Raw genomic sequence first — 49,217 nt, forward strand, 5'->3', positions numbered from 1 at the left:
TAAGTAAGGCTTTAGGTAAGGAAGTTTTATTTGAGAAAGTTTTTGAACCTATTAAGCCTGGGGATGTACCGGCTACTTATGCTTCTACAGACCTACTGCAGAATGCTGTGGGATTTAAACCTGAAACTCCGATTGAGGAAGGATTACAGAAGTTTGCGGATTGGTATGTGGAGTATTATAAGGTGAAATAGTTAATTTTCACGCCTCTAAACAATTTAATTAAATCAGCTTTAATAACAAATCAAGCAGTAAGATTAATTTTGAATTACTCAAATGCTGAATGAAAATATTTGTGTTATTTATTAAAAGGAAATTTCTTAAAGGGGTTTTATGGATAAATTAAAAATAATAATAAAATCTTTGTTTTGGGTTATTATTACCCAAGTTATAATATTTTCAACTTTATACTTTCTGGGTTTTAGAATCACATATGCACCAAATCTTGAAACAAGTTGGAATGCAGTTGCTGCAATTGGTCAGTGGGCAGGGGCATTAGTTGGAGTTTTAATTCCAATTGCTGCTGTATACTTACAAGCAAAATTAGATAAGAATAAGAGGGAAATAGGAGAATCAAATTCTGATTTACTTAATGAGTTAAAAGAGTTTAAATTAGAATACTCAGAAAAACTTAAGACTCTCTCTGAATTGGTAGATGAAAAGGGAAATATTGTTATAAATAGTGGTTATTTCACTGATGATTCAAAAAACAATTTAAAAGAGAAGGCGCTTAAATTTGTAAATATATCAATGATTACGAAGACAAAGAGAGTTGCTGAGCATTTAGAAATTAGTCATGATAAGGCATATGATTTATTAGTAGAAATGGCTATACATGATGGTTCTATCTCTAGTGCTGGGCAAATAAGAAAAGAAAATATGGATAATATTGTTTGGACTAAAAAAACTAGGTAATAGATTAAGGTGCCTATCATTCCTGGTTAGGGGAAGAACCAGGACGGTTAGTATACTTTCCAGTTTCAAATAAACTAGTTCTAAAGAAATTTTTAAATTTAATCTTATTCAATAATGCTGGAATCGGGAGCCTAGAAAAAACCGTTGTAGTCAAAGCCGCTAAAATAGAGAAATTGTTTAAAATTTATATATTCTGGAATGAGGTACATTAGATGAGAACTTTGTGGCTCATTTTAAGTAAATAAATTTAAAAAAATCCTTTTTCATTATGGAAGAGGATTTTTTTATTATCAATCTGTAAAGAGAATATTATTCTATTTATTCTGCCTTAATCACATAGTAAGACGAGGAAGAATCTTGATTCCCAAATATGATGTAGAGGCTGTCCCAAAAGTGAAAATCCAATGAATATATAAATTAAATAGTTAAAATATCAGTATTTTTTACATAAAAAAGGGCATCCAACAGTCAAATTATCGGCATATTGGACAGCCCCTTCATCTTCTACAGTATTTAGCTCTTTTCCAAGTTATTCTTCAACATCTTCGTTACTTTAGATTTTTCCTCATCAGGAACACTCAAATAATAGATACCATCGATTTTTCCACCTTCACCTTTTACTTCATACTCAGTAATATTTTTTCGACAGTCACGGTAGTTTTTCTGGATATCCATCATTTCATCAAAGGTCATATTTGTTTTAACGTTATCACCTAGTGCAGCTAAAATATCATCAAATCGAGTAACAGATGAAATACTTGCAGCCTTGTCGATAATAGCGTTGAGAACCTGGCGTTGGCGCTTGTTACGTCCGAAGTCACCATCAGGATCAAAGTGTCTCATTCGAACATATCCAAGTGCTTTTGGACCGTCTAATTCAATGTTCCCTTTTGTGTAGTGATAACCTTTTTTATATGATCCCTCATCAATCCAATCAAGGTCATTATGTACAGTAACCCCACCCACAGCATCTACAAGTGCACTCATAGCCTCCATATTCACACGAATATAATAGTCCATATTAACTCCAGTAAAGTTTTCTACTGTTTCAATGGCCATTTTTGGTCCGCCAAATGCATAAGCATGATTAATTTTATCTGTCGTTCCATGCCCAACAATCTCTGTTCTTGTATCACGTGGGATACTCACCAATTGCATAGAGCCTTTTTTCGGGTTAAGGGTCATCGCCATAATTGTGTCTGAGCGGCCACGGTCACCATCACGTTCATCGACACCTAACAATAAAATAGAAATCGGTTGACTATTATTAATCTCTGGTTTTTTATGCGGATTATTTAATTTTACTTCTTCATGCATTTTATTCGCAGTTTCTTTAACAGAACTATATAGGTAAAAAACATATCCTCCTACACCAAGTACCAGCACCCCAATGATGCTAGCAATAATAATAAAAACCTTTTTCTTCATATAATATCCTCGCTTTGTTTTTATATTAATTTTACAAATTATAACATGATTTTACAAGATTAGAAGATTTTTTTGTTGAATGAGTGCAATTTTATTGGTGGTGGGTATGTTGATTACCCCTTTTAAGGAAGTAATGAGTGTATGCATTTTTAGAATACGTGAGTCCAAAAGTCCACGTTTCATAAATAGGGTCATCGTCAGTTAATGGATACTAGCAACTGACTGCTCAACCGCAGAGCATCACGAACAAAACGATTAATTAAGCTTGGAGAGATATTCGAAAGGTATTTTGAAATTGATGCTGAAAAAATAGTAGTTATCATTGAAAAATTAAGTGCTAAACATAAGGCTGTGTTAAAGTTTAATGTTGATAATTAGGTAAAATTAAGGGAAACCAAACTACAATGATTTCCCAGTCCTTCTTCCTAACATATGCGTTTTTTAGATAAGAACTATTAAAGTCTCATTTTTAAGCCCTCGTGTGTCGCCTTAAAACCTAAGCGTTCATAAAAACGTAAAGCATCTCTACGTTGTTTATCTGTTGTTAGTTGAACCAAGTGACATCCACGTTCTTTTGCACGTTGAATGGCCCATCGTATAAGTTCAGTTCCTATCCCTTTTCCACGTTCTGTAGAAGCTGTTCTTACCCCCTCAATTGTAGCTCTCCATCCGCCTTGATGTGTTATATATGGAGTAAATGTAATTTGTTGAACCCCGATAATTTCATTTTCATAACAAGCCACAACTAACTCATTGTTAGGGTCAGATGTTATAGCTTGAAACGCTTTTTTGTAACTATTGGGAAGTGGCTGTTCATAACGTTCTCTTTTACTACCTAAAGCATCATCAGCAAGCATTTCTACAATTCTATCTAAATCTTGTTCAGTAGCGATTCTAAACTGTATTTCCCTTTCCAATAAAATTCCCTCCTTGATTAGCCGCAAAGCACTTTATAGTTGTATGCTATCTTATAAAACATCATTAGTTAATGTTAAAAATATTATGATAAAAGATAAGTATTTCTTATTATATTTTAGGTTTGAAAAAAATAAAGCAACAAAGAATATCCCTCCTTTGTTGCTTTTTAAGTCCAAGCTTTTTTTAACAGCTGAACACCTAAGCGAATTTGGTCTATTGTTAGATTGCTAAAACCAAGTTGGATCATAGGTTCGTGAGGTTTACCATCTATGAAGTAATTTGAAGTTGGATAAACCTTTACTCCATATTTATATGCTCGCTGAATAAGGGTCTCCTCACTGGCAGGGTGATGAAATTGTATCAAAATATAAAGTCCTGATTGTGAGCCGATGATTCGAATGGTTTCGCCGAAAGTCTCTTTTAAGGACGTAATGAGTGTCTGAATTTTTCTTTTATAAGTTGCACGCATTTTTCGAATATGTGAATCCCAATGCCCACGTTTCATAAATAGGGCCATCGTCCGTTGATGGATACTAGAAGCTGACTGTTCAACCTCAGCGAATTGTTGTTTGTAATCATCGAGAAGCTGAGGAGGTAGAATCATGTAACTTAGCCGGATTGATGGTAAAAGGGCTTTTGAAAATGTGCTGATATATATGACACGAGCATCTTGTTGAAGCGATGATAAGGCTGGGATTGGCTGTTCATTATACCGAAATTCACTGTCATAATCATCTTCAATAATGTAGCCATTTTGCTCATGTGCCCATTTTAATAATTGATAGCGTTCAGGAACCGGGATCGTCACACCAGTAGGAAATTGATGTGATGGCGTGATGTACACAAGTTTTGAATCTGTTTGCTCCAATTGTTTTATATCTAATCCTCTTTTTGTTACATGAATGGGATCAATATGAAATCCCTGAAGTTGAAAAACAGTTCGGGCTCCGTGATACCCTGGGTTTTCGAATGCAATGGATGAATATTCTCTTTTTAATAAAATCGACAAATGCATTAATAACTGCTGTATACTACTGCCTATCACGATGGCATCTGCAGAAGTTTGAATCCCTCTTGATTGTAATAAATAATTTGCGATTTCCTCACGAAGCTGTTTATCTCCTTGCCGGTTACCATATGTAAACGTAATGTTGTCCTTTAACACTTCATTCGAACATTGCCGCCATGCTTTTAAGGGAAATGCTTGCTGGTCTACTCCACCTATCAAAAAATCAACCATTATGCTTTGTACTTCTGAATCTGTATTGATTTTAGTAAGTGGTGAGATAGGTAAATTCCTTGGTATATCAATTGGTTCAAAGGTCTCAACAAAATAACCTTTTTTTGGCTCGCTTCGAATATAGCCTTCTGCCAATAATTGTTCATAAGCCACGAGAGTCGTGTTTCTACTGACTTGCAAACTATCAGCAAGTTGGCGAACGGAGGGAAGTTTCGTATCGGCCTGCAGTTTTCCATTTTCGATAAGTGAGCGTATGGAATGGTAAATTTGTTTATACTTTGGACTGTTGTCATTTAGAGGAATTAATAATTCCTTCATATCATCGTCTCCTAACTGACATGTTAAAATGATTAATTCTGTGTCTATTTATTATGTCACTTCTAATAGATAATATATTATGAAGTGATGATAATTCAAGAATCATGTTGTTAAGAGGGACATTTCTCTTTTTAAGGAATTGGAGAGATCTTTAAGAATTTATCATATAAATGTAAGTAAAAATATAAGTGTTTAATAATAAAAGGAGTGGTAAAAGATGGCTCAAAGAATTTCATATTATGACGTAGCACCAGAAGGTTTAAAAATTATGTTAGAAATGGAGAAATATACGAAAACTACTATTGATCGTAAACTTAGAGAACTTATCAAAATTAGAGCTTCGCAAATAAATGGTTGTGCGTATTGTATTAATCTCCATACAAAAGATGCACGAAAAATGGGGGAGACAGAACAGCGTATTTATGGATTAAATGCGTGGGAAGAATGTAATTTTTACACTCAAGAAGAAAAAGCAGCATTAAAACTAACAGAATCCATTACATTCATTTCAACAAAAAGGGTTCCTGATGAACTGTATCAAGAAGTAAGGAAGTACTATGATGAAAAAGAATACGTTGATTTGGTTCTATTAATTAATCAAATCAATAGTTGGAATCGACTTTCAATTGCTATGGGGAATATTGCGGAATAAAATTAATCAAATACTTTTTTTCTATGATTGGCGCAATTCTTGAGGAATTGCGTTTTTATTAGTTATCATGGGAGAAATTTAGTTATTTTGTATTGCTTATTTGATACAAACTGAGCCATAAAAAATAAATTATTATTGATTGTTGACATATAAAGACAACCCATTACGAGTTAATGGGTCTCTCAAAAATTAATTCAAAATAGGAAGCTGTTCCTATACCAATTGTAGCTATTTCAGGAGCAACTAATTGTACAAATCTCCAACCATCACTTAATCTATGCATTAAAGAGAAAAAAGAAGCGTCTATGTACGCTTCAAATGAAAATGAGGTTAATATCTTTTTAGTTGATTCTTCCCATTAAAAAGTTTAGTAGTATCCTCTCATAAATGATGCTCCAACAATAATTAAAAGTATGAAGAGAACAACAATTAAAGCGAATGGATTACGATGATGATGGTGTTCATGTTCATGTTCAAATCCCATTGAGTATCACCACCTTTACTTAGTGTCCTTAAATAATATGTAAGAATCATATTTTTTGAAATGGACAAGGGTGGAAATTTAATATATTAATTATTTTTTTGTACGAATATACTAGATAGTTATTTATTCAAGAAAAGGGAGTAAATCTGGAATAATAACTGCGCTTTCTTTTATTAAAGAATTTATGGTTTCAGTCGTTTTATTTATTCATGGAGTTTATGCATAATAATAAACTTATTAAATAAAAATTGAAAAACGACCCTTTGTCTGAATATATGAAAAACTCTCCTGGTTATAGATTAGCATATATGGTATGATTTTCTTATAATTCAAATACTTAGTATGCATCTTGTCGCATCATACAAATGTCTAAACTACTAATAAACAACCAAGGAGTCAATATGAAAAAATTTTTCGTAACTTTTAGTTCATTACTAATTATCCTATCATTTTCAGTAAGGGATGCTTTAGCACATCCGGGAAGAACGGATAGTAACGGTGGACATACTTGTTGGACAAATTGTGCGAAATGGGGATTAAAAACAGGAGAATACCATTTTCATAACGGGGGTGGTTCAGGTGGAGGTTCTAGTTCAAGAACTTCTACTCAAGCACCAAGATATAGTCAAGCAGATGTTGATAGAGGAAGAAAATCTGGCCAAAACAATGGATATGAGGATGGTTACAATCGATCGAGTAGAAATCCTAATACAGATAATGAGAATGAAGGATACCAAAAGGGTTATAAAGCTGGATACGAGGCAGGTTACAATGAGGGGCTTAAAAAAGTTAAAGAAGAAGATATCCTAGCGGGAGCAAAATCGGGGAAAAGTGATGGGAAAAGAGCTTATCAAAACGGAGAGAAAAAAGAAGTTTCTCCTAATGATTCAAAATCCGACGAATGGAATAAAGCCTATAGAGCTGCTTTTATAAAAGCATTTGACCGCGAAAAGGTACTCGATGATACTAAACATGCTGGATACGATTTAGGATATTCTTTAGCGAAAAAAGTGGTTCCTAATCGAATTTCCAACGACAAAGAACTAAAAAAGCTATTTGAAAAGCATTATAAAATAGGCTTTGAAAAAAGGATAGAAGAAGAACATGAGGCACATCAAAAACTTGGATTTGAGGATGGCTATGTGATAGCAGTTCTATCAGTTGATTCCCTCGATAAAAGATTCGAAGATTCTTATAAAAAGGGTTACGATGAAGGGAAAACGAAACGAAAAGAAGAAGTTTATGCAGAAGGACATCAATCTGCTTATAAAAATATGGATTATCAAGAACCTGATTCGTATGATAATGAAGTATTAGTTGAATGGTATAAAAAAGGATATGAATCAAATAACATCGCTAAACAGATTAAAAATACTGCATTTGAAAATGGTCATATGAATTCCAAGTACTTTATCCCTAAAGAATTTAAAGTTGATGATGATTCTATCGCCTTGTATGATAAGCTATTTGAAGAAGGCAAACAACTAAGAAAACAAGAAACTAAGACAAAAATGATGTACGCTTCTGGTATTGGAATACCATTCGTTGGTATTGCAGTTGGTGGTTACCTCTTTAGAAAACGGAAAAAGAAGAATAAGTAGTGTTTTCACTTATTAACTGAAGGCTATAGTTGAATTTGCATATTGAATAGAGAGGAGAGCAATTCACTGTTTTATGGTGAAATGCTCTCCTTTTTTATTTACCTCCTTACCTAAACTACAAGGAATAAAGTAATATAATTAGTGTTGAATTTATAGATGAAGATCGGCAACGAGTCCATTTTGTACCCACCATACAAAAAATGTACCTATTTACAATAATGGTGAAAGCGGTTGCTAAAATAGACGATGAAGGCGTAAAGTGTAAATAAATTCAAATTATTGTGGAGGTTTAGAGATGAAAACAAAGGTCCGATCAACTTCTAAAGGATGGGAGTTTTTTCAGGGGCTAGGGAAGACGTTTATGCTGCCTGTTGCTCTTCTTGCCTTTATGGGTTTATTGCTTGGAATTGGTAGTTCTTTTACTAGTCCAACAACGATTGAAAATCTTCCTTTTTTAGATCATAAGGTTATACAAGTTATTCTCCGATTTATTTCTACGATCGGTGGATTTGCATTTACCTATTTACCATTGCTTTTTGCGATGGCGATACCGCTTGGGCTTGCTCGATATGAAAAAGGGGTAGCGGCATTTTCTGGTCTTATCGGTTATATTATTATGCATTTATCGATTAATTTCTATTTGGTTGAAACGGGTAAAATTGCTGCCGCGGATGTGATGAGACAAGAAGGCCAGGGAATGGTTCTTGGGATTCAAAGTCTCGAGATGGGAGTGTTAGGAGGAATTATTGCTGGACTTATCGTTTATCTCCTTCATCAACGTTTTCATAATGTAAAGCTGCCACAGGCATTTGCTTTCTTTGGGGGAGCAAGATTCGTCCCGATTATTACGGCGATTACTTTATCGATTGTCGGTATAATCATTCCAATGATATGGCCATTCTTTACGATGATTATTAATGGAATTGGCTCCACGATCAAAGGAGCAGGTGTATTCGGTCCATTTTTATTTGGAGCAGGGGAAAGATTGCTTCTGCCATTTGGACTTCATCATATCTTAGTGGCGATGATTCGTTTTACAGAAGCGGGTGGAACTGCTGTTGTTAATGGTGAAACGGTTTCTGGTGCACTCAATATTTTTTATGCAGAGCTAAAAAGTGGTTCACCTATTACAGGTTCTGCAACAGCTTTCCTTTCGCAAGGGAAGATGCCAACATTTATGTTTGGTTTGCCAGCTGTAGCATTAGCTATCTACCATACGGCGAAACCGGAAAATCGTAAAAAAATTAAAGGACTTCTTATTTCAGGTGTCATCGCTACATTTGTAACAGGGATTACAGAACCTATTGAGTTCTTGTTCTTATTCCTTGCACCTGCATTATATGGGATCCATGTTGTACTTACCGGACTTGGATTTATGGTCATGGCATTACTAGGTGCGAAAATAGGAAATACGGATGGAGGCATCTTAGATTTTCTAATTTTCGGTGTCCTGCAAGGTACATATACGAAATGGTATTTAGTACTGATCGTTGGAGTAATTTGGTTTGCAATCTACTATACTGTATTCCGATTTGCGATTACAAAATTTAATTTAAAAACACCAGGTAGAGAAGATAATGAGACAGAAGAAGATAGCACTCAATCAAATGATAATAGTGGAAAAGCGCAATCAAATGGTCAAGCAGTTCAATTATTAGGGGCATTAGGTGGTTCAGAGAATATTCAATCCTTGGATAATTGTATTACTAGACTTAGATTAGTAGTTGATAATATGGAAAAAATAGATGAACAAGCATTAAAGAAGAATGGAGCATTAGGTGTCATTAAATTAGATAATCATAATCTTCAAGTGGTCATTGGAACTCAAGTCAGCCATGTACGGGTAGAAATAGCCAAACTCATGGAATCTGAAGGATATAAAATAAGTGGATGAGACCTGCTCATCCTCTCTTTTTCCTCCTTAAGGCGGTTTTTCATAATGAAAGAAAAAAGCTTTATTTAAAAAGTGTAAAAAATGAGGGATATCATGCATAGTCAATTTGATCAAAGGATCAATCGAATGGGAACCTATTGTACACAATGGGATTATATTAAGGATCGATTTGGGGTAAACGATTTATTACCGTTTTCCATTTCAGATATGGATTTTCAAAGTCCGCCTGAAATTTTAAAAGCGCTCAAGGAACGTACTGATCATGGGGTCTTTGGATATACGAGGTGGAACCATACAGACTATAAATCTTCTATTACATATTGGTACGAGACGCGTTTTTCCTCCAAAATAGAAATGGATTGGATTGTATATAGCCCAAGTGTGATTTATTCAATCGCGAGACTAATTGAAATTTTAACATCAGAATCAGATCATATTGTTATGCAAACCCCAGCATATGATGCTTTTTTTCCATTAGTTAGTGAAATGAAACGAAAACTTGTGACCAATCCACTTCTTTATAAAGACGGAAGGTATGAAATAGATTTTTCCGATTTGGAACAAAAGCTATCCAATCCGAAGGCGAAAGTATTATTACTGTGTAATCCACATAATCCTACGGGAAGGCTTTGGACAAAACAAGAGTTAAAAAGAATCGTAGATTTATGTAATCAGTATGGGGTCAAAGTTATTTCAGACGATATCCATATGGATATAACCTACAATAATCGGACGTATATTCCGCTTACTAGTGTGACAGATGATGTGCAAAATATATTTATTTGTTCATCAGCTAGTAAAACCTTTAACACACCTGGCTTAGGTGGTTCTTATTCGATTATTCCAAATGAAGAAATAAGAGAACGATTTTTGCAGTTATTAAAGTATCGAGATGGGCTATCTAGTGCCAATATTTTTGGTGAGATCGCTGTCATGGAGGCGTATCGACACGCAGGATATTGGGTTGATGAGTTATGTTCCTATCTGTATAATAATATGAAAATAATCAAGGAATATATCGATCAGGAGTTGCCAACTCTACATTTTACCATCCCAGAATCTACTTATTTAGCATGGATTGATTGTACAGGGCTGCTTAAAACGCAAAAAGAGCTTCAACAAGCACTTGTGAATATAGGTAAAGTTGGGATTATGCCAGGTGATGTATATGGAGAGGATCGAGGAGTTTTTCTGCGGATGAATATTGGATGTCCGCAATCAAAGCTCCTAGAAGGTCTAGACCGTTTGAAACGCTCTATTCTTTCGTTATCTAACTCCTAATAGGATAGTGGTAGAATCATAGAAGCGTCCTTGATCATGAAAAGGTGATGAACATGCAGTCCCTGATGAAGAGGTTAGTACAGCAACGAGAAACGTTAAGCCAGCTTGAAAAGCAAGTTCTCGACTATTTCATTCGTTATCCAGAACGGTTAGTTTCATTGAAATTGGAAGATGCAGCAAAAGAAATGTATGTTTCGACTGCAACCATTAGTCGTACATGTAAAAGGCTCGGATTTCAAGGCTTCCAAGATTTCAAACTTCAGCTTCACCTATACATACGTGATGAGGATCAATCGAAAAATCAAGGACTTTCAGCCTCACTATCCTCTTATGTGAAACGTTATGAAAAGGATGTTCAAGAGGTGTTACAGCGAATCGATGAGAATAAATTGAAACAAGGCGCCTCCATGCTCGAACAAGCAAGACAAGTCGAGTGGTTTGGAGTCGGCCATTCCTTTTCCGTTTGCTGGGATGCATCGAAAAAGCTTTTAATGTTAGGAAAAAGCAGCATGGCTCGAATGGATTGGGACGACTTGCGATGTGCCGCACAGAACTTAACAAAGGATGACCTGGCCATTTTTGTTTCCTATAGCGGAGAAACCCTCAACATTTTAGAATATGCACATATCGTCAAAAATCAAGGAACTCCGATACTATCACTCGTCGGAACCAAATCCAACCGCCTAACCGAACTATCCGACCTAGTCCTCTACACACCCATCGAACACTGCTACTTCAACGGTGTAGACATGTGCTCACGAGCACCATTTCAGATTTATTTGGATATGTTGGTGTTGGAGTATGGGACACGGGGTCAGGTCCTGTGTCCCACAAATCCTTAATGAAATACATTTTTATAGATACTTTTTAGGATCGGGAAACATAAAATAATAGCTTTGTTAATAATATCAAAGACTCAAACTACACGTTTGAGTCTTTTGTCTTTAATCTTCATCGTCATCCCTAGACCAAGCAGGTCTTCCAAACCCATCATCCTCATTTATTGAATACAAAGGCTTTCCAAATCGTTTTTTTTATTTGTTTTTCCTCATAACAAGAAGGAGTCCTGTAATATTCCTTCTCGTTATCTAGGTCAATTTGTGATTGTGACCAACCGTAATGATTAGTTTCTTCATCCTTAATATTGGGGGATGTGTGAGAATAGTAATATTCAACTTTAGTTAGCCAGTTTCTAGAACACATAAATAAAAAAATATTTTTTATAATTATGCTTTGTTCCCAATTTATCTTCCTGTAAAATTATTGGAAAGACCATCTAGGTGGTTAATAAAAAATTTTAGGGGTATACAAAATATGGAGACAAAAAGTAAGATACGTGTAACTGGAAGTTTTATTTTAAAATTAGTGATCTCTTTCATTTTAATGGTCGTTTTAACCGGTATCCTGTCAATTCCAGCCATTATTTATGTTTTTGCGACTTCTAGTGTTCCATTAGAATCCATTTCTAGTCTGGAATTCGATGAGCCTGTTGCCGGATTATTATCTGGGGCAGCATCTTTTTTCGGGGTGCTTTTAACGGTTCTAATCATGACGAAATTTAAGAAACAATCCATGAGGAATATGGGGTGGGCTGATTTTTGGAAAAATAAAAGGGAGCTAGCTTTTGGATTGATTCTCGGAATTGCTTCAATTACAGCTATTTTCCTTATTTTGTGGGCTACGGGGCAGATTTATTTTGAGAAAAATGCACATATAAACTTTTCATGGTCTATATTCATTGGTTTTATCACGTTCATTTTTGTGGCATTGAACGAGGAATTATTTTTCCGGGGATATATTATATCGATTTTAAAACCAACTCATTCCAAGATCACCATTTATATCGTTTCAGCAGTAGTTTTTAGCTGTGCCCATCTTTTGAATGACGACGTAAAAATCTTAGGCTTAGCGAATATCGTATTGATTGGATTACTATTTGCCTATATGTTTATAAAAACTAACCGTTTATGGATGCCTGTTGGGTACCATTTAACATGGAACTTCTTTCAAGGGAATGTGTGGGGATTTCAGGTAAGCGGGATCAATACCAATAGCATTTTTCAGCCGAAAATTCATAACACGATATTAACAGGTGGAGGATTTGGTCCGGAAGCGGGGATTTTAACAACGGTAGTTATTGTAGGTGGATTTTTTGTGACAAGGTGGTTTTTAGGTGCGAAATCGGTGAGTATTTAGAAGGAAAATAGCTCTAGTTAATAAAGGCACTTCATCGAAACAAAATTATCATGCCATCTTAATAGTCCAATTATTATTCTAAATTTACCTTCAATATTAAATTCATAACTAATAGCCACTTGGAATATACAAATGGCTATTTTAGCTAGGTTGATTGTTCAATTATCATTTATTCATATTAAAAGATTGTATTTTACATTCATGGGGATGTAGATATAAGTGGAAATTATTATCTGAATACTCTGTTATATTTTTCAGGAATATAATATAATAGAGTAAAGTAAAATGAAAGGGATGAATACATTTTGCCGGACTACGATCGACTTTGGAAAGAAGTCATCACAGAACTCTTCGAAGATTTCCTCTTATTTTTTGCCCCTGAACTCTATGAACATATTGATTTTTCAAAACCGCCTTTATCACTAGAACAGGAACTTAACCATATTTATCCAAAAGCAGATTCAAAGGATCGAGAGATAGACAAATTAGTAGCTGTACAATTGAAAAACGGAGATGAAAAGTGGATACTTGTACATGTAGAGGTACAAGGAAAACGAGATGGTGATTTTTCAGAAAGAATGTTCCAATATTTCTATCGGGTATTCGATAAATATAATAAAAAGCTTTATACACTCGCACTATATACAGATGATTCCCCAACATTTTGCCCCAACACTTATAATTATTCGTTTTTTGGCACAGAATTAGCATATACTTTTAATACATACAAGATTTTACAACAAGAAGAAAATGAATTGCTCCAATCGAATAATCCTTTTGCGCTTGCCATACTCGCAGGGTTATATGTGTTAAAAGCGAAGCGCAAGCAAAACAATAAATATCGTTATAAAATAACATTAATGAAAATGCTCTTAAAAGAGGTAGGAATACCGAGAGAAAAAGCCCATAAGCTTCTTATCTTTATAGACCACATCATTGAATTGCCAGAAGAACAAACTGAACAGCTTGTAATAGAAATATCCCCATTCATCGAAAAGGAGGACTTAACGATGGCGTTAACTATGGATGATACATCATTTGCTCGTTATTATAAGAAAATTGGAAGGGAAGAGGGCAGAGAAGAAGGAAGAGAAGAAGGAAGAGAAGAGGGTAGAGAAAAAGGGATAGCCGAAGGAAGAAAAGAAGAAAAAAAAGAAACAGCTCGAAAAATGCTAGAAATGGGAATCGGTCTGGATGTAATAGAAAAAGTGACTGGACTAAATAGGGATGAGATAGAAAATTTAAATAGGTAGAGGCGCTGGGGCGGTTCTCTCGTCCCATTTTTTCACTTTCAATTGGGACAATGTACCAGACCCTATGTCCCATCCCCACTCATCGAAAAGGAGGACTTAACGATGGCGTTAACTATGGACGATACATCATTTGCTCGTTATTATAAGAAAATTGGTAGGGAAGAGGGAAGAGAAGAAGGGATAGCTGAAGGAAGAAAATAAGAAAAAAGAGAAACAGCCCGAAAAATGCTAGAAATGGGAATCGGTCTGGATGTAATAGAAAAAGCGACTGGACTTAATAGGGAGGAGATAGGAAATTTAAATAAGTAGGGGTGCTAGGTCGGTTCTCTCGTCCCATTTTTTTACTTTCAATTGGGACAATGTACCAGACCCTATGTCCCACCAAATAATACCCCTCCTGAAATATGAGAAAAAAATGGCCTTTTAGAGACATACTATCCCAAGAGGCCATTCTTATAAAACTTTATTTAAATCAACAGTTATGAAGCTTTTGGATATGCTGACTGGCATCAGCCTTACTCAAACGAATATGTAAGGTTGACGAAAATATTTACCCTGCTTTCTTAAAAGTGAGTGATTTTCCTTTTGTTTCTTTTACTACCATTATACTTGAAATAGAAATTATACTTGATAGTACTAAATAAATTGAAATTGGGATAGAGCTATTAAAAGTTTTTAGGAGACTTAATGAAATTAATGGAGCCAATGAGCCCGCTAAAATTGGTGCTACTTGATAGCATAAAGACAAAGCCGTATATCTGATATGAGTAGGAAATAATTCTGTCATTAATGCTGAGTATGGTGAATACGTCATCGATTGAATGAATAAACCAATAGTAATTGCAGACATGATTATCCAATCATTTCCTGTATCCATCATTGGAAACCCAATAAATCCCCAAAACGCAGTTAAAATGGCTCCTGTAATATAGATTGGCTTACGTCCCCAAACATCACTTAAGTGTCCCATTATTGGAATAAAGAAAAAGTGAATAGCGTGGGCACCAAACATTAATAATAAAATTTGTGTAGTATCTTTATTGACCACAAGTTTTAAATAACTAATGGAGAAAGTTACAACCATATAGTATAAGATGTTTTCTGCAAAACGAGCTCCAATACCAGCAATAATAGCTTTTTTATGGTATTTAAACACTTCTATAATACCTAAATGTTGTTTTTCTAATTGGGCTTGTTTTTCTTGTGCCTCTTTGAAAATAGGTGCATCATCTACACTTTTACGGATCCAAAGACCAATTAGTACTACAACTGCAGAGAACCAAAATGCTACGCGCCAACCCCAATCCATAAATTGCTCGGGGCTTAAGCTTTTAGATAAAATTAAGAGGATAATTGTTGCAATTAAATTACCCAATGGTACGCCTGCCTGCGGCCAACTTGCCCAATAACCACGTCTATCATTAGGACTATGCTCTGATACTAAAATAACAGCACCTCCCCATTCTCCTCCGAAAGCAAAACCTTGAATTAAACGTAAAGTAACGAGTAAGATAGGAGCCCAATAACCAATACTATTGAATGTTGGAATACATCCCATTAAGAAGGTCGTAATTCCAACGATAATTAAACTAAGCTGTAATAATTTTTTACGCCCAATTTTATCACCATAATGACCAAATACAATCCCACCAATAGGTCTAGCTAAAAAGCCTACCGCATAGAGAGCAAATGCGGCTAGGATGCCGTCGATAACGCTTCCAGTTTGTTGGAAAAATAATTCTCCGAAAACTAGAGCAGAAGCGGTACCATATAAGAAAAACTCATACCATTCAGCTACAGATCCAATCATAGATGCAGCAACAACTTTTTTTAGCAGCTTATTATCTGTTTTCACCATATTTACTCCTCCAAAAAAGTAAATTTAGATTATTATGAATTAACGTACCAGATCACTTTTGTTTGCACATATTGTTCAAAAGCTTCTAAGCCATTGTCTTTGCCACCGAAGCCAGATTGTTTAAAGCCACCAAATGGGGTGGTGATATCGCCCTCACTAAAGCCATTCACAGAAACTGTACCAGCTTTAATGGCACGTGCCACGCGCATCGTACGCTGTACATTTTGGCTATAAAAAGAAGCAGCCAATCCGTAAGAGGTGTTATTGGCAAGGGCGATTGCTTCTTCTTCGGTTTTGAAAGTGCTAACCGCTAAAATAGGACCAAAGACTTCGTTTTGGAACAAGGTCATGTTGGCAGTCACATTGTCAAAAATAGTGGGTTCGATGTACCAGCCACTGCCCACATCACTGAGAATTTTACCGCCAGTAACTAACCGACCACCTTCTTGAGGCGTAATGTCTAAGAACGATTTCACTTTAATAAAGTGTGCTTCTTCAACCATGGGGCCGATTGCAACTGACTCATCCATGGGGTTACCCACTTTCCAGCTGGTTAATCCGGATTTTAATTTTTCCAATAAGTTGTCTTTGATGGATTCGTGCACGATTAAACGTGAACCGCAACTACAGTTTTCACTCATGTTCCAGAAGGCGGCAGATAGAATATGCGGAACAGCCGCATCTAAATCAGCATCTTCAAAAACCACTTGTGGGCTTTTGCCACCGCACTCTAAGACAATTTCTTTGAGGTTACTTTCTGCTGAGTACTTCAAGAAATACCTACCCACTTCAGTTGAACCCGTGAATGAGACAATGTCCACATCCATGTGCCGACCCAATGGTTCTCCTACTTTTTCTCCCAAACCACACACCAAGCTTAAAGCACCTTTTGGTACACCTGCTTCATAAGCAAGTTCAATCATACGGAAAGCGCTAAGTGAAGTTAATTCAGCAGGTTTCACAATCACGGAATTACCAGCGGCTAAAGCGGGTGCCACTTTCCAAGCAAACATTTGTGCTGGGAAGTTCCAAGGTAACACCGCACCAACCACGCCAATGGGTTCAGTGATAATCAAGCCCAATGCATCGTTACCCGTAGGAGCGACTTTGCCAAAGAGTTTATCAATGGCTTCGGCATACCAATAAAATGTATCGATGGTTGCTGGTATGTCAGTATTCAAACATTCGGTAATGGGTTTACCAGCATCAACGCAATCCAAGGCGGCCAATTCTTCGCTGTGTTCTTTTAGCAATTGTCCCCAGCGAATCATCACTTTTTTGCGCTCACTGGGGGATAATTGACTCCAAATACCTGCTTCAAATGAGTCTCTGGCTACCTTAACAGCAGCATCAACATCCCGTGCATCGCCATCGGCAATATAGCCAATTAAACTGTTGTCGATTGGGGTGAAGTTTTCTAATTTGCCAGCTGCTCTCGTAAAACCATCAATTAAATTGCCTGCCCATAGTTTGCCTTCTTTGGCAAGGGAAAAAACTTGTTCTTTTTTTACGGTCATTTGTCTCTCCTCCAGATTATTTTTTAAAGAAAGCCAAGAATTCTGCTTTTTCTTCTTCTGATAAATCAGATAAAGGTAGGCGTACCATACCGACTTCGATTTCACCTTTCAGGCAGCCTAGTTTGGCTTTTTGGTTATAGTTGCCGGACTCCATTGAGTAAATAGTAGGGTAGATAGCGCGCATGATTTGTCGAGCTTTGTCCCAGTCACCAGCTTGCGCAGCATTGAACATGGCGACTTGTTCTTCTGGGAACACATTACCTGCACCAGCAATCCAGCTTTTTGCACCCCAGAAGAAAAAGTCCACGGGTTGATCATCACAACCACAAATTACTTCAAAATTCTCAAATGGGGTTTGTAGCAAGCGTAAAGCGCGGCTAAAGTCACCACTGCTTTCTTTAATACCGACAATATTGGGATTTTTCGCCAAATACACCACGGTGTCGTATTCAATTTCAATGCCAATACGAGCAGGAAAGTTGTACATGATAATGGGTAAATCGGTTGCCGCTGCCACAGTTTCGTAATGGGCAATCACACCAATTTGGTCGGGCAGGCTATAAGAAGTGGGTGCTAACATCAAGCCTTCATAGCCCAAAGCTTTGGCTTGTTTAGCGCGGTTAACCGCCCCTTCGGTTGATAAATCATTGATACCGGCAATCAAAGTTATGTGACCTTTGGCGACTTCTGCTACGGTTTTTAAAACGCTTTCACGTTCTGCTTCGTTTAAGGCGTAATATTCGCCAGTGGTGCCACAAACCACCAAGCCATTTACGCCTTTATTGATAAAGGCTTTAGTTAATTGTTTTAAGGTTTCTACATCCAAGCTTTTATCGCTTTTAAAAGGGGTAACCAAAGGAACCAAAATGCCATGAAAATTCATCTTCATTCTCCTCAAATTATTAATTTTTTTTAGTAATAGATTACTTGATTAAAAATTTTAAATTGAAGTCATACTTCAATTATTTATGATGTTAGCACACAGAATCTTCGTTGTAAATTGAATTTTTAGAATATTTTTTTTAAAAAAAATCCTTCCCTTCTTGATTTGTAATTAATTACTATTTAAGTGTCACTTCATTTCGAAATTTAATGGGATTATTTATTTATCCAAAACAATATTGATCAATTGTTTGTAGTCAACATATCCACGATTAAAAATATAAAGAGCACTTGGATAAATCTAAATAAATTCGTCCATTTGTGTACGATAGGCGTGTTTAGCTGGTAACAGAACAACTCTATCTGGTACCGTCAAATCTTTAGTTACAACCACTCGTAAGTGAATTTACTAAATTTCTGTTCAGCGATTACTTTTAATAGTTCATTAATTGTGGTTTTTGTGTTAGTTTTATCCATGCATACTCCTTTTAATTGGGGATTTGAACAGGACTACCAAACCTAATTATAAGGAGTTTTATGATATTATTAAATTGATGAATTTACCATTAAAATACATTTTAAATTGAAAAATATCTTCACAAATGAGAATTAATTTAATATATAACTAATGAAATTTTATATATTTATTTTTTCTATTTTCGAAGTGAATGTAAATAGTGCCTCTTAGTAAATAAACTTCACAGAAGAGTAAGCATGATTAATGTCATTAAAGGGAGTGGGGAAAAGTGAACGATGAAATTGGAATAAAAATAAAGAAATTACGAAAAGAGCGTAAGTTAACATTAAAACAAATAGCAGATCATACTAATCTTTCTATCAGCTTTTTATCTCAAGTGGAACGTTCAAAATCATCTATTACGCTTGAATCATTGAAAAAAATTTCTGAAGCACTTGGAGTCAATCCAAGCTACTTCTTTTCAAAATCCGATAAGAAAGTAGAAACAACTGTTATGAGAAACGTAATTAAAACTAGCACCCTTAATAACCAATTTTTTTATAGGGATTTAGCGGGCAACATTGAAAATCCACTATTTAATCCTATATTAGTCTTGCTTAATCCAGGTGCTAATAAAGAAGATTCTTATTCACATTCGGGGCAAGAATTTCTTTACGTTCTAGAAGGGAAGCTTACAATCCTTATTGACAAAGAGGAGCATGATTTGAATCCCTTTGACTGTATTTTCCTAGATTCAACAACCCCCCACAATTGGATTAATAAAACAGATTCGATTGTAAAATTCCTTTGCATTTCAAGTATTCCTGTATAGGTTTCAACGGGTTAATTGGACATTATGATTATTGAGGTAGCTTCGAGTCATTCGTCCTTTACGATAAAGCGTTCTTTGTTGTTTCAATCGTAGGCGCCTTTCTAATTGGTGTATTCGATATGCTCATTATCATTACAACCATCAATTTATTTTAATAGAGCGTGGAAAAAAAGCTGATTTCCCCTAACCATTAGAGGAATCAGCTTTACTTTTCCATATTTCAGGACAGTTCACTCTAGCTATAAAGCACAATTTACCAATTTGCGAGGCGTAATTTCATAGATATGCAGCTTGAACTACTTCCTTACCATTACTCATGTGGCATGACACTTCTTTCTAAACCGGAAGGTGTCGGATATTTTGATAGTAATATTTTTATATGATCTAAATAAGAAGTTCCCATATGACTTTTTTCCGGATGCTCATAATAGACATAAAGGTTATCAACTTGTCCTTCACTCATTGCATGATTTTCTTCTAAAGCAGGAATGATTAAGCTTGTTTTATCCATGTCCACAGCTAAAACAACCGGGCGCGAATACGTAATTGCTTTAAATCCACTCATATAATACTTATTTTCAAAGTTCATGATTACACTGGCCATTACATTGTTTTTTTCCATAAACGATTTTAATGCTACTATTCTTTTACTAGCATCCATAGTTTACATCCCCCTTTTATTCTGCGGTCATTAGTATGAAAAATACGCCTATTATATAATATTTACTATCACCAATGAATTCCCTCTATTTATAATATTAAAAATATAAAATAAAAAGGTTGACAAAGGCAACTAGTGAAATTATATTTATATTTAATTCAGAAAAGGGTGATTTTTTGGAATTTGTTAATTATACAGAAGATATTCGACGTTTTAATCGATTTTATACACGAATTATTGGAGTAAATAACCAATATACAGATCAAACAAAGTATTCTTCGACAGAGGCACAAATTTTGTATGAAATTAGTATCAAAGAGAAATGTACTGCAGCGTATTTACGTGACTATTTCAAACTTGATAAAGGCTATTTAAGTAGAATACTAAAAAGATTTGAAAATGAGGTCTTAATAATAAAAACGGCCTCAAATGAAGATAAAAGAGTGTCTTACTTACATATTACGGAACATGGTACAAAAGAACTGAATTCGTTAATTAACACAGCTAATCGAAATGTCTACAACATGATTGAAAAAATACCAGTTGAAGAGTTGGATGAACTAATTCAATCAATGAGGAGAATAGAAAGCATTTTAAAAAATTATGAGAATGAGATTTATGCAATTAAATAGAAGATGTTAACCCACTAGAGATTCATCATAGAAAAGCTCTTCTTTTATTTCAGATTCCTGTGTTTTATTCACTAATTTTTTTAGTGAATTTTTTTATAAAACATAATTTACGAGGGGGTTTTTTTGTGAGAAAAAAAGCGTTTTTATCGATTTTAATGTTACTAGTAATCTTCGCTACAGCTTGTTCTCCAAAAACAGCAGGAACTGATTCTAGTAAAAAGGGGAAGAGTAGTAAAAGAGATAATATTGTTATAGGAATAGAATCCGATGCTGCAACACTATTAGCCAATACCGATGTCAACTATATAACAGATGTTCAAATACGTAATATTTACGATCCTTTGATTAAAAGAAATCCAGAAACTGGTGGTTTCGAACCAGCGCTAGCAACAGAGTGGAAAAACATCGATGAAACTACTTGGGAAATTAGCTTAAGAGAAGGTGTTAAATTTCAAAACGGTAAACCGTTTAACGCAGAGGCTGTAAAATTTAATATTGATTATATCCTTGATAAGAAAAATAACTCTACCTATTTATCAAGATGGGCCAATGTTAAAGGAGTGAAAGTAGTAGATGATTATAAAGTGCAAATCATAACCTCTCAGCCTTTTCCAACAATGATTGCAAGAATTGCCGATGATCTCCTTATTATGGAACCAAGTAATGTGGAAGAGCTTGGATTGGTAGAAGCAGCAAAAAAACCAGTTGGAACAGGTCCGTATAAATTAAAAGAATGGGTTCGTGATGACCATTTGACATTGGTAGCCAATAATGATTATTGGGATGGAAAACCTTCTATTAAGGAGGCTACGTTCCGCTATATTCCTGAATTCAGTAGTAGACTTTCAGCTTTCTTAAGTGGAGAAATTGATTTATTTAAGAATATACCTGTCGATTCTGTAGAGAATGTAAAAAATAATGCAAATTCAAAAGTAGAAAGTATCGGCTCTTCTCGTATCAATTACTTAGCACTAAATACATTAGTAAAAGGTCCTTTACAAGATCAAAAAGTACGTCAGGCCATTAACTATGCGATAGATGTCGATGAACTATTAAAGGCAGTATTAAATGGAAATGGTACAAAAATGACAGGTCCATTATCAAAAATAAATGCCGATTACGTGGAAACGACGGACTATGGATACGACCCTGAAAAGGCCAAGAGTCTTATAAAAGAAGCGGGTTATGATCCAAAGGATTTAAAACTAACACTTGACACTCCTAACGGTCGATATCCTATGGATTCACAAGTAGCACAAGCAATTGCAGCTCAACTAAAAGGGATAGGAATAGAAGTTAAGGTACAGGTAAACGAATGGGGAAACCATTTGAATAAAATTCAACAACGGAAGGAAGGAGATATGTTTATTTTAGGATGGGGTCCTGCATTTGATGCACAGTCAACCATTGAAAACCTCTTTATGAAAGACGCACCTTACAGTGGTTTTTATGAGCCGGAAGTAGAAAAAACCATTCAAAAAGCTATTCCGATTTTTGAAGAAGCTAAAAGAAAGCAAGCTTTTGGTGAAATTCAACAACTATTAGTTGAACAAGCAGCATGGGTTCCACTTTGGCAACAGGCAGATCTTTATGCGGTGAATAAAAATTTAGATTTCAAACCAAAAGTTGACGAGAGTATGAAAGTTGTTGATATGAGTTGGAAATAAAAATCTAGAAGGAAGGGTAGCCCCTTCTTTCTATCCTCGCAATATTGTAAGTCGAAATGGAGGATTCCGTATATATGGTTGAATTTATTATAAAACGTACGATACAAATGGTTATTGTCATATTTCTTGCACTTACAGCGGTGTTTTTCTTACTTAGACTCTCAGGGGATCCAGCTACCTTATTCCTTCCTCCAGATGCACCAAGAGATCAAATTGCTCAATACCGAGAAATGTTAGGTTTTGATCGTCCTTTATATGTTCAATACGGAGATTTCCTTATTAAAGCAATCCAAGGGGATTTTGGTGAATCATTACGCAGCCACGAAGATGCTTTATCCGTTGTATTAGACAGGATTCCAGCAACCTTTCAATTAGCGTTTTCAGCACTTGGTTTATCGCTATTAATTGCCATACCTGTTGGCATTCTATCTGCACATAAAAGAAATACTTTCTATGACCGCTTAGGAGTAGGGTTTACAGTATTGGGTCAAGCCATACCTAGCTTTTGGCTAGGTTTGTTATTAATATTCTTTTTTGCTGCAGTATTACATCTACTACCGTCTGGCGGTGGAGGCTCCATTTATCATATGATCTTACCGACTATCACATTGGCTGCTTATAGTGTTGCCCGATTTGCTCGATTTACCAGGTCGACCATGTTAGATGTATTAAGGAAAGATTATATTCGAACGGCAAAAGCATCTGGGGTTCCTATGGCACGAATCCTTTTTAGATATGCATTAAAAAACTCACTTATTCCTATCATTACTTTAGTAGCATTGGATTTAGGGGTTTTGCTAGGGGGAGCAGTTATTACCGAAGTAGTGTTTTCGTGGCCAGGAGTTGGAAGATTACTTATGCAATCACTACTAAATCGTGACTTTCCAATTGTGTTAGCCGGCGTTTTTTTAATCGCTGTCATCTATTCTGTGATAAATTTTATTGCTGACATAGCTTATGCCTATGTGAATCCACAAATTCGTGTGAAATAGGAGGTGATAGAATGTCAAATGTGATCATTGAAAATGAAACGAATCCAACAGTTGTAATGCCTTCGATAAAAAGGAAATCTAAAATAAAGCATTTTTTTAAACAGCTTAGTAAAAGTAAAACTGGTTTAGCAGGATTTATTATCATGATCTTTTTATTAATTTTAGGAATTGTAGGAGATTGGATCGTCCCGTTTGATCCTTTAAAAGCTAACTTTGGACAAAAACTTCTCCCACCTATGACAGCAGGTCATTTACTCGGTACGGATCAGCTTGGTCGTGATATTCTGTCACGAATCATTTCGGGAACCAAAATTTCCTTAATTATTGGGATTACAACTGTTTTTTTCTCAGGTTTAATTGGAAGTATTATAGGAATCATTTCTGGTTACTTTCGTGGGTGGATTGACGTAATTTTAATGAGGATTGTTGATGTCCAGCTTAGTTTTCCTTTTATTTTACTAGTATTAGTTGTAAACGCCGTACTAGGGGCTGGTTTAAAAAACATCATCATTTCATTAGTAATTGGTGGTTGGGTTATTTTTGCGCGTGTAGTTAGAAGTGAAGTTTTAGCACTAAGAGAAAAAGAGTTTATCTTATCTTGTGTGGCAACAGGAGTTCCTAGATGGGAAATCATTGTGAAACACATTTTACCTAACTTGTTCACACCGATTATTGTCCTATCCTCACTACAGGTAGCTTCCTTTATTATTGCTGAAGCATCGGTTAGTTTTCTAGGATTTGGAGTTCAGCCACCACAACCTGCTTGGGGAAATATGTTGAATGAAGGTAAGGATTACATCTTTAATTCATGGTGGCTCATCACATTCCCGGGAATAGCAATCGTAATCACCACTTTAGGGGTTAATCTATTTGGCGATTGGTTACGAGATGAACTTGATCCAGAATTGAAGGGGGACTAATTGTGAGTAATAAGATTCTTGAAGTGAAAGATTTACATGTACAATTTAAAACTCCCATGGGGATTGTTCAACCTGTAGACGGTGTTGACTTTCAGGTTAATGATGGTGAAACACTAGGGATTGTTGGGGAATCTGGATGTGGAAAAAGTGTGACTTCGTTAGCAGTAATGGGGTTACTTCCTTCACCAATTGGTTATATTGCCAAGGGTGAAATCTTGCTTGACGGGAAAAAAATATCTCATTTAAATGATCGTGATATGAGGAAAATAAGGGGAAACGAGATGGCGATGATTTTTCAAGAGCCAATGACCTCTTTAAATCCAGTTTTCACAATTGGTGAACAGCTTAGTGAGCCACTAAGACAGCATACTAAGCTTAGTAAGAAGGAAATTCGTGAAAAAATTATTGAAATGTTGAAACTTGTGGGAATTCCAAGGTCCGAGGAAATAATAAACGAATATCCACATCAACTCTCTGGTGGTATGAGGCAAAGAGTAATGATCTCATTAGCTATGCTTTGTAAACCTAAGCTATTGATAGCAGATGAACCTACTACTGCGTTAGATGTAACAATTCAAGCTCAAATATTAGATTTAATGAAAAAAATTAAAAATGAAAATCAAATGGCGATGGTTTTAATTACTCATGATCTCGGTGTAATTGCAGAAATATGTGAAAGGGTAATTGTCATGTACGCAGGACAAATTGTAGAAAATACAGATGTTCGTACGTTGTTTAATGATCCGAAGCATCCTTATTCACAGGGACTTTTGTCTTCCTTACCAAAAATGAATAATAGAAAACAAGAGTTATATTCTATTAAAGGTAATGTCCCGAGACCAGATGAAATTCCGCAAGGTTGTGCATTTTCAACGAGATGTCCACATGTTTTAGATAAATGTAGAACTGAAAGACCCCCACTATTGAAACTTGAGAATCAATCGTGTCGGTGTTGGTTATATGAGACTGAGGCAAAAGAGGTGATGTCACATGTCGAGTGAAGCAGTGTTAGAAGTAAAAGGATTAAAAAAATATTACGACATCAATCAAGGATGGTTTAAGGAAAATATCAAGGTAAAAGCCGTTGATGACATTTCCTTTAACGTTTATAAAGGTGAAACATTTGGAATTGTAGGAGAAAGCGGATGCGGTAAATCAACTACAGGAAGGACAATACTACGACTAGATCAGCCTACAGAAGGTCAAATTCTTTTTGAAGGGATCGATATCAGTCTTCTCCCATATGAAAAAATGCGAAAGTTAAGGCGAAAAATGCAAATGGTTTTTCAGGATCCTTATGCATCACTTAATCCTAAGAAAACGATTAAGCAAATATTAACTGAACCACTAAGAGTCCATAACCTATATTCAAAGAAAGAAAGACTCGAAAAAGCAGTCGAAATATTGGAAATTGTAGGACTATCCTCTTATCATTTAGAACGGTATCCACACGAATTTTCCGGTGGACAGAGGCAAAGAATTGGAATAGCGAAAGCGGTCATTTTAAATCCAGAACTAATTGTAACAGATGAACCAGTATCTGCTTTAGATGTATCGGTTCAATCACAAGTTATCAATCTACTATTAAAATTGCAAAAGGAATTTGGTCTTACCTACATCTTTATTTCCCATGATCTCGGTGTAGTTAGACACATAACCGATAGAGTAGCTGTAATGTACTTAGGGAAAATAGTAGAGCTTGCTAATACGGAACAACTTTTCATAGATCCAAAGCATCCATACACAAAGGCACTTATTTCGGCAGTACCGATTAACCATCCGGATGAAAAGAAAGAAAGAATTGTTTTATCAGGGGACGTGCCTAGTCCAGCAAACCCTCCTAGTGGTTGTACATTTCATCCCCGTTGCTCATCCTGTATGGACATTTGTAAAAAAGAAAAACCCCCTGTGATTTCGTTTGATGATGGTCACACAGTGGCTTGTCATTTATATACAAAATAAAAATAAGGAGTGTTGAAAAATGTTATTAGCTATATCCAAAAAGGAAATTTTAGAAAGACAGGAAAAGTTTTATGGAATTTTACAAGAAAAACAGATTGATTGTGCAGTCCTATTTAGCGTAACTGATATATTTTATTTAACGGGCTTCCATTTTCATCCAACAGAAAGGCCCGTTGGATTCTTTATCGATCCGAATAAACAAACCCATTTATTTGTACCCGCCCTTGAACATGAGCATGCAGAAGAGTTTGCCCATGTGAATTTTGTTCATTCTTATCCAGAGTATCCTGGTTTAAGGCATCCGATGGAATATTTCAAAGATGAATTAAATCAAGCGGGCTTTGAAGGGAAAACTGTTGGTTATGATTCGATTGGCTATGGTTCTTCCATGGGATACAGAGGTCCAGCGGTTAGCGAATTTTTAAGTGCTAAAGATTTTGTATCTATTAAATGGATTGTAGAGGAAATGCGTGTTGTTAAATCACCTGCAGAAGTCGAGCTCATAAAAGAATCTTGCCGTTGGGGAAATCTTGCACATCGTCTTCTTCAAAAATATTCAAAGCCAGGGTTTAGTGAGATTGAAATTACGAGTAAAGCCTCATCGGAAGCGACGATGGCAATGATCGAAACGCTTGGCCCGGACTATAAGCCACACGGAAGTACAGCGTATGCACTTTTTCGAGGTCAAGTAGGGGAAATGTCAGCATTCCCACATGCAGTTACGCAAAATTTACTGTTGAAAAAAGGGGATACTCTTGTAACCGGGGCAGCTGCAGATGTGTGGGGCTATCATAGTGAACTCGAGCGCACGATGTTTGTTCAAGAAGCCAACAGTGAGCAAGAAAAGTACTTTAAGATTATGTATGAAGCTCAGGAAATAGCTTTCAAATCAATTCGTCCAGGTGTTCCTTGCTCAACTGTGGAACAAGAAGTCCAAAAATACTTTAAAGAAGCAGGAGTTGAAAATCTTGTTCACCATCATACAGGTCATAGCATAGGTTTGTTAGGGCATGAAGCTCCATTCTTTGACTTAGGTGATGAAACCATTATGCAACCGGGAATGGTATTTACCGTTGAACCAGGTATTTATATAAGGGGACTAGGTGGCTTCAGGCATTCTGATACGGTTCTTGTTACAGAAGATGGAATGGAAATGCTAACCTATTATCCAAGAGATTTCGCATCTATGATTTGTTATTGATGTAAGTAGGACAAGGGGTCGGTTCACTTGTCCCGTCAACTGGGACAATGGACCAGACCCCACGTCCCGAAGTCAAACCAATTATTACGAGAATACGAATGGTTAAAAATCGATTTAAAATAGAAGATATTATAGATGTAATGAAAATTAAGATTGCTTAAGCAGGAGGCTGTTCTCTTGCTTTTTTTAATTCTAGTACTCCAACAAATACTTCTAGTTCTAAAGGACAAAATAGATATTTAAACAACAATCTGAAATATTCCCATGTTTTGTTGAGATGTTACAAGGTGAGGTCAATTTGGCGCTCACCTTATATTATTGCAGATTGAAGTTGCAAAAATATGTACTAAACTTTTTGAACATTAAAAATTATAATCAGACTATGAAAGGGGTTACAATCCATGAAAGAACGGACACAACGAGTATTTACAAGATTTCTAACGGTAAATACACACCTAACTTTTGAGGATTTAAGTAAAGAATTCTATATTAGTGAACGCACTTTACGGAACGAATTGGTATTGATTAATAAATATTTGGCTGAAAATAATTATCCTATTGTTACTACTACAAGAGGAAAAGGGCTGAATTTGACCCTTTCTAATAAAGATCGTAAAACGCTGTTGATGCAAATTGGTGGTAATAGGAAAAAAGATTATTATCAGCCAAATGAACGTTTTCTTGCACTCCTTTTAGATATTGTAGATACCACAAAAACTACAGTGCTATATGAAATGGAAGAAAAGTTACAGGTATCTAAAAGCACATTGGATGAAGATATGAGAAAACTTCGTAGGTTCTTAAAGGATTATGCAATTACTGTAGTTAGTTTACCGAAGCAAGGTGTTGTATTACAAGGCGATGAACGGTCTATACGATCCATGCTGTACGACGTGGTTAATAGTATGACAGATATTGATCACCTAATGAGGTATAAAGATTCAGATGCAGTGATTACCGTTATAGATCGATTACTACTAGATTATTTGGATACGAGAGTATTAGAGGTAATAGGAGAACATTATGATGATATATTGAAAAGGTCCAGATTAGATAGTAATCATACGTATCGCAATCAGATTATTCTATTTTTAAGTATATGGGTTAGACGTGTTCAAGAAGGAAATACCGTTAGTGAATTAGCAAAGGTGAGAGCGGAGATAAAAGAAGGACCTGTGAGAAATTTTGTAGATTTGACATGTATGGAGTTTGCTTTATATCCATCATTAAATGAAATTAAATATATTACTTTCACAATCGAATCATTCAACCCAAAAGATATGAATAATTCATTTGATTGGGTTACAGCACAATTATTAGCAATTCAATTAATAGAGCATGTAGAGAAGGTAACAGGAATTCCTTTTTCTCAGGAAGAAGACGATTTGTATGAAGGTCTTTATAAGCATATCACAGGATTGTTAACTAGAGGAAGAAACGATTTACAGGTATATAATCCTTTAAAAAACAAAATTAAAGAGTCTTATATAGAGATATATAATGCAGTAGCTTGTTTTAGTAAGCAAATAGTGGACTATACAAAGAAACGACTATCTGAAGATGAAATAGGATTTTTGACTATTTACTTTTCAACTTCTGAAAGTCGTATAAAGCAAGAAGAACAATATGTGTATCAAGCGGTTGTGGTTTGTAATCATGGAATTTCAACTGGAAAGTTGTTGGCTGCGAATTTAAAAGAGCAATTCAATATCGAGATTGTAGCGGTTTTAAGTTCGTATGAATTAGCTTTTATTGACAAGTTGGATATAGATTTAATCTTTACTACGATTTCTATTGATTATCCAAAAAAACCGATATTAATACTTAATCCAATTTTAAGGGAAAGTGACAAGAAAGAAATTAGAGCATTTTTACTCAAAAATAAAGACAAGAGAAGAACCATATCAAATAAGTTAGATGCCACAAAGTTATTACAAGATATTCTAGGATTGATTGAAACAAGTGGCGGAACGGTTACACAAGAAAGTTATAAAAAAGTAGAAAGTACTTTTAAAGGACACCATCTGACATTTAATACAAGGGAGATACAGCCGATGTTGCAGGATATTTTGAAGGATTCCAATATCTTACTGAAGCAAGAATGTAAAGATTGGAAAGATGCGATAACGAAAGTTGCAAAGCCTTTAGAAAAAGAGAAGGTCATAGAAAATCGATATATAGATGCAATGATTAAGTCTGTTGAAGAATATGGACCTTATATAGTAGTAGGAAAGCATTTAGCATTAGCACATGCACGACCAGAAGATGGCGTAAATAAATTAGGAATTAGTGTCATGACGCTAAAAGAACCTGTAGATTTCGGCAATCCAGATAATGACCCAGTGAATATTGTTTTTTGCTTAGCCGCAGTGGATTCTTATTCACATTTAAATGTGATGAAAAATCTGATTGAGTTAATTAACGATGAAGATAAATTGGCTAATTTATATAAGTCGAATGATTTGAAAACGTTTAATCAGGTCCTATACGGAAATGAAGTGGTGAAATGAGAAAAGTAGCAATTATTACTAGTGGCGGAGATGCAAGTGGGATTAATGCTGTGCTTGAAGGATTTCTTACAAACGAAGAAATTGAATTATGGGGATTTCATGGTGGGTTCGACGGGATATGTGAAACTGATCCATATAGGTTAACTAAAAAAATGGTAAAGGAACATATCAATACAGGAAATGCTTTATTACGTACATCAAGATCTCAGAGAACTTTTTCAAAAGAAGGTAGATCAGAAATAATAAGTAAATTAAAAGAAAAAGATTTTGAGATGTTAGTTGTTTGTGGCGGTGAGGGTTCAGGTAAAGGGGCGAGCCTTTTATCAAAAGAAGGAATGAATACTTTATTAGTACCTATGACAATTGATAACAATATTTATGGCACTGACTACACTGTCGGCTACCATACAGCTTGTAACTATATTGCAGATGCAGTGAGGAGATTACGTCAAACTGGAATGAATTTACCTGATCGTATTTTTATGGTGGAAACATTTGGGGGTAATTCAGGACAATTGGCATTAGGCGGAGCAATAACAGGAGGTGCTGATTATGTTTTACTCCCTGAGCAACCAATTGACATGGAGAAATTATTATTTAGAGCGAAAGAATGTATTGAGAAACAAGGGCAATTTATTGTATTAAATTGTGAATCCAATACCTTAAATGGTAAGTGGGTACGTGGAAAACAAGGGGCAAGTTTTGAAATAGGAGAAGCTCTTGAGAAAGTTTTGAATAATCGTGTGAGATATTCCATTTTGGGATATACCCAACGAGCAGGCGATGCAATAGGGTCAGATGTAGTGGATGCAATAAAGATTGGGATAGCTGTTGCTGAAGAAATTGTAAAAGGTACCACAGATGTGATGATAGGCCTTATAGACGGAAAGGCAGTACGAGTTCCTTTAGAAGATGTATTTAGTAAAACAAAGGAGTTAATAGCAACAAATAAATATATAGCTCAAAAAATGAAAATTATTGATTAAGGGAGAGTGTGACATGAAAAAAGTAAATATCTTATTTGTATGTGGAGCAGGTTTAGGAAGTAGTTTTGCTTGTCAAATGGCAGCAGAAGATGTGTTAAATAAGCTAGGTGTAGATGCAAAATTAGACCATAGTGATATTTCTTCTGCAGTATCATTAAAGCCGGATATCATCATTACCGCACAAAATTTTCAATCACAATTTGAGAAATTCTCAGTTGATCCTAATCAAACGACAATTGTTTATTTGAGAAATATTGTATCTAAGCAAGAGATAGAAGAAAAAGTCACTCCGGTATTAAAAGAAAAAGGGATTTTAGCTTAATACAGTCAAAGAGGGGTGGAGATATATAAATGAGTGTGATTAATTTTATTATCCAAAATATTTTAACACAGGCATCAGTCACAATCGCATTAATTGCCATGTTGGGATTGATTTTGCAAAAGAAATCATTTGGACAAGTAATTTCAGGTTCGTTAAAAACGATGTTGGGATTTATGGTGTTGTCAGCAGGTTCCAGTATTATCGTTGGTAGTTTAACTTATTTTGGTAAGATTTTCAAAGAAGGTTTCCATATGCAAGGGATTATTCCTTCGATTGAAGCTATTAACGGTCAGGCAATGAATGAGTTAGGTCTGGGCCGTGATATTGCATTAACCTTCTTAGCTATTTTTATTTTTAATATTTTAATTGCACGGTTCACGAAATGGAAATACATCTTTTTAACTGGTCAGGCTATTCTTTGGATGGCTACTATGACAACGGTGTTTGGTTACTTTGCTGGTTTACGTGGTGTTGTATTGATTTTAGTAGGCGGTTTTATTGGGGGCATTTTTGCAGTAGCTATGCCAGCGATTGCACAGCCTTTTGTTCGTAAGATTACTGGTATGGATGAACTAGCTTTAGGACATTTCTGTACAATCGGGTATGTATTTGAAGCGGGTGTTGCTAAACTTTTTGGTGAAAAAGGGGAAAAGAAAAAGTCAATAGAAGACTTAAAATTACCTAAACAATTAGAGTTTTTACAAGACACTTATCTATCAGTGATGGTAGTTATGGTTCCGCTTTTTGTCATCACAGCGGCATTTGCAGGTGAAAAGTTTGGTTCTACATTATCAGGTGACACCAACTATTTAATGTTTGCGTTTTTACAATCTATCCAATTCGTTGTAGGGGTATATGTATTATTATCAGGGGTTCGCTTATTGCTAGGTGAAATTGTTCCAGCATTTAGAGGAATTGCAATGCGATTAGTTCCGAACGCAGTTCCTGCATTGGATTGTCCAGTACTGTTTCCATATAGTCCTAATGCAGTAATTTTAGGATTTATCACGACTACTATAGGTTCTATTATTGCAATGTTTGTGCTACCTACGTTTGGTTTGGCAATGATCTTACCAGGTATGCTTACAAACTTCTTTGCGGGTGGTACCGCTGGTATCTTTGGTAATTTAACAGGTGGACGCCGAGGGGCAATTATCGGTGGTATTGCACATGGTTTCTTCATTGCGTTATTACCAGCATTATTAGTAACTATATTTAATTCTATGGGATTTGTTAATGCAACTGCTACAGATGTAGATACAGTAACAGCAGCATTACTTTATGCATGGTTAATTGGTCCAATCTTAAAGGCATTTTAAGATATTCGAAAGTGGAAAGGAGGTTTAGTAATGTTTGGTTTTGGTAAGAAAAAAGATAAAAAAGCAACAAAAGAAGTGATAGAAGAAACTGTGTTAACAGAGGAACAAAAAGAAGAATTATTACGTTCCATCTCCGAGAAGAAAGAAGAAATAGATAATGTAGATGGCGAGGAACAAGCAAATATTTATGAAGAGATTGGAATAGCGTTTAGTACACTTGGTGAAGTAGACAATGCCATTGATGCATTAGAAAAAAGTATTAAAACGAAAAAATCTGTAGGTGATGGTTACAAAACTTTATTAAAACTGTATAACAAGAAACGTGCAGAAGCAGCAAAAGCAAATGATGAAGAATCATTACAACTATATCTAAAGAAAATTGATCAAATGATGCAAGTTTCTAAAGATGTTATTCGAGGTGTGAAATAAGAGTTTAGTATAAAGGGAGAAGAATAGTTCATGTATACAACATTAAAAGAAGTAACAAGTAGGGCAGAAGAATTAAATTTTACAGTTGGTGCATTTAATACACATAATTTAGAGATGTTACCCAGTTTGATACATGCAGCAAAAGAGCAAGGGGCACCGATTATTATTCAAACAAGCATTGATACCGCGAAATATATTGGCCACGAAAATCTAGTTGCAATATGTAAATCTATGGCTACAAAAAATATGGTAGATGTGGTTTTGCATTTGGATCATGCAAGAGAATTTGATGATATTAAAGAGGCTATCGACAAAGGGTATACATCAGTGATGTTTGATGGTTCTCATTTACCATTTAAAGAAAATATTATGAAGACACGGGCAGTAGTCGAATATGCACACAAACATGGTGTATCAGTAGAGGGTGAAATAGGAACGATTGGTGGTACTGAAGAAGGGATTCATGTAGATGAGGATAATAAGGTATATACCGATCCAAAAGATGCTGTAGAGTTTGTAAAAGCAACAGGGGTAGATGCTTTAGCTATTGCAATTGGAACTAATCATGGTCAGTATAAATCTAAAACAGAAGTAAATATTCCTCTATTAAAAGAAATCAATGCGTTAGTAGATGTGCCATTAGTTATTCATGGGGGCACAGGTGTTAATGAAAAGGATATTCATAAATTAATTGATAATGGGATTCGTAAATTTAATGTAGGCACTGAATTATTAGTAGCATGGACGAAAAAAGCGAAAGAAACATTTGGGGAAACAAAAGAAAATAAATCATTACGTCATAATATCATTCCATGTAATGATGCAGTAAAAGAAATCGTAAAACATAAAATTGGTATCTTTATGAATAAAGAAGATCTCATCAATAAATAATTGAGTTAGTTGTTCCCCTAAGGGATAGAGAAGTTGTGGATAATAAGGAGAGTACGGGGGATTCCTTGTACTCTTCTTTATTCGTTAGTTTTTGAGGTGATTACTATGAATAAAGTCTTGATATTATTAGCAGGTTTACCGGGAACAGGGAAAACCTACTTGAGTAATATCGTCAAGAAAAAATTCGGTGAATTTAATATCCTTTCTCAGGATGAACTGAAAGAATATTATTGTGATGTGTATGGATTTAAAAATTTAGAAGAAAAGCAGGAAGTAGAAAAAATAGCATGGGCGAAGTACTATGAAATTATGGAACAACAAATGCAAGTAGGTAGTAATATTATGTCTGATTATCCTTTTAGTCAGAAACAGAAGCCTAATATTCTGCAATTAGTAGAAAGATATGGTCATAAGGTTGTTACTATTCGGTTAATAGCAGATTTAGATGTATTGTTTGAACGTCAAAAAGAGCGAGATTTGGACCCAACAAGGCATTTAAGTCATATTGTAACTTCTTACAAAAAGGGTGATTATTTAGCTGATAGAAGTAAAGCAGATAATTTATTAACCTATGAAGAATTTATAAAAAGATGTACAACAAGAGGATATGAAACGTTTGTATTAGGGAAATTATATGAAGTAGATGTAACAGATTATACAAAAGTGGATTATTTTAAGTTGTTGGAAGATATAAGACTATGGATGAAAATATAGTGTGAACTTATAATTCCATTTGAAATAGGTGGACACAGGGACGGTTCTCTTGTCCCATTTTTTCATTAAATCGGGACAATGGACCTTACCCCATGTTCCTGCTGAATCGAAGTAAGAGTGATGAGTAAATCGTCGCTCTTTTTTATTTGAAGGCTGTTTTCGTAAAGATTGTTGCTTTTCGTAAATAGCTCAATACTTAATTAAACTGGTTTTGTGCTCTTTTCTCCATCCCGTACTTATTATATAAGTGCAAAAACAACCGTAAAAATCCTACCAGATATTTACTGCGTAAAATCTCAGCCGATTTTTACTTTGTTACAAATAGCAACAAAGTATTAGAAAAGAACCTATTTGAAAAACAAACAAAACTACCACTCTTTTTGCCTGTACAAGTCAACCGATACTTTCATTTTATATATTAAAGGAGAATGATAGATTATGAAATGGATAGACATTTCTCATTATCAAAATGAAAGTGGAAAAATTGACTGGAACAAAGTAAAGGCTGACGGTGTGGAAGGTGTTATGGTTAAAGCAACTGAAGGTATCACTTGGACGGATAAATACTTTTATGAAAACGTAAAAGATGCTAGATCAGCCGGACTATATGTTGGAGCATACCATTATACCTATGCTGATACTGTTGAAATTGCAGAAAAAGAAGCTGCTTTTTTCTTGAATTATATAAAAGGATTAAAGTTAGACGTTGTATCCCTTGATGCAGAATATCCTAAAGCGAAAGGCAATCTATCTGTTGTTATAAACGCCTTTATGGGAAGAATCAAAGATCGAGCTAACAAGGTATGGCTGTACACTTATCCTTATTGGGCGAAAGACCATTTAGATAAGTCAGTGACAAAATGGGATTTGTGGATCGCTCATTACGGAGTCGATAAACCTACGCTTTTTTATTGGGATAAATATGTAGCTTGGCAATATACCAGTACTGGAAAGATAAATGGGATTGTTGGTGAAGTTGACGTAAATAAAGTATTAGTTGGTTTTCAAGGATCTTCTAATCCACCTATTAATAATAATGATATGTACAAGGTTAATAAAGCTGTAAGTGGATACTTTACAGCAGCAGATGCCAAAGCCAAGAAAAATAAAATGACAACAGTAAAACCAGGCACATACTATGTCTATAACAAATCTGCTGGAATGATAAATGTTACTACTCAAAAAGGTGTGCCAGGCAGCTGGATTAACCCAGCGGATAATAAATAGGGACGAGGGACGGCTCTCTTGTCCCGTTTTTTGCATTAAATTGGGATGTCGAGCCTGGGACAATGGACCAGACCCTACGTCCCGGCTTTTTTTATTTTAACATGACATTACGTGTCATGTTTTATTGTTAATATAGTTAATACCTTATGTGTGATCAATAAGGCATATTCAATAGAAATATAGGAGGGAAATTATGCCACGGGAAGTTGTTTTATTTATTGGGACTAGTTTAGATGGATTTATTGCCAAAGAGGATGATAATTTGCAATGGCTGGAAGAAACAGAGGGAGAAGGTGACAATGGATATACAGAGATGTATCAATCGATTGATACTACGATTATGGGAAAGAGAACGTATGATTATGTAATGGAACATTCAGAAACATTTCCGTATCCTGATAAAAAGTGTTACGTTTTTACCACTTCTGAAAAAGGTTCAAATGAATATGTGGAATTTGTAAATGAAGATGTAGTAGCGTTTACAAAAAAGTTAAAAGAACAAGAAGGTTCGAAAATATGGATGGTTGGTGGGGCTAGTATACTTGATGCTTTTATAAAAGAAAATTTAATTGATGAGTATATTATTACTGTCACACCTCATATATTGGGTTCTGGTATTCCGTTGTTTAAAGAAAAGAATCCACAAATAGATTTAATTTTACTAAATACAAAACGTTATGGACAGTTTGTACAATTACATTATAAGGTGAGACAAGGGAAGTAGTAGTTTTCTCTTGCCGAACAGGATTTGTAAAACGTATTTCATTTAGCTCATTCCTTTAATTAGGGATGGGCTTTTTATAACGTTTAGAGTTCAGATTTCTCTTTGTAGGGAAGCAGGGCGGTTCTCCTGTCCCGATTTTTCTAATTAGATTGGGCCAGCCTGGGACAATGGACCTGACCCCGCGTCCCACCAAACCGGTACAGTGGACCCGACCAAATGTTCCTGAAAAATAGAAAACTAACTATTTTTATTTTTGAAAAAACTGTATATAATTATCTTAATCTCTTTTCCTTTACTGCTTTAATGACAATTAAATTGAATTTAGGGGCGTTGTGCATGGGGATATCGACACTATTATTAAATGCGTTCATTATCATCATTTGTATTTTTTGCTATCAAATCTTTTGGTTAGATAAATGTAGAAAAAAAGCGCGTAATAATGTGTTCATTTCTTTTCTTTCATCTATTGCAATTGTTCTTTGTATGACGTTCCCTTTCAGTCTTCAGTCGGGTTATATCTTTGATTTACGGCTTATTCCAGTTCTTTTAGCCGTACTCTATGGTGGTTTTAGGCCATTTATCTTCATTACTTTTTTCTATCTTTCTTACCGTTTTTTCTTAGGTGGAAACGGAATTTTCCCTTCAGTTATCGTACATTTTATTAATACTTCCATTATTTTAGGATTTCGATATTTTCAATGGAATAATATGAAAAAAAGAAAAATATTGTTCGGTACACTGCTCACTTTTCTCTGTACTATTCTCTTTTCCATATTTGCTTTTATGAACGAAATACGGATAAGAGGTACATTAGATGTTGAGTGTATTTATTTTTTAACCAATTTTATCGTAATCAATACCCTTACTGCTTTGCTGTCACTTTATCTTATTGAGGGAATGATAGAAAGGTATAAAATGAAAGAAAAAATTCAGCGTGCAGAAAAATTCTTTGTTACTAGTGAATTAGCAGCTGCTATTGCCCACGAAATACGAAATCCATTGACCGCGGTATATGGATTTATTCAATTGTTTAATAAAATCGAAATCACTGAAAAACAAAAGAGTGAGTATTTGCAAGTGATGATGACAGAGTTAGAAAAAGTTCAACTCGTTATTAACGATTATTTATCTCTGGTAAAACCACAAATTCCTATGAAAGAACGATTAGATATTAGGTCCATTGTCCATCAGGTAATAGACGTTATATTGCCGATGGCCAGCCAAAATAATGTTAAAGTTGAAAGCAATATTATAGGTTCTCTTTATATACATGCCAACACGGTTCATTTAAAACGGTGTTTAATTAACATTGCAAAAAATGGGATTGAAGCCATGTCAAACGGAGGGATCCTACGAATTAATGTAAAAAAGGTAAAGAATGATATTGTGATTGAGATAATCGATTCAGGAATTGGAATGTCGCCTGAGGAGATTGATCGAATCGCTATGCCGCAATATTCTTTAAAAGAAAAAGGAACCGGGATGGGTACTATGATTTCATATAGTATTATTAAAGAATTAAACGGAGATATAGAGATTAAAAGCGAAAAAGGGGAGGGGACACAGTTTTCTATTATTATTCCTTCTTCATAAAGAGCTCACGAGGGGGAAAACTGTGACGCACCTTTCTATCTGTGCTTGAGGGACACTAGTTCAGTTATTAGTGACAAAATGGGATAATTTCTTAAGTTTGCGGACAAAGGTTCCGTTATTTTATAAAAAAGCAGTGATTTCCTGTGTTTTTTCGTAAATAGCGGACTCAGTGTCCACATAGCCCTTAAATTAGGGGCATTTAATAAAAATAACGGATTCCATGTCCGCTTTTGATAAAAAAATTAACGCTCAAAGCGATAATTGAGCGTTAGTATGTGTATGCGTGTGTTATTTAATATTTTTTTAGGTTATTCTCTACATTAACAGTTTTAAACCCAATTGAGTGCTTTCCGATCTTATACCAAATCTTTAGTGGAGTCCGGAACAATTCCGCGCTCTGCATACTGGTTTGTGTGTGATTGATTCTCACTGTAGCCCGCTAGAACTCCAAACATAGTTACTAATGCAAATACTCCAAATAACAATTTCTTTTTCATATTAACGCCTCCATTTTATTAATCATATTTTTAGCTTTAAGGGTGATTTCGTAGTATTCAGTAGCTTTCCTGTATTCCTGATTTTGAAGATAAAACCTTGCGAAAATTTGGGCATATTCTTCAACGTCTAACCATAAGTTTTCATTTTGAAAGTAAGAAATTCCTTCTTTAAATGTTTTCTCAAACTCTTCGGTTCCAAGATGAATGGCATGTAAAAGTTTGAGTTTCATCTGGTATTCATTATTTCCTAATTCTTCAGCCAGTGCTTCGCCTTTTCTAAGCCATTCTTTAGCTAACTCAATCCTTCCTAATTTAAAATGTTCCCTTGTTAATAAAAACATCGTTTGAAGGAAATAGTCATGGTTTCCACTTTCGATGACATCGGTCAAATAACGAATGGCGGCTTCAGAGAGATCTTGTTCTGCATACATTAATCCTAAGTTATGATTGACTAGAGCTAACGCTTGTTTATTACCAGCTTTTTGTGCTTTATCTCGTGCCTCATGGAACTCTTCTTCTGCTAGTGAAAACTGTTTCATATCAATATAATTCAAAGCAAGCAGCATACTGCAATCACTTTGGCGCAAACGATAGTTATCATGTTTTTGAAAGATCTTTAATGCACGTTGAGTATAGTTGATCGACATGAGGCTTTCTTTAATTTGATAATAGACTGACGCTATTTTGTAGTGAAATTCAGCCTGTTCAGCAGGAGGTATTTGATCAAGATGCTTTTCCGCTAAGTAATAGGATTCAAGAGCATCCTCATATTTTTTTAAATTATAGGAATGTATACCCTTAAAAAATTGATAATAAAAAGTTGAACTTTCGTCTGAAAAACTTCCGATTTTTTCAATGATCGTATTTGCTTGAGAGTAGTTCTTTTGAAGAAAGTAATACCTTGCTGATAAAAATACATATTTTTTGCTTTGAGATAACTCTTTGTCATCTTCGAAAACGGTTTCAATTTCTTGCTTTAGTTCTTTTGCCTGCTTGATATTACGATGTGTAATCAAAGTTTCCCACTTCTCTAATACCTCGTATGTTTTTTCAGATGTAAGCAACAACCCCCACTCCTTTTTCGTATTCACATATCTACCTAATATTGTAATCGAATAATATTGAAATGTGTATTGAGAAAATTGGGAAAATTTTATCAAATTAAAAGGGGTTATGAGTATGAATTTTCTCAAGTTGGGACAAGGGACCAGACCCTCTGTCCCATCAATGCTGTAGTTTGGTGCCGTATGGGATGGTTGTTATGTTAATGGTGCAGTGGTGATTTTGGCGTTGTATGTCTAAGGTGATTTCTTTATCAGGTCCCATTTGTGTAATTTGAGTTTCAAAGTCATCATAATTGTGAATGGTTTGACCGTTTAAGGATTGGATGATATCACCAACTTGAATGATGCCATCTGCTGGGGTATGTGAGATAATCTTTACGACCTCAACCCCCGATTTAGATGGATGGGTTCTATGGAGTACGCCTATCCAGCTAGCCCAGAAGGTATGTCGAATATCGATATTTTTTTCAAGAACACTTTTAAAGTTTTTCATAAATTGATAGGTACCGAACATCATATTTTCCATTTCCATAATACCGATGTCATCTGACCATAATCCAGTGTATTCTATTGATACTAAGCTTCCTCCATCTTGTGGTGTAATCGTCCAAATGGTTAACCCCTTATCTGACCCTTCAATAACTAATTTTTCATTTTCTTTTATTTCAGTTATTATCCCGCTATATGTAACACCCCAGCCGTAATCTAAATCAATTTTTCCGCCGATTGCTAGGTTGATTTCACATTGTTTGGTCTCCCATTTATTTCGTTGACTAGGAACGGTAAGAGCTTTCCAAACCTTTTCTACTGGAACATTAATGAAAATATCTTTTTTTGCTGAATGATAAGTTGTCATCTATGATCGTCCTCTTCCAAAAAATTTTTTAAGTTCATTAGCTTCTGTTCTAAAATAATTCCTAATTCCTGTTGTAATTGTTTAAAGTGCAAATGAAACACACTCTCATTTAATTTGTAATAGCAGAATTTTCCCTCCCGTCTCTCTTCAAGTAAATTTTCTTCCAATAGGATACTTAGATGCTTTTTTATTGCAGGCTGTGAAATAGAAAATGAATGAACGATTTCCGATTGGTTGTATTCTCTTTGAGAAGTCATAAGTAAAATCTTTCGTCTGATAGGATCTGCAATAGCACGATAGATGTCAGTCATACTTTCCTCCATTTATATAACCTTTTGGTTATATGATGAGTTTATCAGAATACACATTTTTAAGTCAAGTGATGATTTTCAGATATCAATCAGTGCAAATAAGATTACTTTTATAGACCATACTATTGTTGTAGTTTCTTTTGATGAATTGAAATGTAAAGATGTTTAAATTATGGATTCTTTTTAACTAACCTCTCAATTTAGTTCCAGAAGAAAAGGTTCCAAAAATTAAGGAACCTTTTTTGCAGCTCGATTGCTTCAATTAACCGAAATAAATGTTGAATAAAGTTGTTCCAAAATCTCATCTGGAGAATATCCACGTACATCTTTTTGGAAAAAATATGAATCACTGGTTAAAGCTAATAGCACCATATCGGCTTTGAAGACACTGTGTGACAGCTCATTTGATGCTATCTCGTTAAAAAGTTCGACCAATATTTGATGCAATTCATTATATAGAGGGCTTCGGGCTCGAGATGTAAGTGGATTTGTTGATTTGGTTTCCTCGACTCCTGTAAGTAATTGTGCTTTCTTTTCTCGGAAACGAATAAAGATGCTTAGAACTTTTTTCAATCTTTGATCGGGGGGAACTGTCTCGTTTTCCTTCAAGTACACTTCAATATCTTCAAAAAATAGATCGACGCTTTCTTTAATTAAATCCAGACATAATTCACCTTTGTTTCGATAACGGCGATAGAGCGTTCCCGCACCGATCTGTGCTTCTGTGGCGATTTGATTCATGCTTACTTGTTCGACACCATATTGTTCAAATAGCCTGTGAGCTGTATTTAATATGAGCTGACGATTTTTAGCTGCATCACGACGTTCGATGCGAGCGGGGGTTGGATTTTCTTCATTCACCATATTGTCACTCCCTATAACGATAATCTTGACAAACGGAGAATTCTCCGTTTAATATGAAAGAGGAGAGTTCTCCGTTTAATTTTAATCCAAAAAGGAGGAATTTACAACGTATGCAAAATCAACATAATAAAACTGCATTGTTAGTAATGGACCTACAAAATGGTATTGTTTCCCGTTACGGAGAAAATAAAGAAGTTTTTCAACCCTTTCAAAAAGCTATTGAAGCTGCACGTCTAAACAATATTCCAGTTATCTTTGTCAGGGTGGGCTTTAGCGAAGGGTATCCAGAGATTAGCCCAAAAAACAAAGGATTTTCAGCTATATCTAAACATGGTGGAATGACTTTATCCGATGAATCAACACAAATTCATGAATCTGTACAGCCTAAACCCAATGAACCAGTTGTGACTAAATATCGCTTTAGCGCTTTCGCCGGTAGTAATCTTGAAGTGATCCTTCGCTCGCAACAAATCGATACTCTTGTTCTTAGCGGGATTTCTACAAGTGGTGTTGTTTTATCTACATTGCGGGAAGCTGCGGATAAAGATTTTTCCCTTACGGTGCTTTCGGACGCATGTCTTGATGCTGATCCAGAAGTTCACCGCGTTCTTATGGAAAAGGTATTTCCTCGTCAAGCAAATATGCAAACCGTTGACGATTGGATTAGCACTTTGAATTGATAATTTTAGAAAATAACGTGTCGTTAACTACCAAGCGCCTCTTAATGTGGCGCTTGTTGGTTTTTAAACACGAAATAAAAAGGTGAATGGAATGCCGATTTGGAAAAGAAATTTAATTGTATGCTGGTTTGGGATGTTTGTTTCAAGTGTAGGGATGAGCCAGATCGCACCAGTATTACCGCTTTATATTAAGCATCTTGGTGTTCATAATACTGCTTTAATTACTCAATTTTCCGGATTAGCATTTGGAGCTACTTTTATTCTTTCAGCTGTTTTTTCACCGATTTGGGGAAGGGCAGCTGATAAATACGGACGAAAACTTATGCTGCTGCGAGCAAGTCTGGGGATGGGAATTGTAATCGGATGCATGGGGTTTGTACAAAATGTCTATGAACTGATTGGTTTAAGAGTATTGCAAGGTGTGATTACCGGATATTCTTCAGCCTGTACGGCTTTGATTGCGACTCAGACAGATAAAGAACATGCAGGATTTGCTCTAGGCACACTTTCAACTGCAAGTACGGCAGGTTCTTTGATCGGTCCGATGATCGGTGGTTTTTTGGAAGAGAGCTTTGGATTACAAAATGTATTTTTCATAACAGGTGCCTTGTTGATGATTTCATTTATTACTACTGCTTTATTTGTAAAGGAATCCTTTACTCGCAAAGATAAGAAAGTGCTTCCTATGAAGGAAATTTGGAATCAGGTTCCAGAAAAAAGTTTAACGATTACATCGTTTGTCACTTTTTTTGTCTTAACTTTAGCCCTTTATACAATAGAACCAATCATGACGGTCTATATTACACAATTAACAGAAAACTCTAGCCATATTTCTTTGTTATCTGGAATGGCATTTTCAGCTTCTGGACTTGCGAGTATCATTGCAGCGCCAAGGCTTGGAAAATGGTCTGATAGATTTGGTGTACAAAAAGTAATATTATTCGCCCTCATATTTGCAGGTCTTTTATTCATCCCGCAAGCTTTTGTAAAAAATCCTTGGCAGTTGATGATGTTAAGATTTTTATTAGGATTAGTATCAGCAGGTCTCATTCCTTCTGTTAATACTTTGCTTAAAAAAATTACACCAGATTACCTTACGGGTACAGTGTTTGGCTTTACCATGTCTGCAGGTTATTTAGGGGTTTTTGGAGGTTCAGTATTAGGTGGACAAATGGCGGCCTACTATGGAATGAGATCTGTGTTTTTTATTACGAGTGCCTTACTACTAATAAATGCAGTGTGGGTTTATTTTAAAATCTATAAAAAAATGAATCTTAAAGAAAATGCGATGTAAAATGAATGTTAAAAAGCAATGAACTTATTTAAATATATATAAGGACAGTTAGTTGCTGTAACAAAAAGCCTATATCCTGGATTACTTAGTAATCCAGGATATAGGCTTTTTTTAATACTTTCCTTATTAAACCAATAAACAAATTACAAACAAAATAATGAATTAAATAGCAAAGGATTGAGAAGTATAAATTTATGTGCTTTGAAGAAAGGTGGCACGAATTATGAATTTAATTAGGAGGATTACAATGGGAATTTTAAGTGGAAATCCAACAGATGAACCGATGCACTATGGAGAAGTTTTTGGAACATGGTCGTTTCTTACAACGGTTAAAGGATTAATTGCAGGTTATCAAACTCACCTAAATCATACAGGTGATGAAGACCTAAAAAAATTGCTTGAGGAAGCTATTCAGGGTGGACAACAAGAAATCAAACAGATTGAAACTTTATTAAAAGAAAATGGAATTAGTTTACCTCCAACACCTCCTGAGCGACCTAAAGCTTGCTTAGAGGACATACCTACTGGAGCACGTTTTCAGGACCCAGAAATAGCAGCTGCTCTTTCAATGAATATTGCAGCAGGATTAGTAGCGTGTAGTGGAATTATGGGACAATCAATTCGTGAAGATATCGCTATGATGTTCGGACAATTTCATATTCAAAAGGCAACACTTGGGGCTAAAGTTCTACGACTAAATAAAGAAAAAGGATGGCTAATTCCACCGCCATTACACCATTATAAAGCTGAAGATTGTTAGTTAATTTAAAATTAGTTCAAGGAGAGCAGAACTTTTAATCTGCTCCCTTTTCTCTCTTAAAGTAATCTGCTTCATTCGTTGAAGAAGCAAATACTATATTGTTTTTATTTGTTCGCCAATTTTCCAAGTAAAATCGCATTGTCTTTTTTTAGTTTTTTATTTTCTTCATTTAATTCAGCTATCCTTCTTTTTAACGACTCAATCAACTTATCCTTTGAGCTTTCACTAAAAGTTTGTTTTTTAGTGATAACCTTTAACTTCTGATTTTGTTGTTTTATCGCTTCATCAATTGGTTTTATAAGCTCTTCTCGATAAGAATACAAGAAAGTTTTGCTAACATTCGCCTTGTAACCATTACATTTCGATAAACAACAGGATTATCTTTAATCCTTCCACTGGCTTTAAGCCAAAGAAATAAAGAACTTACCCTATCTATAATCGCATTAAGGGTTGTAACTTTGAAGTCGTCATCCTCGTAATCAAAATCTATTAACTCAACATTTTCATAAAATCTATACGGATTCTTTAACCACAATTTGTATGTTGTTAAGATACCAGGTTGACCGTCAAGATCAAGGATTTGTAATCCCTTAATCTTTAGATACACCATGAAATACCATAGGTTATAGCAGTAAGACTAACCATTGCTTTTTAACTCTTATATTACTGAGTTGCTACTATATCTACGAATTATTTAATCTTTCCAATAAAATTCAGTCTTTCGACTGGTTTGCTATCCATGCTGCCGCTGAGAATGGATTGAACATCTTTCAATGTATCCTTGATGCTAACTGATTCACCCTTCAAACCTGTAAATGTCTCTGCAACATGAAATGGTTGGGTAAGATAAGCTTCTAAACGTTCACCTCTATTGTATGTTTCTAATTCAGCAGCAGGAATGCTGCCTAGTCCTTTGACATTCACTAAGGAACGTAATTCACGATATCTTCGTAAAAGTTTTTGGGCACGTTGTTGAACAGATAAATGATTATCATCAAGATATATTCCTTCTAAGACAGAAGATGTTGAATAAATCGGATTGACAGCAGGGAACTTATGTCTTGCAACGAGGTCCGCATCAAAATGCCATAAGGTTTCAAGTGGACCATAAGGGATATTCTCATCAACCACTTCACCTTTTAAATCAACCAAAAAAGTTGTTACATTATGAATACCACTATTTTGTAATTGTTCTTGAAGATCATATATTTTACCCGTCAAGACATGTTCACGATCGGTTGAAAAAATGATTTCTTTATCACTATTGATCCCTTTTATTATGTTGTATGTTTCATCAATTGAATACGAAATCATATCGACATCATTTAGAATATCCTTTAATTCTGGATATTCTCCATCAGGTTTAAGCAATATTGTCAAATAACCTTCCTTTTTAAGGTTGTGGAATAATTCAGCAAGAATCACCAATTGCCCCATTCCTGGCCGCGCCACTAAACCAACCGTTCCCCCTTTAGCTATAGGGGCAAACAAATCGATCACCTTAATTTGTGTTTCGATCATTTCAATTGTGTCATCTCTTAGGATCAACTCATCTAAGCTGCATTTCGCTAAAGAGGCAAGAGCCACAATTGTTCGGACCTCCGAACGTCCGACTGGAATTTTTCCAGTACATAAATTTGAAACGGTAGCAGGCCGTAATCCAACTGAGCGTGCTGCACTTGTGAGGTTCGGAACCCTTTTTTTTAATAAAGAAACATTAAGCCTTATATTTTCCATTGATAACACCCTTTTACCTTTGAAAGATTTTCATATCTATATTTTTCATAAATTCGTCTACAGTTTTTATAAATGTATCTAAATTAGGTTCGAAAATATTATGATCCGAGTCATCGAATACGACTAAGTTTGCTTGGTGCATCTTCTCAATATATAGATTTCCTGCTTCTAATGATAACGCTGCTTCATTTTTCCCGCCACGAATAATAAGAGCAGGGCATTTAATGGATGATAAATCGTCCCAAAGTAAAACTTGAGAAGACTCATTTTGTATCCCATATAATGCTGTGAGATTCATTCTTTGAGATAAAGTTTTTCCCCTCCAAGGCGGCAATGATGAGAAAAATTCAACCCACCCCTGACGAAGTTGTGTATGAACGGCAGGATAGTCACCTACTATTAGACCTTTTAGTAAGTTATTGTTTCTAATCGCATATCCAAGTGCATAAGAAACGCTTCTAGAGTAGCCGAATAAAATAAAGTCTTTTAGCTCAAGTTGTTTGACAACTGCATCAATATCGCTAATGTGATCTTCTAATGTATATCCAGTTTCTGGAGTGGCGCTTTTACCGCGCCCTCTAAGAGTGATAATAATACAGTGTCTAGGGGAGAAATTTTCGATTACAGAAATATAATCTTCTGCTGATTCCGAAAGTCCAGGAATAATTACGAGAGGAGCCTTTTCCTTTATATTAGCATTTGCTTCTACAAAATGTATGTTAATACCATTATTATCAACCCAACTATCGTTGTAAATCATTTATTTATTTCCACCTTTAATAAAATAGTAGATTATTGATAACCAAAAATTACGTGAAGTGATTTCTATACGGATTATGAAATAACAGTACCTCCAGAATTAATTTCTAAAGCGGGTTCTAACTCCTTGCTGAAAAATCCATGAAGTGAGTTTGAATTAGGTTTTAAAAAATGAATGTTAGACATTTCGTTTCTCCTCACTATAATTTATTTTCAATTTCTAAAAATTCAGCCACCTAATATTACTTTAAAGAGTAAAACAAATTACTCTGTATGTCAATTTCGTTTTTCTTTGAAAAGTAATATTATTTACTCTAAAATGAAAAAGCTGTTGTTTTACAGCCCCTTTTTCGATTCGTTTATTTAGTTATAGGTAGATCAGTGGATATGAAGGAAATTTGGATTAATTGTGGAATAAGAAACATTGGGAGGGGATATGTATGATTACGAAAGATAATGATGGGAAAGTGTTGGGGATCGCATATAATGTAATTCCAGTGGCGGATTTAGAGAAATCAGCCAATTGGTTTGTTGAACATCTGGATTTTAATATTAGACATAAAACAGAAGAATCATTAAGTTTATTTATCGGAAACAGGCCCATTCTTTACTTAATTAAAAGCGAACATCAATCAAGAGCAGTATTCGAAGTAGGAGGCAGAAAAAAATGGATAACTACTTTTTTTACAAATGATATCAAAAGCCTTCATGAAAAGCTGAAGTCAAAGCAATTAATAGTTGGTGATATAAGTTACGAAAGCGAGAATGGTAACTTTTTTACGTTAGAAGATATTGATGGGAATCTATATGATATATGGGAGAATCATGATTGTGAATTGAATTTTTAAAAGCTGCTGATTTGGTGGCTTTTTCTTATTGAGTAGGGAAATTATAAACATAAAGAGCATGCACCAAATAGAGGGGCACGCAAAAGAAGAGAAAGGGCACAAACCAAAGTGAGGGTCACAAAAAATAAGAAAAGAGGCACACAAAATCGGGAAGAGGTCACGTAAATCTTGGGATATCAGGTAAAGGTGCTGCAGACCAGTATATTAAAGTCTATGCTACATTTAAAAAAGTAGAATTTCTTGTTTAAAAGTCTGAGAAATTGGAAATTAGATATCTTACTAAAGTACCTAAGCTGAAGATTATATTTTCTATTAGCTGATCACTTATTATGATTCTTAATTGACTTTTGACTATAAATTTAACTTCGAAGCGATGTAGAATTAAAAGACAAGGTTACAATAAGATGAGGAATACTTTATAGTGGGAGGAATAAAAAAATGAAAGAAATACACGATCACATTATCTCATCTATTTCCTACTTTCGTATCAAACGAATAATTATGTCAAATCAACAAAAATATATTAAAACAGAACATCGTATAAATTTATATAAAAACAAAATTTTAACATCAAGTAATCAATTTAATCTAAACCATGTATTTGATATTTCTTACAGATCATTTTCTGGGAAAGCTGGTTTATTATACTTACATACTAATCAAGGAGTCTTCACTTATGAGGTGAATTCTGATCCATACTATTTCATAAATGAGTATAAACAAATCAAATGTTTATAAAAGAAGGTACTTGATACAGGTATAAATAGCAATATTTAAAATATGACTGAACTATAGAAGAAAGAGTCTGCCTCATGAGGTTTGATACCACGCTTTACTTTTGACAAACACTTTCTGTGAGAGAATGAGATGAAAGTTAAATATTACTTTTCCCGAACGTGAAAGCCCACTACGGTGCGTTAGCACCCCCTTTATTTTTTGTGTGTATTTGTTGCAGTTTATAGATTAAACTAATACAATGTGAATATGGACAAATATAGACGAACAAGCACAACAGTATCATTGATTAACTATCATTTCGTTTTCTGTCCTCGATATAGAAGGAAAATATTCCTT

Annotated in this window: 49 protein-coding genes and 1 pseudogene (1 of these 50 only partly in view); 32 read left to right on the forward strand and 18 right to left on the reverse strand. The window is 35.1% G+C overall.

Features of this window, described 5'->3' with window-relative positions:
* Positions 1-191: the end of a GDP-mannose 4,6-dehydratase gene (locus ACQKP0_RS09135; RefSeq protein WP_427405516.1), read on the forward strand. It extends 835 nt beyond the left edge of the window; the window shows 191 of its 1,026 coding nt (coding positions 836-1,026); its start codon lies off the left edge, out of view; it ends in the stop codon at positions 189-191.
* Between the two features lie 139 nt (positions 192-330).
* Positions 331-912 carry a hypothetical protein gene (locus ACQKP0_RS09140; protein WP_427405517.1) on the forward strand — a complete coding sequence of 194 codons (582 nt, stop codon included), beginning with the start codon at positions 331-333 and terminating at the stop codon, positions 910-912.
* A 513-nt stretch (positions 913-1,425) separates the two neighbouring features.
* Here ACQKP0_RS09140 and ACQKP0_RS09145 read toward each other — a convergent pair.
* The 3 genes from ACQKP0_RS09145 to ACQKP0_RS09155 form a co-directional block, all read right to left on the reverse strand.
* Positions 1,426-2,340, reverse strand: a complete 915-nt coding sequence (locus ACQKP0_RS09145; RefSeq protein WP_427405518.1) for an LCP family protein — start codon at positions 2,338-2,340, stop codon at positions 1,426-1,428.
* A gap of 455 nt (positions 2,341-2,795) precedes the next feature.
* Positions 2,796-3,257 carry a GNAT family N-acetyltransferase gene (locus tag ACQKP0_RS09150; protein WP_427405519.1) on the reverse strand — a complete coding sequence of 154 codons (462 nt, stop codon included), beginning with the start codon at positions 3,255-3,257 and terminating at the stop codon, positions 2,796-2,798.
* 167 nt (positions 3,258-3,424) lie between these two features.
* Complete coding sequence (locus ACQKP0_RS09155) at positions 3,425-4,816, reverse strand: PLP-dependent aminotransferase family protein (protein WP_427405520.1); 1,392 nt, start codon at positions 4,814-4,816, stop codon at positions 3,425-3,427.
* A gap of 217 nt (positions 4,817-5,033) precedes the next feature.
* Between ACQKP0_RS09155 and ACQKP0_RS09160 the strand changes: the two genes are divergently transcribed.
* Positions 5,034-5,468 (forward strand): carboxymuconolactone decarboxylase family protein, encoded by a 435-nt coding sequence (locus ACQKP0_RS09160; RefSeq protein ID WP_427405521.1) that lies wholly within the window; start codon positions 5,034-5,036, stop codon positions 5,466-5,468.
* A 163-nt stretch (positions 5,469-5,631) separates the two neighbouring features.
* Here the strand turns inward: ACQKP0_RS09160 and ACQKP0_RS09165 are convergent, their stop codons facing one another.
* Both ACQKP0_RS09165 and ACQKP0_RS09170 read right to left on the reverse strand, forming a co-directional pair.
* Positions 5,632-5,751 (reverse strand): DUF4177 domain-containing protein, encoded by a 120-nt coding sequence (locus ACQKP0_RS09165; RefSeq protein ID WP_427405522.1) that lies wholly within the window; start codon positions 5,749-5,751, stop codon positions 5,632-5,634.
* A gap of 84 nt (positions 5,752-5,835) precedes the next feature.
* A complete protein-coding gene (locus ACQKP0_RS09170) occupies positions 5,836-5,952 on the reverse strand; it encodes a YjcZ family sporulation protein (RefSeq protein WP_427405523.1) in 117 nt (38 codons plus the stop codon).
* A 365-nt stretch (positions 5,953-6,317) separates the two neighbouring features.
* On the opposite strand from ACQKP0_RS09170, the gene ACQKP0_RS09175 reads away from it, so the two are divergent.
* The 6 genes from ACQKP0_RS09175 (at position 6,318) to ACQKP0_RS09200 (ending at position 14,177) form a co-directional block, all read left to right on the forward strand.
* The gene (locus ACQKP0_RS09175) at positions 6,318-7,553 is read left to right on the forward strand and encodes a YHYH domain-containing protein (RefSeq protein WP_427405524.1); all 1,236 of its coding nucleotides are present in this window, start codon (positions 6,318-6,320) and stop codon (positions 7,551-7,553) included.
* 295 nt (positions 7,554-7,848) lie between these two features.
* Positions 7,849-9,447, forward strand: coding sequence for a maltose/glucose-specific PTS transporter subunit IIBC (gene malX, locus ACQKP0_RS09180; RefSeq protein WP_427405525.1), 1,599 nt, complete (start codon positions 7,849-7,851; stop codon positions 9,445-9,447).
* 93 nt (positions 9,448-9,540) lie between these two features.
* Positions 9,541-10,728 carry a MalY/PatB family protein gene (locus ACQKP0_RS09185; protein WP_427405526.1) on the forward strand — a complete coding sequence of 396 codons (1,188 nt, stop codon included), beginning with the start codon at positions 9,541-9,543 and terminating at the stop codon, positions 10,726-10,728.
* 65 nt (positions 10,729-10,793) lie between these two features.
* Positions 10,794-11,570 carry a MurR/RpiR family transcriptional regulator gene (locus ACQKP0_RS09190; protein ID WP_427405527.1) on the forward strand — a complete coding sequence of 259 codons (777 nt, stop codon included), beginning with the start codon at positions 10,794-10,796 and terminating at the stop codon, positions 11,568-11,570.
* Between the two features lie 472 nt (positions 11,571-12,042).
* Positions 12,043-12,924: a CPBP family intramembrane glutamic endopeptidase gene (locus ACQKP0_RS09195; protein WP_427405528.1), complete on the forward strand. Its 882-nt coding sequence runs from the start codon at positions 12,043-12,045 to the stop codon at positions 12,922-12,924.
* Positions 12,925-13,229: 305 nt separating this feature from the next.
* Positions 13,230-14,177: an Rpn family recombination-promoting nuclease/putative transposase gene (locus ACQKP0_RS09200; RefSeq protein WP_427405529.1), complete on the forward strand. Its 948-nt coding sequence runs from the start codon at positions 13,230-13,232 to the stop codon at positions 14,175-14,177.
* A 550-nt stretch (positions 14,178-14,727) separates the two neighbouring features.
* On the opposite strand, the gene abaF is transcribed toward ACQKP0_RS09200, so the two are convergent.
* From abaF to dapA, 3 genes are read right to left on the reverse strand one after another with little or no spacing between them, the layout of a single operon-like run.
* The gene (gene abaF, locus ACQKP0_RS09205) at positions 14,728-16,035 is read right to left on the reverse strand and encodes a fosfomycin efflux MFS transporter AbaF (protein ID WP_427405530.1); all 1,308 of its coding nucleotides are present in this window, start codon (positions 16,033-16,035) and stop codon (positions 14,728-14,730) included.
* A gap of 32 nt (positions 16,036-16,067) precedes the next feature.
* Positions 16,068-17,552: an aldehyde dehydrogenase gene (locus tag ACQKP0_RS09210; protein WP_427405531.1), complete on the reverse strand. Its 1,485-nt coding sequence runs from the start codon at positions 17,550-17,552 to the stop codon at positions 16,068-16,070.
* Between the two features lie 16 nt (positions 17,553-17,568).
* A complete protein-coding gene (dapA, locus tag ACQKP0_RS09215; protein ID WP_427405532.1) occupies positions 17,569-18,435 on the reverse strand; it encodes a 4-hydroxy-tetrahydrodipicolinate synthase in 867 nt (288 codons plus the stop codon).
* A gap of 745 nt (positions 18,436-19,180) precedes the next feature.
* Between dapA and ACQKP0_RS09220 the strand changes: the two genes are divergently transcribed.
* Entirely contained in the window at positions 19,181-19,723 is a 543-nt protein-coding gene (locus ACQKP0_RS09220; protein ID WP_427405533.1) for a helix-turn-helix domain-containing protein, read from the forward strand.
* 310 nt (positions 19,724-20,033) lie between these two features.
* Here ACQKP0_RS09220 and ACQKP0_RS09225 read toward each other — a convergent pair whose 3' ends face one another.
* Positions 20,034-20,384: an aminopeptidase P family N-terminal domain-containing protein gene (locus ACQKP0_RS09225; protein WP_427405534.1), complete on the reverse strand. Its 351-nt coding sequence runs from the start codon at positions 20,382-20,384 to the stop codon at positions 20,034-20,036.
* Positions 20,385-20,560: 176 nt separating this feature from the next.
* Between ACQKP0_RS09225 and ACQKP0_RS09230 the strand changes: the two genes are divergently transcribed.
* From ACQKP0_RS09230 to ACQKP0_RS09310, 17 genes are all read left to right on the forward strand, one after another.
* A complete protein-coding gene (locus ACQKP0_RS09230) occupies positions 20,561-21,016 on the forward strand; it encodes a MarR family winged helix-turn-helix transcriptional regulator (RefSeq protein WP_427405535.1) in 456 nt (151 codons plus the stop codon).
* Positions 21,017-21,141: 125 nt separating this feature from the next.
* Positions 21,142-22,683 carry an ABC transporter substrate-binding protein gene (locus tag ACQKP0_RS09235; RefSeq protein WP_427405536.1) on the forward strand — a complete coding sequence of 514 codons (1,542 nt, stop codon included), beginning with the start codon at positions 21,142-21,144 and terminating at the stop codon, positions 22,681-22,683.
* A 74-nt stretch (positions 22,684-22,757) separates the two neighbouring features.
* On the forward strand, positions 22,758-23,675 hold the full coding sequence (locus ACQKP0_RS09240) for an ABC transporter permease (protein ID WP_427405537.1): 918 nt from the start codon (positions 22,758-22,760) through the stop codon (positions 23,673-23,675).
* An 11-nt stretch (positions 23,676-23,686) separates the two neighbouring features.
* Positions 23,687-24,595: an ABC transporter permease gene (locus ACQKP0_RS09245; protein WP_427405538.1), complete on the forward strand. Its 909-nt coding sequence runs from the start codon at positions 23,687-23,689 to the stop codon at positions 24,593-24,595.
* A 2-nt stretch (positions 24,596-24,597) separates the two neighbouring features.
* Positions 24,598-25,596: an ABC transporter ATP-binding protein gene (locus ACQKP0_RS09250; RefSeq protein ID WP_427405539.1), complete on the forward strand. Its 999-nt coding sequence runs from the start codon at positions 24,598-24,600 to the stop codon at positions 25,594-25,596.
* Positions 25,586-26,557: an ABC transporter ATP-binding protein gene (locus ACQKP0_RS09255; RefSeq protein WP_427405540.1), complete on the forward strand. Its 972-nt coding sequence runs from the start codon at positions 25,586-25,588 to the stop codon at positions 26,555-26,557. The genes ACQKP0_RS09250 and ACQKP0_RS09255 overlap by 11 nt, the downstream gene beginning before the upstream one ends.
* 19 nt (positions 26,558-26,576) lie before the next feature.
* Entirely contained in the window at positions 26,577-27,758 is a 1,182-nt protein-coding gene (locus tag ACQKP0_RS09260) for a M24 family metallopeptidase (RefSeq protein ID WP_427405541.1), read from the forward strand.
* Between the two features lie 401 nt (positions 27,759-28,159).
* Positions 28,160-30,268: a BglG family transcription antiterminator gene (locus ACQKP0_RS09265; RefSeq protein ID WP_427405542.1), complete on the forward strand. Its 2,109-nt coding sequence runs from the start codon at positions 28,160-28,162 to the stop codon at positions 30,266-30,268.
* A complete protein-coding gene (locus tag ACQKP0_RS09270) occupies positions 30,265-31,254 on the forward strand; it encodes a 6-phosphofructokinase (RefSeq protein WP_427405543.1) in 990 nt (329 codons plus the stop codon). The genes ACQKP0_RS09265 and ACQKP0_RS09270 overlap by 4 nt, the downstream gene beginning before the upstream one ends.
* Before the next feature lie 13 nt (positions 31,255-31,267).
* Positions 31,268-31,576 carry a PTS sugar transporter subunit IIB gene (locus tag ACQKP0_RS09275; RefSeq protein ID WP_427405544.1) on the forward strand — a complete coding sequence of 103 codons (309 nt, stop codon included), beginning with the start codon at positions 31,268-31,270 and terminating at the stop codon, positions 31,574-31,576.
* Between the two features lie 29 nt (positions 31,577-31,605).
* On the forward strand, positions 31,606-32,895 hold the full coding sequence (locus tag ACQKP0_RS09280; RefSeq protein WP_427405545.1) for a PTS sugar transporter subunit IIC: 1,290 nt from the start codon (positions 31,606-31,608) through the stop codon (positions 32,893-32,895).
* A 30-nt stretch (positions 32,896-32,925) separates the two neighbouring features.
* Positions 32,926-33,324, forward strand: coding sequence for a hypothetical protein (locus tag ACQKP0_RS09285; protein ID WP_427405546.1), 399 nt, complete (start codon positions 32,926-32,928; stop codon positions 33,322-33,324).
* Positions 33,325-33,354: 30 nt separating this feature from the next.
* Complete coding sequence (locus tag ACQKP0_RS09290; RefSeq protein WP_427405547.1) at positions 33,355-34,215, forward strand: class II fructose-bisphosphate aldolase; 861 nt, start codon at positions 33,355-33,357, stop codon at positions 34,213-34,215.
* Between the two features lie 105 nt (positions 34,216-34,320).
* Complete coding sequence (locus ACQKP0_RS09295) at positions 34,321-34,929, forward strand: AAA family ATPase (RefSeq protein WP_427405548.1); 609 nt, start codon at positions 34,321-34,323, stop codon at positions 34,927-34,929.
* 438 nt (positions 34,930-35,367) lie between these two features.
* Positions 35,368-36,156: a glycoside hydrolase family 25 protein gene (locus ACQKP0_RS09300; RefSeq protein ID WP_427405549.1), complete on the forward strand. Its 789-nt coding sequence runs from the start codon at positions 35,368-35,370 to the stop codon at positions 36,154-36,156.
* A 193-nt stretch (positions 36,157-36,349) separates the two neighbouring features.
* The gene (locus ACQKP0_RS09305) at positions 36,350-36,880 is read left to right on the forward strand and encodes a dihydrofolate reductase family protein (RefSeq protein WP_427405550.1); all 531 of its coding nucleotides are present in this window, start codon (positions 36,350-36,352) and stop codon (positions 36,878-36,880) included.
* 336 nt (positions 36,881-37,216) lie between these two features.
* The gene (locus tag ACQKP0_RS09310) at positions 37,217-38,473 is read left to right on the forward strand and encodes an ATP-binding protein (protein WP_427405551.1); all 1,257 of its coding nucleotides are present in this window, start codon (positions 37,217-37,219) and stop codon (positions 38,471-38,473) included.
* Between the two features lie 356 nt (positions 38,474-38,829).
* Here ACQKP0_RS09310 and ACQKP0_RS09315 read toward each other — a convergent pair whose 3' ends face one another.
* From ACQKP0_RS09315 to ACQKP0_RS09335, 5 genes are all read right to left on the reverse strand, one after another.
* Positions 38,830-38,970: a hypothetical protein gene (locus tag ACQKP0_RS09315; protein ID WP_427405552.1), complete on the reverse strand. Its 141-nt coding sequence runs from the start codon at positions 38,968-38,970 to the stop codon at positions 38,830-38,832.
* Positions 38,967-40,034 (reverse strand): tetratricopeptide repeat protein, encoded by a 1,068-nt coding sequence (locus ACQKP0_RS09320; protein ID WP_427405553.1) that lies wholly within the window; start codon positions 40,032-40,034, stop codon positions 38,967-38,969. The genes ACQKP0_RS09315 and ACQKP0_RS09320 overlap by 4 nt, the downstream gene beginning before the upstream one ends.
* A gap of 160 nt (positions 40,035-40,194) precedes the next feature.
* Positions 40,195-40,890 carry an SRPBCC domain-containing protein gene (locus ACQKP0_RS09325; protein WP_427405554.1) on the reverse strand — a complete coding sequence of 232 codons (696 nt, stop codon included), beginning with the start codon at positions 40,888-40,890 and terminating at the stop codon, positions 40,195-40,197.
* Positions 40,887-41,201, reverse strand: coding sequence for a metalloregulator ArsR/SmtB family transcription factor (locus ACQKP0_RS09330; protein ID WP_427405555.1), 315 nt, complete (start codon positions 41,199-41,201; stop codon positions 40,887-40,889). The genes ACQKP0_RS09325 and ACQKP0_RS09330 overlap by 4 nt, the downstream gene beginning before the upstream one ends.
* A gap of 258 nt (positions 41,202-41,459) precedes the next feature.
* On the reverse strand, positions 41,460-42,065 hold the full coding sequence (locus tag ACQKP0_RS09335) for a TetR/AcrR family transcriptional regulator (RefSeq protein WP_427405556.1): 606 nt from the start codon (positions 42,063-42,065) through the stop codon (positions 41,460-41,462).
* A gap of 110 nt (positions 42,066-42,175) precedes the next feature.
* On the opposite strand from ACQKP0_RS09335, the gene ACQKP0_RS09340 reads away from it, so the two are divergent.
* The 3 genes from ACQKP0_RS09340 to ACQKP0_RS09350 all read left to right on the forward strand — a co-directional run bounded on the left by ACQKP0_RS09340 (position 42,176) and on the right by ACQKP0_RS09350 (position 44,799).
* On the forward strand, positions 42,176-42,745 hold the full coding sequence (locus tag ACQKP0_RS09340) for an isochorismatase family cysteine hydrolase (RefSeq protein WP_427405557.1): 570 nt from the start codon (positions 42,176-42,178) through the stop codon (positions 42,743-42,745).
* 91 nt (positions 42,746-42,836) lie between these two features.
* Positions 42,837-44,039 carry a multidrug efflux MFS transporter gene (locus ACQKP0_RS09345; RefSeq protein WP_427405558.1) on the forward strand — a complete coding sequence of 401 codons (1,203 nt, stop codon included), beginning with the start codon at positions 42,837-42,839 and terminating at the stop codon, positions 44,037-44,039.
* Between the two features lie 247 nt (positions 44,040-44,286).
* On the forward strand, positions 44,287-44,799 hold the full coding sequence (locus ACQKP0_RS09350; protein ID WP_427405559.1) for a DUF3231 family protein: 513 nt from the start codon (positions 44,287-44,289) through the stop codon (positions 44,797-44,799).
* Between the two features lie 104 nt (positions 44,800-44,903).
* On the opposite strand, the gene ACQKP0_RS09355 is transcribed toward ACQKP0_RS09350, so the two are convergent.
* The 4 genes from ACQKP0_RS09355 to ACQKP0_RS09370 form a co-directional block, all read right to left on the reverse strand.
* Positions 44,904-45,122: a hypothetical protein gene (locus ACQKP0_RS09355; RefSeq protein WP_427405560.1), complete on the reverse strand. Its 219-nt coding sequence runs from the start codon at positions 45,120-45,122 to the stop codon at positions 44,904-44,906.
* Positions 45,095-45,406 carry a hypothetical protein gene (locus ACQKP0_RS09360; protein ID WP_427405561.1) on the reverse strand — a complete coding sequence of 104 codons (312 nt, stop codon included), beginning with the start codon at positions 45,404-45,406 and terminating at the stop codon, positions 45,095-45,097. Before ACQKP0_RS09360 ends, ACQKP0_RS09355 begins: the two co-directional genes overlap by 28 nt.
* 83 nt (positions 45,407-45,489) lie before the next feature.
* Positions 45,490-46,536 carry a hypothetical protein gene (locus ACQKP0_RS09365; RefSeq protein ID WP_427405562.1) on the reverse strand — a complete coding sequence of 349 codons (1,047 nt, stop codon included), beginning with the start codon at positions 46,534-46,536 and terminating at the stop codon, positions 45,490-45,492.
* A gap of 13 nt (positions 46,537-46,549) precedes the next feature.
* Positions 46,550-47,296 carry an alpha/beta fold hydrolase gene (locus tag ACQKP0_RS09370; RefSeq protein ID WP_427405563.1) on the reverse strand — a complete coding sequence of 249 codons (747 nt, stop codon included), beginning with the start codon at positions 47,294-47,296 and terminating at the stop codon, positions 46,550-46,552.
* A 439-nt stretch (positions 47,297-47,735) separates the two neighbouring features.
* Between ACQKP0_RS09370 and ACQKP0_RS09375 the strand changes: the two genes are divergently transcribed.
* Positions 47,736-48,143 (forward strand): VOC family protein, encoded by a 408-nt coding sequence (locus tag ACQKP0_RS09375; RefSeq protein ID WP_427405564.1) that lies wholly within the window; start codon positions 47,736-47,738, stop codon positions 48,141-48,143.
* A 984-nt stretch (positions 48,144-49,127) separates the two neighbouring features.
* Positions 49,128-49,217: pseudogene (locus ACQKP0_RS09380) on the forward strand (IS200/IS605 family transposase); the annotation flags it as partial.

Source organism: Heyndrickxia sp. NPDC080065, from assembly GCF_050281185.1.
Classification (GTDB): Bacteria; Bacillota; Bacilli; order Bacillales; family Bacillaceae_C; genus Heyndrickxia.

Excerpts from the sequence above, each read along its gene's own strand:
- ACQKP0_RS09345 (WP_427405558.1), top strand. The coding sequence starts at position 42,837 with ATGCCGATTTGGAAAAGAAATTTAATTGTATGCTGGTTTGGGATGTTT.
- ACQKP0_RS09285 (WP_427405546.1), top strand. The coding sequence starts at position 32,926 with ATGTTTGGTTTTGGTAAGAAAAAAGATAAAAAAGCAACAAAAGAAGTG.
- ACQKP0_RS09145 (WP_427405518.1), bottom strand. The coding sequence starts at position 2,340 with ATGAAGAAAAAGGTTTTTATTATTATTGCTAGCATCATTGGGGTGCTG.
- ACQKP0_RS09160 (WP_427405521.1), top strand. The coding sequence starts at position 5,034 with ATGGCTCAAAGAATTTCATATTATGACGTAGCACCAGAAGGTTTAAAA.
- malX (WP_427405525.1), top strand. The coding sequence starts at position 7,849 with ATGAAAACAAAGGTCCGATCAACTTCTAAAGGATGGGAGTTTTTTCAG.
- ACQKP0_RS09335 (WP_427405556.1), bottom strand. The coding sequence starts at position 42,065 with ATGGTGAATGAAGAAAATCCAACCCCCGCTCGCATCGAACGTCGTGAT.
- ACQKP0_RS09190 (WP_427405527.1), top strand. The coding sequence starts at position 10,794 with ATGAAGAGGTTAGTACAGCAACGAGAAACGTTAAGCCAGCTTGAAAAG.
- abaF (WP_427405530.1), bottom strand. The coding sequence starts at position 16,035 with ATGGTGAAAACAGATAATAAGCTGCTAAAAAAAGTTGTTGCTGCATCT.
- ACQKP0_RS09295 (WP_427405548.1), top strand. The coding sequence starts at position 34,321 with ATGAATAAAGTCTTGATATTATTAGCAGGTTTACCGGGAACAGGGAAA.
- ACQKP0_RS09170 (WP_427405523.1), bottom strand. The coding sequence starts at position 5,952 with ATGGGATTTGAACATGAACATGAACACCATCATCATCGTAATCCATTC.
- ACQKP0_RS09315 (WP_427405552.1), bottom strand. The coding sequence starts at position 38,970 with ATGAAAAAGAAATTGTTATTTGGAGTATTTGCATTAGTAACTATGTTT.
- ACQKP0_RS09365 (WP_427405562.1), bottom strand. The coding sequence starts at position 46,536 with ATGGAAAATATAAGGCTTAATGTTTCTTTATTAAAAAAAAGGGTTCCG.
- ACQKP0_RS09330 (WP_427405555.1), bottom strand. The coding sequence starts at position 41,201 with ATGACTGACATCTATCGTGCTATTGCAGATCCTATCAGACGAAAGATT.
- ACQKP0_RS09305 (WP_427405550.1), top strand. The coding sequence starts at position 36,350 with ATGCCACGGGAAGTTGTTTTATTTATTGGGACTAGTTTAGATGGATTT.
- ACQKP0_RS09370 (WP_427405563.1), bottom strand. The coding sequence starts at position 47,296 with ATGATTTACAACGATAGTTGGGTTGATAATAATGGTATTAACATACAT.
- ACQKP0_RS09270 (WP_427405543.1), top strand. The coding sequence starts at position 30,265 with ATGAGAAAAGTAGCAATTATTACTAGTGGCGGAGATGCAAGTGGGATT.
- ACQKP0_RS09225 (WP_427405534.1), bottom strand. The coding sequence starts at position 20,384 with ATGGATGCTAGTAAAAGAATAGTAGCATTAAAATCGTTTATGGAAAAA.
- ACQKP0_RS09140 (WP_427405517.1), top strand. The coding sequence starts at position 331 with ATGGATAAATTAAAAATAATAATAAAATCTTTGTTTTGGGTTATTATT.
- ACQKP0_RS09310 (WP_427405551.1), top strand. The coding sequence starts at position 37,217 with ATGGGGATATCGACACTATTATTAAATGCGTTCATTATCATCATTTGT.
- ACQKP0_RS09255 (WP_427405540.1), top strand. The coding sequence starts at position 25,586 with ATGTCGAGTGAAGCAGTGTTAGAAGTAAAAGGATTAAAAAAATATTAC.
- ACQKP0_RS09350 (WP_427405559.1), top strand. The coding sequence starts at position 44,287 with ATGGGAATTTTAAGTGGAAATCCAACAGATGAACCGATGCACTATGGA.
- ACQKP0_RS09290 (WP_427405547.1), top strand. The coding sequence starts at position 33,355 with ATGTATACAACATTAAAAGAAGTAACAAGTAGGGCAGAAGAATTAAAT.
- ACQKP0_RS09280 (WP_427405545.1), top strand. The coding sequence starts at position 31,606 with ATGAGTGTGATTAATTTTATTATCCAAAATATTTTAACACAGGCATCA.
- ACQKP0_RS09155 (WP_427405520.1), bottom strand. The coding sequence starts at position 4,816 with ATGAAGGAATTATTAATTCCTCTAAATGACAACAGTCCAAAGTATAAA.
- dapA (WP_427405532.1), bottom strand. The coding sequence starts at position 18,435 with ATGAATTTTCATGGCATTTTGGTTCCTTTGGTTACCCCTTTTAAAAGC.
- ACQKP0_RS09185 (WP_427405526.1), top strand. The coding sequence starts at position 9,541 with ATGCATAGTCAATTTGATCAAAGGATCAATCGAATGGGAACCTATTGT.
- ACQKP0_RS09195 (WP_427405528.1), top strand. The coding sequence starts at position 12,043 with ATGGAGACAAAAAGTAAGATACGTGTAACTGGAAGTTTTATTTTAAAA.
- ACQKP0_RS09340 (WP_427405557.1), top strand. The coding sequence starts at position 42,176 with ATGCAAAATCAACATAATAAAACTGCATTGTTAGTAATGGACCTACAA.
- ACQKP0_RS09245 (WP_427405538.1), top strand. The coding sequence starts at position 23,687 with ATGTCAAATGTGATCATTGAAAATGAAACGAATCCAACAGTTGTAATG.
- ACQKP0_RS09165 (WP_427405522.1), bottom strand. The coding sequence starts at position 5,751 with ATGCATAGATTAAGTGATGGTTGGAGATTTGTACAATTAGTTGCTCCT.
- ACQKP0_RS09300 (WP_427405549.1), top strand. The coding sequence starts at position 35,368 with ATGAAATGGATAGACATTTCTCATTATCAAAATGAAAGTGGAAAAATT.
- ACQKP0_RS09375 (WP_427405564.1), top strand. The coding sequence starts at position 47,736 with ATGATTACGAAAGATAATGATGGGAAAGTGTTGGGGATCGCATATAAT.
- ACQKP0_RS09240 (WP_427405537.1), top strand. The coding sequence starts at position 22,758 with ATGGTTGAATTTATTATAAAACGTACGATACAAATGGTTATTGTCATA.
- ACQKP0_RS09260 (WP_427405541.1), top strand. The coding sequence starts at position 26,577 with ATGTTATTAGCTATATCCAAAAAGGAAATTTTAGAAAGACAGGAAAAG.
- ACQKP0_RS09210 (WP_427405531.1), bottom strand. The coding sequence starts at position 17,552 with ATGACCGTAAAAAAAGAACAAGTTTTTTCCCTTGCCAAAGAAGGCAAA.
- ACQKP0_RS09275 (WP_427405544.1), top strand. The coding sequence starts at position 31,268 with ATGAAAAAAGTAAATATCTTATTTGTATGTGGAGCAGGTTTAGGAAGT.
- ACQKP0_RS09265 (WP_427405542.1), top strand. The coding sequence starts at position 28,160 with ATGAAAGAACGGACACAACGAGTATTTACAAGATTTCTAACGGTAAAT.
- ACQKP0_RS09325 (WP_427405554.1), bottom strand. The coding sequence starts at position 40,890 with ATGACAACTTATCATTCAGCAAAAAAAGATATTTTCATTAATGTTCCA.
- ACQKP0_RS09175 (WP_427405524.1), top strand. The coding sequence starts at position 6,318 with ATGTCTAAACTACTAATAAACAACCAAGGAGTCAATATGAAAAAATTT.